Raw genomic sequence first — 57,671 nt, 5'->3', positions numbered from 1 at the left:
ACCGGACAGACGTCATTGCAGGCGCCACACAGTGTGGAGGCGAAGGGCAGCGAGCGGTCCACTGGGTTCTTCATCTGCCGCAGCTGCGGCGTGAGCACCGCGCCGATCGGGCCCGGGTAGACCGAACCGTAGGCGTGGCCACCGACCTTCTCGTAGACCGGGCAGACATTGATGCAGGCCGAACAGCGGATGCAGCGCAGTGCGTCTCGACCCACGGTGTCGGCCAGCACATTGGTGCGGCCATTGTCGACGAGCACAACGTGCATCTCCTGCGGCCCGTCACCGGGGGTCGGTCCGGTCCACAGGCTGGTGTACGGGTTCATCCGCTCGGCGGTGGAGCTGCGAGGCAGCAGCTGCAGGAAGACCTCCAGGTCGGCGACCGTCGGCACGATCTTCTCGATGCCCACGACGCTGATCAGGGTGTCGGCCAGCGTCAGGCACATCCGGCCATTGCCCTCCGACTCCACCACCGCCAGCGTGCCGGTCTCGGCGACGGCGAAGTTGGCGCCGCTGATGGCCACCTTGGCGCGCATGAACTTCTCTCGCAGGTGGGCACGGCTGGCGGCGGCGAGGTTCTTCGGCTCGGAGTCGAGCCCTTCAGGTGCTGCCTTGCCATAGTTGCCCATCTCTTCGGTGAAGATCTCGCGCACCTCGGCCCGATTGCGGTGGATGGCGGGCACCAGGATGTGCGACGGGCGGTCGTGGCCCATCTGCACGATCAGCTCGGCCAGGTCGGTCTCCCAGGCGGCGACACCATGGGCCTCGAGGGCCTCGTTCATGTCGATCTCCTGGGTGGCCATGCTCTTGACCTTCACGACCTCCTGGTACGGCTCGTCGGCGAGCTTCTCCTTCACCAGCCCGACGATGATCCGGTTGGCCTCCTCGGCATCCCGGGCCCAGTGGACGGTGGTCCCGGCGGCGGTGAGGCTGGCCTCCAGCTGCTCCAGATAGGTGTCGAGGTGGCGCAGGGTGCGGTTCTTGATGGCCTCGCCGGCCGCCCGCATCTCCTCCCAGTTGTCGAGCTCGGCGACGACGCGATCCCGCTTGGTGCGGATGGTGGTCATGGCGTGGTGCAGGTTCTTGCGCTGCACGGGCTTCTCGAGCTCGCGACGAGCGGCGTCGGGAAAGAGGGGCGAGTCGACGAGTTCACCCTGGGGCGGGGCCGGGGTGAGCCGGGCGACGCCGTGGTTGTTGGCGGTGACCAGCTTCAGCGCTCCCCCGGCCCCGCTGCCGGGCGTGGGCGCGACATCGCTGAGCGGCGCCGCGGCTGGCTGGGTGAACTCCATGGCGTCGTTGTCGGCATTGCGGATCTGGTCGTTCTCGGTGGTCATCGGGCTCCGCCCGTCCTCCATGTTCATCGGGCTCCGCCCGTCCTCGGTGCTCATCGGGCTCCGCCCGTCCTCGGTGCTCATCGCGCGACTCCCGTCAGGCTCTCGTCGGTACTGGCCAGGATCTCGGCCAGGTGGATCGGCTTGATCCCCGACTGCTGGCGGTTCAGCACGCCGGAGATGTTCAGCAGGCAGGCGTTGTCGCCCGCCACCAGGTACTCGGCTCCCGTCGAGGCGACATGTCGTGCCTTGTCGGAGGCCATCGCGACGCTGACGTCGGGATTCTTCAGGCTGAAGGTGCCGCCGAAGCCGCAGCAGCGGTTCGCGTCGGGCAGCTCCACCAGCTCGATCCCCCGCACCGCCTGCAGCAGCTGGTAGGGGCGGTCCCCCACCTTGGCGACGCGCATCGAGTGGCAGGTGGGGTGGTAGGTGACGCGGTGCGGGAAGTAGGCGCCGACGTCGGTGACCCCGAGCACGTCCACCAGCAGTTCGGTGAAGTCGTAGGTGTTGCCCGCCACTCGCTTCACCTCGGCCACCAGCCCGGCGTCGCCGGTGCGTTCGGCCAGCATCTCGTGCTGCTCCCGCACGGCGCCGACGCAGGAGCCCGACGGGCCCAGGATGTAGTCGTAGTCGGCGAAGACCTTGGCGTAGTTGCGGACCAGCGGGATGGTCTCGTCGAAGTAGCCGGAGTTGGTGAAGGCCTGGCCGCAGCAGGTCTGCCCCTCGGGGAACTCGACGGTGCAGCCGAGGCGCTCCAGCACGTCGACCACGGCCTTGGGCGTGTTGGGGAACATCGCGTCATTGATGCAGGTGGCGAACAGGGCGACGGTCTTCCCCTGCCCCGGAAGGGTGGTGCTCATCGAGACCTCCTCGGTCGGTTGGATCGATCGGTTGGATCGGTGGGACGGTGCGGCGGGATAATGGGTGGACGGCCCGGTCCGGGGATTCATGGAAGCATCCAGGACAGGATGGGCGTGGACTGCAGGCCGACCATGATGCTGATCAGCGCCAGCAGGACCAAGGACCACCCGATGGTCTTGCGCAGGATGAGGGATTCCTTGCCCACCAGGCCGACGGCGGTGGCGACGATGGCGATGTTCTGCGGGCTGACCAGCTTGCCCGCCACACCGCCAGCGGTGTTGGCGGAGGCGAGCAGCGCCGGATCCAGCCCGGTCTCCCGCCCGACGGTGGCCTGCAGGCCGCAGAAGAGCGCATTGGCCGAGGTGTCGGAACCCGTCACCGCCACGCCGATCCAGCCCAGCACCGGGCTGAGGAAGGCGAAGGCCGCCCCGGCGCCGGCGATCCAGGTGCCGATGGTGGTGGTCTGCCCGGACAGGTTCATCACATAGGCCAGGGCCACCACCGAGCCGATGGTCAGCACGGTGTGGCGCAGCTTGTGCGCCGTCTGGGCCAGCTCGCCCCAGGCGTCGGCGAAGGAGACCTTGTAGATGATGGCGGTGAGGATGGTGACGAAGGCCAGGATGGTGCCCGCGCCGGAGAGCCACTGGAAGGTGTAGTGCGTGGTGGAAACCACATGGCCGGCATTGTCCAGGACCCGTCCGTGCAGTCCGGGCCAGTCGATCCCGATGTCGGTGCTCCTCAGCGCCCTTTGCAGGGGCTTGACCAGGTTCACCAGCGAGAAGGTGATGACCACCAGGATGTAGGGCAGCAAGGCCATCGCGATCCGACCGGGGGTCAGGGGTCCCGTGGGCCGGGCAGCACCCTGGTGGGTGGCCGCGACGTCTGCGGCGTCGAGCTCTCCCTCGTCGGAGCGCTCGCCGGCCAATCGCGCGCGAGCCTCGTCGGTGCCCTTCGGCTGCCAGAAGCGCATCAGCAGCACGCCGGCCCCGATCCCCACCAGGGAGGCGATCACGTCAGTCAGCTCCACGGAGATGTGGTTGGAGGTGATCCACTTGGCGGCGGCAAAGGAGAAGCCGATCACCAGCGCGGCGGGCCAGGCCTCCTTGAGCCCCTTCACCCCATCGACGATCAGCAGCAGCAGGAAGGGCACCACGACGGCGAGGACGGCGGTCTGGCGGCCGACGATGGCCCCGATCTGCTCATAGGGGATACCCGAGACCTTGCCCGCGGTGATGATCGGGATGGCGACGGCGCCGAAGGCGACGGGCGCGGTGTTGGCCACCATCACCGCGACGGCGGCCTTGAGCTTTGGGAATCCCACGGCCAGCAGCATCACGCCGGTGATCGCGACGGGGGCTCCGAATCCGGCCAGTGCCTCCAGCAGGCCGCCGAAGCAGAAGGCAACCAGCAGGGCCGTGATGCGGGGATCGTCGCTGATCAGGTCGAAGGTGGCGCGCAGGTCCTCGAAGCGTCCGCTCACGACGGTCACCTGGTAGAACCAGATGGCCATCAGCACGATCCACACGATGGGGAAGAGGCCGAAGACGAATCCCTCGCTCGCGCTCAACAGGGCCAGGTCAACGGGCATGCGGAAGGCGAGCACCGCGGTGGCCAGTCCGGCGGCCACGGCCACCAGGCCGGCGACGTGCGCCTTCCACTTGAGGATGCCGAGCCCGACAAAGATCACGACGAGGGGCAGCAGCGCCACGAGGACCGACAGCAGGACCGATCCGAGGGGATAGAGCTCTGGGGTGAAGGTGTTCATGAGGGACTCCGTCGTCCGATTGCTTGGTATGACCAAAGTGTGGTCCAACCATAGAACACGTCGGCAGGACTTGAAAAGAGCCCACCAGCAAAGATTCCGGATGTCGCGAGAGCTCTCCGGCGAGAACCCCTCATGAAGTGGAAGACTGGAACCCATGAGCACGACCCCCATACCCGCAGGCAACCCGCCCGCCCCGAAGCGCGCCTTCGAGACGGTCCTCCAGCACATCGAGTCCCTGATCCTCGATGGCAGCCTGCGCGTCGGCGACCGCCTGCCGGCAGAACGAGACCTGGCCCTCCAGCTGCATGTGAGCCGTCCCGCCATCCGCGAGGCGATCCGAACCCTCGAGGCCCAGGGAGTGCTCGCCAGCCGCGTCGGCAGCGGCGCCAACTCCGGCACCCACGTGATCAGCGAGCGCAGTCAGGCGCTGGGACGCCTGCTGCGCCTACAGGTGGCGCTCTCCCAGTTCCCCCTCGACGAGGTGGTGATCGCCCGGATCGCCCTGGAGCGCAGCAGCGTCCAGCTCGCCGCCGCACAGCACACCCCGCAGGCAGCGCAGGAGACCCTGGAACTCCTGGAGCAGATGGAAGGAACCGAGGCCATCGAGGAGTTCAACGGCCTGGACACCCGCTTCCACATCCAGCTGGCCCTGATGGGCCACAACACCCTGGTGGCGGACCTGACCCAGGGCATCCGCGAGAGCCTGCGTGGCCCCATCCTGCGCGCCGAACGCACCATGGATGACTGGCCCGCGATGCGCAGCCAGCTGGCGGCCGAGCACCGCGGCATCGTCGATGCGGTCATTGCCCGCGACGGCGGACTGGCCGCGGATCGCGTGGAGCAGCACATCCGACGGAGCTACGAGGTGCTGCAGCCACGCCTGGGACAATGAGACCGGGACAATGAGACGGGGGCTATGAGACGTCGCCCATCGAGGGCGGGGGCCCGGCGACGTCCACCGTGGGGAATAATCCAACTTTCAATTGTATTGAGGATGTCATGACCACCACCGAACGCCAGCCCGTCCTCTTCCTCAGCCATGGAGCGCCGCCGCTGGCCGACGACGCCACCTGGACCAGCCAGCTGCACCGCTGGGCCCAGGACCTCCCCAAGCCCCAGAACATCCTGATGGTCTCGGCCCACTGGGAGCAGGCCCCCACCACCGTCAGCGCCTTCGAGCGCAAGAACCCCCTCACCCACGACTTCTGGGGCTTCCCGCAGAAGTACTACGAGGTGACCTACGACTCGCCCCTGGCGCCCGATCTGGCAATGGACGTCGCCCGACTGATCGCCACACCCGAGAACCCCATCCAGCACGACGAGAACCGCGGCCTCGACCACGGTGCCTACGTGCCGCTGGTGGAACTCTTCCCCGAGGCCGACGCCCCCGTCCTGCAGATGAGCCTGCCAACCCTGGACCCGCGCCAGTTGTTCGAGATGGGCCGCAAGCTCGGGGAGCTGCGCGAGCAGGGCACCATGATCATCGGCTCGGGCTTCACCACGCACAACCTGCGCTGGTTCAACCCGTCGGCCCCCGCCGACGCGGCCCCGCCCACCGTGAGCGCCGAGTTCGACCAGTGGGCCGCCGAGGCGATGGCCCGCGGCGACGTCGACGTGATCCTGGACTTCGAGCGCAAGGCACCCGCCGCCAAGCAGGCCCATCCCCGCACCGAACACTGGGCGCCGCTGTACGTGGCCCTGGGTGCGGCCGATGCCACGGGCGGAGTGCAGAACAAGACCGCCATCGACGGATTCTGGTTCGGCCTCAGCAAGCGCTCCTGGCAGTTCGCCTGAGCATCGCGGCGGGGTGGGAGCTGGCACCCTCGCCCCGCCTCGCGTCGCGTGGGTTCCAGCACCCCGCGTGGGATCTGACGCCCCCACCCAGCGTCGCGTGGGTTCCAACATCCCGCGTGCGCTACAACACACGCCAACCACCCAAACCCACGCGCGCCTGCAGCAGCCAGCCCAAACCCACGCGAGCCTGCCGGAACCAGCCCAAACCCACGCGACGCAGGGCGCCGCCCCCGACATGGGCTGGGAGCGGCGCCCTGACACAGAACGAGGTCAGCGCATCACGTGCCGGGGGCAGTGACGTCGCGCTCCCAGAAGCGCAGCTTGCCGAAGGCCTGCACCGCCTTCGTCGCATCAGCCAGAGCGACCCAGCCCTCGTCGGGGACGACGCCCGCGGCCGTGACCAGCGCTTCCGCCTCGGGCACCCATCCCACGATCTTGAAGTTCACGTGGGCCTCGGTGATGAAGTCACGCGCCTCGGGCACGTCGGCCAGTTGCGCCGCCGCCTGGGCAGTGACCAGCAGTGCGACGGCGTCGTAGAGCGCCGCCTTGGTGCCCTTGATGAACTGCAGCCCGGGCTGCTGCGAGCCGTCGGACAGCGTGACGCCACCCACCGTCGGCGTGATCACCTCCACCATGCCGCCGACGCCGGTCACCTCATCCACCAGGACCTTCAGGGCCTTGGCGTCGGTCTTCTCCCCCACCAGCAGACCCAGCTTTCGGCCCTTGAAGTCCTTCGGCCCGTTCTTCAGGATGCTCAGGGCGTCCGACGCGGGCAGGTCCTTGCGCGGCTCCACCGCCGGCTTCGAGGCCTCCGGCAGCTCCATGCCCAGGCCGTCGGCCACCCGCTGCGCCAACGACTCGTCCACATTGCGCAGGTTGCCCAGCATCCGGGTGCGGATCTGCGGCACCTCACACTTGCTCAGCTCGAAGGTGAACGCGTCGACGACGTGCTGCTGCTCCACCTCGGTCTGCGAGATCCAGAACTGGCGCGCCTGGGAGTAGTGGTCGGCAAAGCTCTCGGGACGCGCCTGGTGCTTGGCTCCGCTCACCTGTTCGGCCTCGAAGCGCAGCCCCAGCTCCTCGCTCTCCCGGGGGCCCCGCTCGTCGCCGCTCCACGAGTTCGGCTCGTAGCTGGCACGGCCGGTGTGCACCTGGCCCTGCATGTGGCCGTCGCGGTGGAAGTTGGCCATTGGGCAGCGCGGGGCGTTGACCGGCAGCTGGGTGAAGTTCGTCGAGCCCAGACGCTTCAGCTGGGTGTCGAGGTAGCTGAAGTTGCGGCCCTGCAGCAGCGGGTCGTCGCTGAAGTCGATGCCGCGCACGATGTTCTGCGTCATGAACGCCACCTGCTCGGTCTCGTCGAAGTGGTTGGCGACGGTCCGGTTGAGCGTCATCTTGCCGACGGGGCGCACCGGCACCAGTTCCTCGGGGATCAGCTTGGTGGAGTCCAGCACGTCGAAGTCGAAGGAGTCGGCGAACTCGTCGTCGAAGACCTGCACGCCCAGCTCCCACTCCGGGAAGTCACCGGCCTGGATGGCATCCCACAGGTCGCGACGGTGGAAGTCCGGGTCCGCGCCGTTGATGCTGAGCGCCTCGGGCCAGGTGACCGACTGCAGACCCTGCAGGGGCTTCCAGTGGAACTTCACGAAGCGCGCCTCACCCTTGGCGTTGACGAGCTTGTAGGAGTGCACGCCGAAGCCCTCCATGAAGCGGAAGGAGCGCGGGATGGCGCGGTCACTCATGGCCCACATCAGCTGGTGGGTGCTCTCGGGCAGCAGCGAGATGAAGTCCCAGAAGTGGTCATGGGCGCTCTGGGCCTGCGGGAAGCCACGGTCGGGAGCCTCCTTCACGGCGTGGATCAGGTCCGGGAACTTGAAGGCGTCCTGCACGAAGAAGACGGGCATGTTGTTGCCCACCAGGTCCCAGTTGCCCTCCTGGGTGTAGAACTTCACCGCGAAGCCGCGCACGTCGCGGGCCAGGTCGAAGGAGCCCTTGTTGCCGGCGACGGTGGAGAAGCGGACGAAGACCTCGGTCTTCTCCCCCGCGCGGGCGAAGATGTCGGCGCAGGTGATGTCCTCGAGACTCTCGTAGGTCTCGAAGACGCCGTGGGCACCGGTGCCGCGGGCGTGCACGACGCGCTCGGGGATGCGCTCGTGGTCGAAGTGGAAGATCTTGTCGCGGAAGACGTGGTCCTGCAGGAGTGCGGGGCCGCGCGTTCCGGCGGTGGCGAGGTTCTGGTTGGTGGCGACGGGGCCACCCTGGCTGGTGGTCAGCGCGTCGTCGCGGCCCTGCGCCTGCTGGTGGCGCTCACCGCCGGGCGCGATCGGGTCGTCGGGCTGGACCTCATTGGCGGGGGCGGGCTGGGCGGGGTACTTGGGATCCCTCTGGGTGGCCACGTGCTTCCTCCTCTGGTGGTCGACGCCTGCGCGTCGAGACGTACAACCCCACTGTGACAAGCAGGAACCTTGCGTCCCACACCCTCACGGGGGCAATGACCCCCTGTTCGTCGAGGGCGAAGCGGCACCCACCCCTGTGGGTCTGCCCGGCGTCGTCGGGCCGCCGTAGACTCGCCAACCGGCAACCATTCACGAGGAGGCGACGATGAAGGCACTGACCTGGCAGTGCACCGAGCAGGTGGAGGTTCGTGAGGTTCCGGACCCCCGGATCGAGCAGCCGACCGACGCGATCGTGCGCGTGACATCGACGGCCATCTGTGGCTCCGACCTGCACCTCTATTCCGTCCTCGGCCCCTTCCTGGATGCGGGCGATGTGCTGGGCCACGAGTTCATGGGCATCGTCGAGGAGGTGGGCCCCGAGGCCGGGGACCTGAAGGTGGGCGACCGCGTCGTCGTCCCCTTCAACATCTCCTGCGGACACTGCTTCATGTGCACCCACGGGAAGCAGTCGCAGTGCGAGACCACCCAGGTGACCGACCAGGGCAAGGGCGCGGCGCTGTTCGGCTACACCCGGCTCTACGGCCAGGTGCCGGGTGGGCAGGCCGAGTACGTGCGGGTGCCCCAGGCGCAGTACGGTCCGGTGAAGCTGCCGCACCACGGCGTCGACGAGCGCTACCTGTACCTCTCGGACATCCTGCCCACCGCCTGGCAGGCCGCGAAGTATGCCGACGTCGCGCCGGGGCAGACCGTCGCCGTGATGGGGCTGGGTCCGGTGGGCCAGTTCGCCGCCAGGTCTGCCCGCCAGCAGGGCGCCGAGCGCGTGATCACGGTGGACCTGGTCGACGAGCGGCTGCAACTGGCCCGTGACTTCGGTTTCGAGACCGTTGACCTGCGCGAGGTGGACCACGTCGGCGACGCGATCCGCGACCTCACCGCCGGCCGGGGCGCCGACGCGGTGATCGAGGCCGTCGGCATGGAGGCGCATGGCTCCCCCGTCGCGGAGACGGTGATCACCGGCGTCGGGAAGCTGCCCAAGCCCGTCGCGCGCAAGGTGACCGAGACCGTCGGCATTGACCGACTTGCGGCGCTGCAGGCCAGTTTCGACGCGGTGCGCCGCGGCGGCACCGTCTCGGTCGCGGGCGTCTATGGCGGCGCTGCGGACCCGATGGACCTGATGACGCTGTTCGACAAGAACCTCACGATCCGGATGGGTCAGTGCAATGTGCGCCAGTGGACCGACGAGCTGCTGGAGCTCGTGCAGCGCGACGGCGACGTGATGGGCACCGAGACGCTGGCCACCCACCGTCTGGGCCTGTCGGAGGCGGCCGAGGCCTACGCCACCTTCCAGCAGAAGAAGGACGGCTGCATCAAGGTGGTGCTCGACCCCACCCGCTGAACCGAATCCCGGGACGCCGCTCGGGTTCTTGACGTCCGGTCGTGTTGCACCTTGCACCGCGAACGGGTCTGGAACCTGCCGTGTCCTTCGGGCACGAAGGAGGGGGCGGATCCGGTGGATCCGCCCCCTCCTGGGATGACCGGGCGAGTCAGCCGGTCACCATGTCAATCATTCGTCATCCTTGCGACGACGTCCCGCAACCAGGAAACCCGCTCCCGACAGCGCGGCCAGAACACCGAGCCCCAGCAGCGCGGGACTCACCACGGCACCCGTGTTCGGGATCCGGACGCCTGGACGCGGCGCCGGCTGCGTGGGCGGCGGACCCGCCGGACCCTCCGGCTGGGGGGTCACACTCGGCTCCGGACCAGGCGTCGGCTCGGGCGACGGCGTCACACTCGGCTCCGGACCATCGCCCGGCACGTGCGCATTGGCCGGGTCCTCATCCTTCACCGGGGTCGGGGTGGGATTGTCGGGCGTGGTCGGCGGGGTACCGACCACGGTGCCGACATTGGTGTGCTGCTGGCCCGCCATGGGAGCAACCAGGGACGCGGTACAGGTCATGCTCTCACCGGGTGCCAAGGTCGTCTTCAGGCAGCTGATCCTGTCTGCGGCCACCTTGTCGTCGCTCACCGTGACGTCGGTCAGCTGGGCCACACCGATGTTGGTCACCTCATAGGTGATCTTCATCGTCGAACCCGCGCGCACCTCCACACCGGGGGCCTCGTTCGCGTCATCGCCATTGATCTTCTTGATGATCTGGATGGCGGGGACATGCGCGTTGCCCTTGTCCTCGTCGGTCACGGGCGGTGGGGTCTTGCCACCGGGCGGCGTCGGCGGGGTACCGATGACGGTGCCGACATTGGTGTGCTGCTCGCCCACCTTCGGTGCGACGAGCTTCGCGGTGCAGGTCATCTTCTCGCCCACCTTCAGCGTGGTGCTCGGGCAGGTGATGTCCGTGACCTTGTCGTCGGTGACCTTCACGTCCGTCAGGTCGGTCTGGCCCGTGTTGGTCACCAGGTAGGTGATCTCCATCTGGGAACCGGCCTCGACGGCGACACCGGGAGCGGTCTGGGCATCGTCACCGTTGATGTACTTGACGATGTCGATGGCAGCGGGCTTTGCGTGCCCCTCGCTCGGCGGGGTCTTCACCTCGGGGACCTCCGGCGGGTTCTCCACCGGCGGCACGCCCGGAGGCGTGGTGGGCGGCGGGTTGTCACCCGTCGGGGGCGTCGTCGGCGGAGTGGTCGGCGGCACGGTGGCCGTCGCCTCGTCGACGTGCTTGCCCTCGCCCATCACGAAGGAGGCACGGCAGGTGCGCACCTCGCCCGCGGCGAGGCTGGTGATGACATCACCGTTCTCGTTGTCGCAGACGATCGACGTGAGGCTGGCGCCGCCGGTGGTCACCTTGTCGGCCACCGTGACATCGGTGAGGGTGCCCTTCGAGGTGTTGGTCACCACGAAGGTCGCCTCGACGGTGTCACCGGGCTTCACGCCGATGGCCGTGTCGTCGGTGTGGGCAGCCACACCATTGAGGAACTTCTCGATGGTCAGGCTCGGAGTCCAGGCATTGCCCGGATCCTTCGGCGAGTCGACCGGCGGCGGGGTCTGCGGGTTCGGGTTCTCCGGAGTCGCCGGCGGCGTCTTCGGAGTGCCGTGGGCCACAGCCTCGTTCGTGTGCTGCTCGCCAGCCTTCGGGGCCGGGGCGGTGCCGCGGAAGATCACGGCCTCGCCGACCTCGAGCGTTCCGGTGAAGGAGGCGGTGGCCTTGGTGGCCACATTCCACTTCACCGCGTCAGCCTTGATGCCCTCCACTGTGACACCCGAGGGCGAGAGAACCTGGTCGGTCACGTTGACATCGTTCAGCTGGGTGGTGCCGGTGTTGGTCACCAGGTAGCTGATGTCCATCGTCGAACCGGGAGCAACCTCGACGCCGGGTGCCGTGTTGGCGTCCGCGCCGTTGATGTACTTCACGACGGTGATGCCGGGCTGTCCGGTCACCGGGGTGCAGACGTGGTTGTTCTCGTAGCCGTCGTTGTCGCCGGCCATGGTCACCTCGTTGAACAGCCCCTGGGTCTTGTTCGGGGCGAGGGCATCGGACGAGCACTCACCCAGCGCCGCCCAGTCGGTGATCTTCGCCTGGTCGACGGCATAGGTGACGACGACCGTGTGCTCCTTCATGGCACCGGCGGCGAGCTTGTCGCCCGCGGTGACTTGGAAGGGAACCGTCGTGGCTGCCAGGTCCTGGCCGTCCACCGTGATCTTGCTGATCGAGAAACCGGCCGGGATGGTCGGCAGGTCGGTCACGGCGGCCGAGGTGCCCTCGCTGGTGCCGGTGTTGGTCACCGTCACCGTGTAGTTGCGGGTGATCGAGGTGTCCCCGGCGGCGAGGCTGACCGGGCCGTCGGTGGTCTTCTTCTCCACCTTGAAGTCGGAGGCACCGGTCACCGGCACACAGGCGTCGTTGTTGCCTGTGCCCTCGGTGTCGGCATCGCCCGCCATCGTGACGGCGTTGTACAGGCCCTTGGCCTTGTCACCGACGGCGGTGGTGCCGCCGTCGTCGCAGGTGCCCAGCGCGGTCCAGGTGGCCGGCGTCATCGCGCTCTGGTCGACCGTGTAGTCGACGACCACGACGTGGGCCTTCGAGCCTCCGACGGTCAGGGCGTCACCGGGGGTGACCGCCCAGGTGCCGTCGGTGCTCCCGGCGACCGCCGGGTTGCCGTCGACGGTCACGGCCGTGACCGTGAAGCCCGCGGGCGCGGCCGGGGTGTCGATGACCGCGGCGGACGTGCCGTCAACCGTGCCCGTGTTGCGGACGGTCACCGTGTAGGTGGCCTGCGCCGTGGTGGCGTCCTTGGGCAGCGTCACCATGCTGGTGCCCGTGGTCTTGGCGACCGCGAACTCCGGGGTGGTGGCATTGGCCGGGTCGTCATCCTCGACGGGCGGCAGCGGCGTGGTGCCGGGGGTGCCGTCCGGGTTCTCGGGGATGTACGGCGTGCCGTCCGGGTTGGACGGGATGCCGGTGACGGTGGCGACGTCGGTGTGCAGGACACCATTGCCGGCCGGGGCCGTCATGGTGGCGGTGCAGGTCATCGACTCACCAGCAGCCAGCTGAGTCTTCGGGCAGGCCAGGTCGGTCGGGGCGGCGGTGCCACCCGCGGTGACCTTGTCGGCCACGGAGACATTGGTCAGCAGGCCATTGCCGGTGTTGGTCACCAGGTAGGTGATGGTCATCGGCTGGCCGGCGGTGACGCTCACACCCGGCGCGGTGTTGGCGTCGTCGCCGTTGATGGACTTCACGACGGTGATGCCCGGGGTCCAGGCATTGGCGGGGTTGTCGTCGGTGACATCCGGCGGCGTGGTGCCACCGGGGTTCTCCGGCGGGGTGCCCGTGACCGTGCCCACATTGGTGTGCTGCGTACCGGCGGCCGGGGCCGTCATGGTGGCGGTGCAGGTCACCGTCTGGCCGGCGGCCAGGGTCGCGATGACATTGCCGGTGGCCGGCGCCGGGCAGCTGATCGCCGAGGCGGCGACCTTGTCGTCGGTCACGCGGACATTCGTCAGCGCAGCGACGCCCGGGTTCGTGACGACGAAGCTGATGTTCATCGTCGAGCCGGGAGCGACGGCCGCGCCGGGAGCGGTCTCGGCGTCGTCACCATTGATGAGCTTCTTGACGGTGACGGCCGGGACGTGGGCATTGGCCGGGTTGTCGTCGGTCACGTCCGGCACCGGGGTGGTGCTGGTGGTGCCGTCGGGGTTCTTCGGGTAATAGACCGAGCCGTCCGGGTTGGCCGGGGTGCCGGTCACCGTGGCGGTGTCCGTGTGCTGCGTGCCGACGGCCGGGGCCGGCAGCGTCGCGGTGCACTGGACGGTGGCGCCGGGCGCCAGGGTCGCGGGCAGGACGTTCTGCGCGCCCGCGGTGGCGGGGTCACAATCGATCGCGTCGCTGGCGATCCTGTCGTCGGTCACGCGGACATTGGTCAGCGAGGTCAGGCCGGTGTTCGTGACGTCGAAGGTGACGTCCATCGTCGAGCCGGCGGCGACGGACACACCGGGAGCGGTGTCGGCGTCGTCGGCATTGATCTTCTTGACGACCTGGACCGCCGGGACGACCGCATTGCCCTGGTCGGTGTCGGTGACAGGCGGCGGGGTGCTGCCGTCAGGATTGTCCGGCGGGGTGCCGACGACGGTCGCGGTGTTCGTGTGCTGCACATTCGCGGCCGGGGCCTTGATGGTGGCAGTGCACTCCACGGTCGCACCCTTGGCCAGGGTGCCGATCACATTGCCGGTGGCCGGGGCCGGGCAGCTGATGGCCGTGGCGGCGACCGTGTCGTCGGTGACGGTGACATTGGTCAGGTCCGTGGTGCCGTCATTGGTGACGACGAAACGGATTGCCATGTCGCTGCCGGGGGCGACGACGACACCGGGCGAGGTGTTGGCGTCGTCATTGTTGACGTACTTCACGATGCTCACGTGCGGCACCGGGGTGTCCACGGTGGTGGCATTGGCCGGGTTGTCATCGGTCACGTTCGGCGGCTGGGTGCCGTCCGGGTTGACCGGCGGGGTGCCGGTGACGGTGGCGACGTCGGTGTGCAGGGTGCCCGCAGTGGACGGGGCCTTGATGATCGCGGTGCACTGCATCGTCTCGCCCGCGGCCAGGGTCGTCTTCGGGCAGGTGATCGCACCGACGGTGCCGCCGCCGGCGGTGATGGCGTCGGTGACGGTGACATTGGTCAGCGCGGTCAGGCCGGTGTTGGTGACGTCATAGGTGATCGCCATGTCCGAACCGGTGGTCACGTTGACGCCGGGGGCGCTGTCCGCGTCGTCGCCATTGATCTTCTTGACCACCTGGATAGCGGGGACGTAGGCGTTGGCCGGGTCCTCGTCCTCCACCGGAGTTCCCGGGGTGCCGTCCGGGTTGGTCGGCGTGCCGGTCACCGTGGCGGTGTTGGTGTGCTGCGTGCCGGCGGCCGGGGCGGTCAGCGTTGCAGCACAGGTCATCGATTCACGCACCGCGAGGGTGGTCTTCGGGCAGGTGAAGGAGCCGGCCACGACCTTGTCGTCGGTGACGGCCACATTGGTCAGCGGCTGTTGGCCGGTGTTGGTCACCAGGTAGGTGATGTTCATCGTCGAGCCCGCGGCGACGGCCACACCGGGAGCGGCGTTCGCATCCTCACCGTTGATGGACTTCACGATGGTCACACCGGGAGTGGTCACAACAGGCACACAGGCGTCGTTGTTGGTGGTGGTGACGTCACCGGCCATGGACACGGTGTTGAAGATGCCCTTGGAGGTGTCGCCGCCCCCGGCGAGGTCGCAGGTGCCGGCGGCGGTCCAGTCGGCAGTTGCCGGGTCGACCGTTCCGTTCAGGACCACGACGAAGGTCTGCGAGGCACCGCCGGCGAGGTCGACGCCCGCGCTGACCTGGAAGGGGCCGGCCGCCGGGGTGACGGTGGTGCCGTCGACGGTGGCACCGGTGACGGTGAAGCCGACCGGCACGCTGGGTGCGTCCGTGATGACTCCGGTGTTGCCGGTGGTGGTGCTGGTGTTGGTGACCTTCACCTCATACGTGGCGGTCCAGGTGTTGTCGGCCGCGATGGTGACGGGGTCACCGGCCGTGCCGTTGGCCTTGCCCTGGACGGTCTTCTCGACCTCGAAGCCGGGCAGGCCCGGAACATTCGCATTGGCCGGGTTCTCGTCGGTGACCGTCGGCGGGTTGGGAACCGTGGTGGTGGCCGGTGGGGTGCCGACGACCGTGCCCGTGTTGGTGTGCTGCGCACCCGCCGCGGGGGCCGGGAAGGTGGCCTCACAGATCACCATCTGACCGGGAGCCAGGCTTGCGATGACATTGTTGGTTCCGCCGGCCGGACAGGTGATGTCCGTCGCGGGGATCTTGTCATCCGTCACGGTCACATTGGTGAGCGGCTGCGCACCGATGTTGGTCACCTCGAAGGTGATGGGCATCTGCGAGCCGGCCTCGACGGTGACACCGGGAGTCTCGTCCGCATCATTGCCGTCGATCTTCTTGACGATCTGGACCGCGGGGGTGCCAGTCACGTTGGTGCAGACACTGTTGTTCGCGGCGCCGTCCGAGTCGGTGGTGCCCGCCGGGAAGGCGACGGTGTTGAACAGCCCCTTGGTGGCGTCGCTGGTGGCATTGCCACCGGAGGTGGTACACGCGTCAAGCGCCGCCCAGTCGGTGTCGGTGATGGCCGCCGGGGTCACCGTGTAGGTGATGACCACCTTGTGCACCAGCGGGGTGGCCGGATCCACCGTCTGGCCACCGGCGATGGTGAACGAGCCGTCGGCGTTCACGGTGACGGGGTTGCCGTCGACGGTGACTCCCTTGATGGTGAAGCCATTGGGCACGTTCGGGGTGTCGATGACGTCGGGAGCCGCGCCGGCGGTGGTGCCGGTGTTGCTGATGGTGACGTCATGGGTGCGGGTCACGTCCTGCGGAGCCGAACCCGCGATCACCAGCGCGGTGTCAGTGGTCGACTTCTGCACCGACCAGCCGGCGGCCGGCGCCGGGGTGGCATTGGCCGGGTTGCTGGCCACGACGGGAGCCGGCTGGCTCGGGGTCGGGTTGCTGCTCGAGCTCGGGATCGGGCTCGGGCTGGCCGAGGCGATGCCCACATCGCTGTGCAGCTGGTCGATGGCCGGACCAGCGGCGGTCGCGGTGCAGGTGACGCTGGCGCCGGCAGCCAGGCTGGCGATGACGTTGTTGGTCGACGGGGCGCACACAATGTTGGTGGCGGCGACGCTCGGTGCGGTGGCCGTGTCGGTCACGGTCACATTGGTCAGGGCCACGACGCTCGGGTTCGACACGATGAACTGGATGTCCATCGGCGCGCCGGCGGCGACCAAGGCGGCCGCCTCGGGGGTGTCGGCGTCCTGCCAGGTGCCAGCCTGGTCCTTGATCTGCTTCTTGATCTCGAGACCGTTGGTGTGGGCATTGGCCGGGTCGTCGTCGGTGACCGCAGGGACATTCGGAATCGGCGTCACCGTGCCCGCGTCGTCGACGGTGACCGGGGTGCCCTCGACAGTGGAGGTATTGGTGTGCTGGGTGCCCACCGCGGGCGCCGGATAGGTCGCGGTGCAGGTGACCGAGCGACCCGCGGGGATCAACGGCACCACGTTCTTGCTCGTCTCAGCCGCGCCGGCGAGGGTGCAGTCGATGCTCGTTGCGACAATCTTGTCGTCGGTGACGGTGACGTCCTGCAGGGCAGTGTTGCCCGTGTTGGTCACCTCAAAGGTCACACTCATGGGCGAACCTGCGTTCACAGGCACGCCTGGTGCGGTGTTGGCGTCATCGCCATTGATCTTCTTGACGATCTGCACCTTCGGGTCAGCCAGCGTGGTGCACGACGGGTCATCGCTGCCGGGAGCATTCGGGTCATCCGTCAAAACGCCCTTGGGCAGGGACACATCGGCGACCGTACCTTGGTTGCAGACCTTGGTCTGGCCCGGCTGCATGGTGACCTGGAAGGTGACAGTGGCGGTGTCACCAACAGGGATCACCCCCGGGAAGTTGGTCTGTGTACCGTGGACCTCACGCTCGGTGGCGTAGGGCGTGGTGCCGTTGGCATCGGCGATCGAAGAGCCATTCAGCTTGGTGGATCCGGCCACATAGGTAGAACCGGCAGGCACTTGGTCAACGAAGGTGACACCTGTGGCCGAGAGCTGGCCCGTGTTCTTGATCGTGATGGTGTAGGTGACGGTGCCCCCCTCGCCGATCGTGTCGGGTGTGGCGGTCTTGGCGATCTGGAGATGGGGGGACGGGACGGCGCAGGAGGCAAGGTCGCCAATGCCACCCATCGTGTCCGCCTGCCGCACCAGCGTCGGCTCGCCGTTGTCCTTGTTGATCGTGTAGAAGCCCGAGGTGGTCGACCCATTGTCGACGGACGAGGCATAGAGAGTGCCGTCGGATCCGAAGGCGATGCCGTTGTAGTAGGTGCCGACGCCGCTGACGTCGTCCGGGGTGCCCATCGGGCCCACCAGGGTGGCGGTCGGGTCGGTGCCCTGGAGAGCAGCCGGGCCGATGGTCATCAGGTAGGTGTTGTCGGCCGCGGAACCAACCGATGCCAGGACCCACATGGTCCCGGTGCCGTCGAAGGCGATGTCTCCGGAGGTCAGTTGCGTGAAGTCGATGGTGGAGCCATCGGGCAGGGTGACCGAAGGGGCGCCGTGGTTCACCACCTGGGTGAGTTCGTTGGCCGTGGTACGCCCGGTGGGATAGGTCGGCAACGTCGACACCTGGGGCAATTCGAACAGGTTGCCGGTGTCCTCGTTGATGCTCCACAAGGTCCCATTGGCATCCACGGCGTAGCGGTTGGAGTTCATGCCCTCGGCGTAACCGAGCGAAGTGATCTCACCTGTGGTGAGGTCAATCCGGAACAGCTCGTCGGTGAAGGTGTTGCCCACACGTCCCGAGAAGTAGCCCAGGTTCGGGGTGGTGGGGTCGATGGCCAAGGCGGACGAGCCCGTCACCCAGCCAGAGACATAGCTGGCCGAGGGCTCATCCCAGTAGTAGTACGAGGCGATGTCATTGGGGAGGACGAAGGGAGTCCCCACAGGCGTTCCCGCCGAAGTGAGGGCGCCGATCTGGTTGGTGTCCGGGTAGGCCCTCATGAAGCTGGAGTACCAGATGTTCTCGCAGGTACCGGACGCTCCACCGCCCGTGCCCTCTGTGACGGTGACCGTGTCGGAGAGGCTCGCCGTCTGATTGATGTAGCGCCCGTAGTAGTCGGCCACCTGGAAGTCGAAGTTGGCCGTGATGTCCTGGGTGGTGGTCACTCGCCCCGAACACGTGAACGTCGCGGACTGCCCAGGGCTGACAAAGTACTGGTCCGGGGAGTAGGTCGATTCGGTGAGCCCTGAGACGGAGGCGGAGCAAAGGCTGTTGGAATTGGACGCATACCAGAGATACTTGTCATTCGTCACGTTCTCGACGGTGTACGTCACGCTGACCGTGCCGCCACCGGCCGGAAGCGTCGTCGGCGTCACCGTCGACGTGACGGTGTAGCTGCCGCCGTCGGAGGTGGCCGTGTCGGCGGCCGCCTGCCGGAGGGTCTGCGGGGCGACCAGGCCTTGACCGACCATGCCCATCATGGCCACCAGAGCCATGGTGATCATCAGCCGCAGGCTCTTGTCGGCGGCGTGGTACGGCCGCGACATGGGGGTGCGACCGGAGGTTCGCAACGTCATCTTGCTTCCTTGGGGGAGGAATGAGGGCACACCAGACGGGCGTCCCACTGCCTATAGGTATGTCGGCATACTTGCGGATCATTTGCTGAAAAGCCAGTGCGATTGAGACTTTGTGCGATGAGTCACAACGATCTTCAGGAATGGTCGTGTGCTCAGGTGAGTCACGTCGCCGGGACTCCCCGCTGGCTCGGATCCGTGGCCAGGTCCGCTACAGTGGAGGAGTTGGTCCGCCCAGTCTTGCCGCGGACCCTCGGTGATCGGAGCCCACTCTTCCCCGGAAGCGCTCCGCTGGCCGCGCCGCACCGCCCCTCCTGGGCGGACCAAGCTGAGCGCGCCGTGCAAGACACCGATCGTGATTGGTATCTCCACTTGTCTGACTTCATGACCCTGGGCGTGCCCCAGGCCCTGTCCGCTGCCCTCGCCGAGCGCGGCATCACCAGCCCCACCCCGATCCAGCAGGCCACGCTGCCGGACAGCCTCGCCGGACGCGACGTCCTCGGCCGCGGCCGCACCGGATCGGGCAAGACCTTCGCCTTCCTGCTGCCCTGCGTCGCCCGACTGCAGGCCTCCGGCACCCGACGTGTCGCCAAGAAGCCGCGCGCGCTGATCCTCGCCCCCACCCGTGAGCTCGCCACCCAGATCGAGGAATCCCTCCTCCCGCTGGAGAAGAGCACCAGGCTGGAGAGCCTCACCATCTTCGGCGGCGTCGGCCAGAACCCGCAGGTCCGCACCCTCGCCAAGGGCGTCGACGTGCTGATCGCCTGCCCCGGCCGCCTGCTGGACCTGATGGGACAGGGCGCCGTGGACCTGTCCGCCGTCGAGATCTGCATCCTCGACGAGGCCGACCACATGGCCGACATGGGCTTCCTGCCCATGGTCAAGCGCATCCTGGACAAGGTCCCCGCCGACGCGCAGAAGATGCTCTTCTCCGCCACCCTGGACAATGGCATCGACGTGCTGGTGAAGCGTTACCTGCACTCCCCCGTCATCCACGAGGCCGACTCGGCCCAGAGCCCGGTCAGCACGATGGACCACCACGTGCTGGAGGTCCACAAGGACGACAAGGCCGGCATCCTCGCCGACCTGGCCGCCGCCCCCGGCAAGACCATCCTGTTCACCCGCACCAAGCACGGCGCGAAGAAGCTCGCCAAGCAGTTGCTGGCGCGCGGCATCCCCGCCGTCGACCTGCACGGCAACCTCGCGCAGAATGCCCGCACCCGCAACATGGAGGCCTTCCACTCCGGACGGGTCGACACGCTGGTGGCCACCGACATCGCCGCCCGCGGCATCCACGTCGACGACGTCGAACTGGTGGTGCACGCCGATCCGCCCACCGAGCACAAGGCCTACCTGCACCGCTCGGGCCGCACCGCGCGCGCCGGCAAGGCCGGAACCGTCGTCACGATGGTGACGCCGGACCAGCGCGGCGAGGTCCGCGGCCTGATGCGCGCCGCCAAGATCCGCCCCACCGTGAGCAATGGCGACCGTGCCACGCTCGACGAGTTGGCCCCCGGTGAGCGCACCTTCCTCTCCCCCGCCGATGCGGAGAAGACCGCCTACCCGCAGAAGGTGGAGCAGCAGGCCGCCAATGCCCAGAGCCGAGCGGCTGGCGGCCAAGGAACCGGTGGCCAGGGAACGAGTGGCCGAACAACCGGTGGCGGTGGCAACGCTGGCGGTGGCCGCGGACGTGGTCGCGCAGGACAGCGGCCGGGTGGTCGTGGCCGTCGCGGCTCCGGCCAGGGCGTCCAGGCGGCAGCGCAGGCGCAGACCAGCCCCTCCGGGCAGGGTGAGTCCCGTCGTCGCAGCCGCCCGTCCAGCCGCACCGGCGCCGCCACCGGCGGCAGCTCGACGCACAGCGCCGCGAGCTTCTCCGCCTCCCGCGGCCGTCGCTGACACTGCACCGCTGACCACCCCGTCGCCGACGGGACCACCCAAACCAGCACCACCACGGGCCCGCCCCGGGAAGCACGAACTTCCCGCGGCGGGCCCGTCGTCATGTCTGCGGCAGGTGTCGCCCACCCCGCTCCGAGCATGAGGAGGGGGGCGAATCCTTGCGGATCCGCCCCCCTCCGGGGATGTCAGCCGTTCAGCTGATCACCTTGTGATCACCGTGTGTCACTCGTCGTCCTTGCGACGCTTGCCCAGCACCAGGGCACCCGCACCAGCCACGACGCCCAGGGCGCCAGCAGCCAGCAGGAACGGGCTGACCTCGGAACCAGTCCGCGCGATCACACGACCAATCGGACCCGGAGCAGGAGCAGGCTGGGCCGGCTCCTCGGGCTCCTCATCCGTCGGCATCAGCGGCAGGACCGGGATCTCCACCTGGTCCTCACCCTCATCACCCTCACCCGAATTGGTGGTGGCCACATTGACGATCGGCGTCTGCGCATCCACATCCGCCTGCGTCACGGTGTACTCACCACTGGTGGCACACGTCTCCGCAGCACCAGGAGCCAGCACCGTCACACACGGCTCGTTCTCCAGACCCAACATCGGATCACTGATGGTGATGTCATGCAGATCAACCTCACCATTGTTGGTCACCACGAACGAGTACGCGATCACCTCACCAGCATCGGCATAGCCATTGCCATTGGTGTCACGCAGCTGGGCCTTCTTGGTGAGCTGCAGGCGCGGCTCGGGCTCACCCGAGGGCTCCTCCGACGGGGCCGGGGTCTCCGACGGCGTCGGGGTCGGGGTCTCCGACGGCGTCGGGGCGAGCTGGTCGGTGACGACGAGGGTCTTGCCGTCCTCGCCCACCTCAACCGAGTTGCCAGCAGCATCCTTGACCGTGACCGTTCCATCCAGCTCCACGGTGAAGGTGATGTCCGTGACGGCCAGGTAGCCGTTCGGCGCAGCCTCCTCGTGGAAGATGTAGTCGCCCGGAACCAAGGTCATCTGGTGCGGGGTGTCGGTCGAGATCCAGCTGTCCTGCTGCGTGCCGTCAACCTTCGAGACGGTGATCGAAGCTCCGGGGAGCTCGTCGCCGGCAATGTCCACCTTGGAGATGGCAACCGGGTACACCTGGCTCTGGTCAGTGACGGTCAGCTTGCCATCGGTGCCGACAACGGTGTTGCCAGCGGTGTCGGTGACCGTCACCTTGCCCTCGTTCACCTCGAAGGTGATGTCGGTGACAGCGGTGTAGCCAATCGGCGCGGTGTCCTCATGGAAGACGTACGTGCCGTTCGGCAGGTTCTCGATCACGTGCGGCGTCGTGGTCGACGTCCAGCTCTCCACCACGGTGCCGTCGGTGTTACGGATCTCGATCTCCGCACCCGGCAGCTCGGAACCACCCAGGTCGACCTTCGAGAAGGTCACCTCGTTGGTCACGGTGACGGTCTGCTCACCATCGTTGATGTCCTTGTGCTCGGCCACCACGGCGCCACTGGCGTCGTAGGCGGTCTCGAAGGCCACCAGCGACTTGCCGTCGTAGCCCGCGGGAACCGTGAAGGTCACCGTGATGCTGCCGTCAGCAGTGGTGGGGGTGAAGGTGGTCTCGGCGGTGATGCCGGTGCCGGCACCCGTCGCCTTGTCCATCAGCTCGCCCTTGACCGTGTAGCTTTCGCCCACGGTCAGGCCCGTGTAGGTCACGGTGTCGACGACGGTGCCGCCGGCAGAGTCGAGCACCTTGTCACCATCAGCCTGGTCCGCAGCCGAGGTACCGATCGACGGGACACCCGGGGTGGGGGTCGGCGTCGGGGTCACCTCGGGAGTCGGGGTCGGCGTCGGGGTCACCTCGGGAGTCGGGGTCGGCGTCGGGGCATTCTCGACGGTCACCGTCTGGGCGGTGTCGTTGATGTCCTTGTGCTCGGCCACCGGAGTCGTGGTGCCGTCGGCATTCACAACCTCGAGGGTCTCGAAGGCGACCAGCGTCGTGCCGGCGAAGCCCGCACCGAAGGTGAGCTCCACGTCGACGGTGCCATTGGCAGCAGTCGGGGTGAAGGTCTTCCATGCGGTGGCACCGATCTCCGCACCCGTAGCCTTGTCGACCAGGGTTCCCGAGACCTTGTACTGCGTGCCCGGAACCAGGTTCTGGTACGCAACGGTGTCAACGACAGTGCCGCCGGTGTGGGCGATCACCTTGTCGCCGTCGGCCTTGTCCTTGGCAGTGGTGCCGATGGACGGGTTGGGCGTGACGGTGACGGTCTGGTTGGTGTCGTTGATGTCCTCGTGCTTGGCATCCTCGACAACCGCACCGGTGGAGGCGTCGATGTGCGAGACGGCCTCGAAGACCACGAGGGTCTTTCCGGCGTAGCCCGCAGGCACCGTGAACTCCAGGTTGACCGTGCCATTGGCGGTGGTCGGAACCAGCGTGGCCGTGGCCTTGATGTCGGTGGCGATCGCATCGCCAGCGGCAGTGCGCTCCATGACCGTGCCGGTCACGGTGTAGGTCTTGCCGACCTCGAGGTTGATGTAGGTGACGGTGTCGACGATCGTGCCACCCTCAGCAAGGAGGACCCGATCACTGTCGGCCTTGTCGACGGCGCTGGTGGAGACCAGCGGCTCATTGCCCACGACGACGGTCTGCTTGACGTCGTTGATGTTCTCGTGCTTGGCAACATCGGTGATGGTGCCGTCAGCAGCGACCTCGGTCACCTTCTCGAAGACCACCAGGGTCTTGCCCTCGTAGCCCTCGGGAACCAGGAACTCCAGCTCGACCGTGCCATTGGCGGCGGTCGGGGTGAAGGTGGTGGTGGCGGTGATGCCGGTGGACATGTTCAGAGCCTTGTCCATCAGCGTGCCGTTCAGCGTGTACTCCTTGCCGACGGTCAGACCGGTGTAGGTCACGGTGTCGACGATGGTGCCGCCGGTGGCAGCCAGGGCCTTGTCACCGTCAGCCTTGTCGACCGCGCTGGTGGCGACGGTCGGGGCCTTCTCGACGGTGACGGTCTGGTCCGCGTCAGTGATGTCCTCGTGCGTGGCCACCGGGGTGGTGGGGTTGGCCGAGGTGGCCAACGACTCGAAGACCACGAGGGTCTTGCCCGCGAAGCTGGCCGGGACGGTGAACTCGACCACGACGGTGCCATTGGCGGTCGTGGGCGTGAAGGTGACCGAACCAGTGATGCCGGTCTCGGCGCCCGTGGCCTTGTCCATGACCTTGCCGGACATCACGTACTCGGTGCCGGGCACCAGGTTCGTGTAGGCAACGGTGTCAGCAATGACACCACCCTTGTAGCTGATGATCTTGTCCTGGTCGGACTTGTCGGCAGCGGTGGTGCCGATGGTCGGCTGCGGCTCGGGAGTGGGCGTCGGAGTCGGCGTCGGAGTCGGCGTCACCTCAGGAGTCGGCGTCGGAGTCGGCGTCACCTCAGGAGTCGGCGTCGGAGTCGGCGTCACCTCAGGAGTCGGCGTCGGAGTCGGCGTCACCTCAGGAGTCGGCGTCGGAGTCGGGGTGGGAGTCGGGGTCGGCGTCGGGGTCGGCTCGGCCTGGTTGGTCACCGTCAGCGTCGAACCCGAAGCAGTCGCATCCAGGCTCGTCTCAGACACCACACCACCGGACACGGTGAACTCGACATCAGTCACCACCACGTAACCCGTCGGAGCAGCAACCTCGTGGAAGGTGTACGTACCATCCGGCAGATCAGCAATCACGTGAGGAGTCGTGGTCGACGTCCACGAATCCACCAACTCACCAGCAGCATCACGAATCTCGATCTGCGCACCAGCCAGCTCAGCACCAGCAATGTCCACCTTCGAGATCGTCACCGGCTGAGCAGTCGGCGTCGGAGTGGGAGTCGGGGTAGGCGTGGGAGTCGGCGTAGAACCATCGGCCGGCACGAAGGAGACCGTCAGGAGGCTCTGGTAGCCCGCCACGTCGGGCGTGTAGATGTTGAGGGTCATGCCAGCCGGAGGCTCTGCCAAGGTGACGGGGGAGGTCACCTGACCTGTCAGAATCTGGAATGCCTGACGGATCCCGTCATAGTTGGAGGTTGCGTCGGTGAGGTGCGAGCCGTTGTCGCCATCGGTGTAGTAGTACACAGCGGCCTGCGTCGCGAAACGGAACTCCTCGTCGGTCAACCCGAGGCTTGCCTGCAGCCCAGCGGCATCATTCGGGTAGCCGTTCTGGATGACCTTCAGCACACCCGCATCAGCATCTGCCGCAGGCGCGTCGGCGTAGGTGGCGAGAGATGCATCCGTGTGCTGCGTGAACTGCACCGGAGTTTTTGGTTCGCCCAGAGCATTGACACCCAAGGTATCACCGGGCGTGGCCGGGGGCTTGTCCAGGTTGAAGCAGTAGGCAATCTCGCCGGCGCTTGCCGTCCCGTCGTAACTGGCCTGGGCATCGGCGGCATTTGCCGAAACCCGCAGAGGGCTCACGTAGGCAGTCTGATTGGTCCCGTCACCCCACGGAGCCTGATGGCTCGCAACATTGTCGACGTAACCATAGAAGCCCGCGGCGAACGCGCGGGGAGCAGCTGTCATCAGGCCACCCACCGAAAGGCATGCGGCTATCAGGAGCAGCAGTACCTTCCTCAGTGGCGAAACTTGTTTCGCATGTGTCATCGGGGGATTCCTCTTCCTGCAGGCCCGGGGACGGGCGGGTGTCGAGCGCGCCGTAGGGGAGGGCACGCCGAGCCTTACTATGCCGGTCGGCAGACCGAAACACACCCTGGGGGGGTGAACCCTGACGAAAACTTCAGGAACTAACCACTTCATCCACACAAGGGAAACCGTGGGTTCACCACGGCTTCACCGCGGCCGAGCCCTCCGAACCACAGCGGCCCACCTGCACCCGTAGTTGAGACTTCTCCGCACCCTCCACCCCCCGGACACAGAAGACCCCCGACGCCATCGGCATCGGGGGTCCAGAGGAGAGGTGCGTGAGGATCAGTCCCGCAGTCCCACCCGTCGGGTGAACAGGTCATCCGACAGGCCGTAGGCGTAGTGCAGGATCTCGACGGGATGCACCGTGTTCACCCCGGAGCCCTTGCGGATCTGCCAGCGGCAGGTCTCCGTGTCACAGGCACCCACGCCGTGGTCGTGCTTCTTCATGTGCTCGAAGACGGGCTTGCCGACGGCCTGGGCCACCTCGTACTTCTCCTTCTTCAACCCGTAGGTGCCGGCGATGCCGCAGCAGGGCTGCCCGCTCTCGGCCACCGTCACGCCGGGAATCAGCTCCAGCAGGTGCATCGCGGGGGCGCCCATGCCCTGGCTCTTCGACTGGCAGGGCTGGTGGTAGGGAATCGTGATGTCCATCTCACGGAAGTCGAGCGGCAACTCCCCCTCGTCGGCCAGCTCCAGCAGGAACTCGCTGATGTCCCGCGAGCGGGTGCCGACGTCGTGCAGCTCCTCGGCGTCGACGCCCATGATCTCGTGCGCCTCGTGCTTCAGCATGCCGACGCAGGAACCCGACGCGCTGATGATGGTGAGGTCCTTGCCGGCGCTCTGCAGCTGGCGGCACAGCTTCAGCACGTGCTTGGTGGCCTGCTCGAACAGGCCATTGCTCTGCTCGGCCAGCCCACAGCAACCCTGCTTGGGCACCAGCACCTCGTAGCCCAGGTGTTCCAGCACCTCGATCGACTTCTTGCTGGTCTCCACCTCGAAGAAGCCCCCGGCGCAGCCCGTGAAGAAGACGACGGGTCCCTTGGTGGCGGGCTTCGTCGGGGCAGGACGCTTCTTCATCCACGCCTGCAGCGTCTCGCGGTTGGCCTCGGGCATCGGGGCGTCGCGGTGCACGCCGACGACCTTCTCGATGATGGTGCGCACCGGCTTGTTGTTCAGCGCCGCGTTGGCGATGGGCGCCACCGGGCTCATCACCATGCCCTCGAGCATGGTCTGGGTCATCAGACGGTCACGCACCGGCATGTGGTCGGCCTTCATCACCGCACGCGCCTGGCTGTTCAGCTCGGCGATCTTCACGCCCTGCGGGCAGCTCAGGGTGCAGATGCCGCACGAGCTGCAGTAGTCGAGCGAGTGGTCGACGCTCTCGCCATTGCGGAAGCGCTCGGCCTGCGGCCCGACGAACTTGGGGCCGCTGAACAGCGGCGTGACGCGGGCCACCGGGCAGGCGGTCTCGCAGATGGTGCACTTCACGCAGTGGTCCAGCGTGGCGCGGGTCAGCTGGTCGAGCGGGTGCTCCATCGCCTGCTTCGCGGCCTCGCGCTGGTCCACCGGGGCAACCTTGATGGTCTCGAAGATCCCGTCGACGGGCTCGGAGACCTGGGTGGGGCCCTGCGGCTCGGGAACCGCGTTCTCGGTGGTCATCAGTTCTTCTCCTTCAGCTCGGCCAGGATCGCGTCGCTCGCGCGCACCGCGCTGGCCAGGGCGATTCCCTCGCCCGACTTCTCGGTCCACCGCTGCGCGCCGGCCAGGATGCCGCCACACGCATGCAGGTTGGGATGCACCACGGCACCATCCGCGTCCAGGACGCGCATCTGGTCGTCGACGGCGAGGCCTGCCTTGAACAGCGGCTGGTCACCGCCCCAGTAGTCGCCGTGCACCATGTCGTCAATCCGGCCGCCGCGCACCGGCAGGCCCAGCACCGTCTCGTGCAGCTCGTTGTGACTGTCCAGGGTGAGGGCGCCGGACTCGAAACCACCCGTGGCCAGCACGAAGTGGTCCGCGGTGTACTCCACCTCGCGGCCCGTGCCCTTGATGGTGACGCCCTTCAGCACACCGTCCTCGACGCGGCCGCGCAGCACCTTGGTGCCGTTCACGAAGCGCACGCGCGCATCCTTGACCTGCTGCACCAGCGCGTCATTCTGGCGCCAGCCGGGCACCGACGGCGGGGGCAGCGGGATCTCGAAGACCGGTGCACCCACCAGCTCCTGGATCTCACGCCACGCCGTGGGGTTGGTGGCGCCCAGCGCGGCGGGCAGACCGACCGTCTCGCCCTCGCGCACCAGCGGCTTCACCAACGCGGCGAAACGACGCCTGGCCTCGGAATCATCCAGCGTGCGGGCGATGTTCAGGGCGTTCGAGTCGGCCTCGCCCGCGCGGGCCGGGAAGCTGATGTGCTCGAAGCGGGCCTCCACCCGGCCACCGCCCGGCAGCTCGGTGCGGGCCAGGTTCTCGGCCACCAGCTGCGGGTAGAAGTCCTTCAGCTCCTTGATGCCGACGAAGACGAACTTCTTGCCGGCCTCGCAAACACCGGCAGCCATCGACGGCGGCACCACGGCCGTGGGGCGCATGGCGCCGATGGCCGTCGGGTAGAGCTGGTTGCGGGTGGGGTCGCCCACCAGCTGGTCCGTGCCCAGGGTGTCCATCAGCCAGCTGATGCCCTGCTCCAGCGGCTCACGGCCCAGCACGGCATAGGGATGCTCGGGATGCTCGGCGACGAAGGCGCCCAGCTGGTCCAGCGGACGCTCGACGCGCTCCGGGGCGTAGCCCAGCACGTCCAGGCTGCCCTGGCCCAGCTGCAGTCCGCCGATTCCCTTGGTGAGCAGGGTGACCGTCAGGCCCGCCTGCCGCAGACGCAGCGCCGAGGTGAGCCCGGCGAGGCCTGCTCCGATGACGACGACGTCACTCATCGCGCGTCCTCACTCTCAGTGGTGGTGTTCTGGTGGGTGGGCACGGCGAACTGGTCGTCGCCCTCACCGGGGATCAGCGGGGCGCTGCCCGACGGTGGCAGGTGCTCGATGTCCAGGGTGCCCTTGAAGATCCAGTTGTCCAGGGCGGTCTGGCGCACCTGGTCCCCGTAGAGGATCGGCCACAGGCCAACCCAGCGGTTCTTGAGGAACAGGCGCAGCTGCTCGGTGGCCTCGTCGACATCGCTGTGGCCGTGCTCCAGCGCGATGCCGGCGGCGCGGGTGCTGCAGAAGCCGCCCTGGCAGGGGCCCATGCCCAGCCGGAGCTGACGGCGCAGATCGTCGAAGGTGGCCTCCGGGTGCGTGTCCATCAGGTCGGTGAGCTGCTTCTTGCTCATCAGCTCGCACTCGCAGATGATCTGGTCTTCCAGACGGTCCTTCTCGCGCTCCTCGAGGCGGTGCGTGACCAGGTAGGTGTGACCCTTCTCGCTGCCGGGCACGGCCTCGTCGGCGGTGGTGCAGGGGCGCTCGTCGCCGAGCTGCTCGCACATCACGTCGACGATGCGCTCGGCCATCAGGCGGTAGGTGGTGAGCTTGCCGCCGCTGATGGTGAGCAGACCGTCCAGCCCGTCGCGCTCCTGGTGGTCGATGATGTTCATGCCACGGCTCATGTGGCGGGTGTCGGTGAGCGAGACCCGGCTGTCCTTGACCAGCGGGCGGGCGCCGCTCCAGGCGTGCACGGCGCGGGCCTGGCGGAAGCCGGGGATCAGCGCCTCACCGGAGTCCAGCATCTGCTGCACCTCGTCGCGCGGGATCGCCAGTTTGTCGGGATCGTCGGCCTTCACGTCGGTGGTGCCGATGATGCTGACCGTGTGCACCGGCACAAGGATGTCGCCGTCGGCCGGGTAGATGCAGCGGTTGACCACCTGGTTCACCAGGCGGTGGTTCATGGCGATCATGATGCCGCGCCCGGGCACCACCTCGACGCCGGGGCAGTCGGCCATGGCCGCCACCTGGCCGGCCCACGGACCGGCGGCGTTGATGACGAAGCGGGTCTCGATCTGCACCTCGTCGAGCGTCTTCATGTTGGTGCAGATGACGCCGGTCACCTGGCCACCGTCGCGGGTGATGCGGGTCACCGAGTGGTACGGCAGCACGGTGGCGCCGTGGTCGATGGCGCTGTGGGCAGCACCCCAGACCATCTGCCAGCCGTCGACGGTGCCATCCTGCACGGCGAAGGCACGCTTGATGCCGGGGTTGAGACGCGGTTCACGACGCAGCGCCTCGGCGATGCTGATCTCCTCGCACGGCACACCGGTGGCCAGCGCCGCGGGGGCGAACTTGTCCGCGTGCTCCTCGCTGTCCTCCAGGGTGGTGACGAACAGACCGCCGGTGGCCTCGACGGCGTCGGCATGGATCCGGGTGACGATGTCGTTCTCGCGCGCGCATTCAGTGGCCGAATGGGGATCGGAGACCACATAGCGGCCGCCGGAGTGCAACAGGCCGTGGTACCGGCCCGTCGTCCCCTGGCCCAGGTCGGCCCGGTCCACCAGCACGGCGCTGTAGCCGCGCATCGCCACGTCACGCACGACGCCGGCGCCGGTGGCACCGCCACCGACCACCACCACGTCGGCCTGCAACTTCCTCATCGAGCACTCCCGTCGCCGTTGGGTGCGGCGTGCCTCCGTGCACCGTCGCTTCCCGTGCCCTCCAGCCTAGGCAGCGCCCCTTTCGATGGCGATGCCCCGGTCGATTTCACGCCCGACGTGCATTCCCCCAGTGACTGGCTGAACATTCGTGCACAAGAGACTGTCATTTGTGCAGGGTCGGCGGAAGCTCCGACGAAGGGTCCGCCCCGACGGCTCGCCACCTAGTGTGTCCCCACACGAACATCCACACCAATGAGCACCCACACCAGCCAGCACTCACACCGACAAGGAGCCATCATGCGGATCTCCATCCCCACCGAGGTCAAGGACAACGAGTTCCGGGTGGCGATCACGCCCGTCGGTGTGGCCGAGCTGGTGGCCGCCGGCCACGAGGTGGCCATCCAGGCCGGCGCCGGCACCGGTTCCTCCATCAGCGACGAGGACTACGCAGCCCAGGGCGCGACCATCGTGGGCTCCGCCGACGAGGTCTGGGAGCGCGCCGATCTGCTGCTCAAGGTGAAGGAGCCCGTCGCCGACGAGTACCGCCACCTGCGCGAGGACCTCACCCTGTTCACCTACCTGCACCTGGCAGCCGACCGGCCGCTCACCGATGCGCTGGTGGAGTCGAGGGCCACGGCCATCGCCTATGAGACGGTGCAGCTGCCCGATCGCAGCCTGCCGCTGCTGATCCCGATGAGCGAGGTGGCCGGCTGCCTGGCCCCTCAGATGGGAGCCCACTACCTGACCCGCGCCGCCGGCGGCCGGGGCGTCCTGATGGGGCACGTCACCGGCGTCGAGCCGGCCAAGGTGGTCGTCCTGGGATGTGGCGCGGCTGGCGCCAAGGCGGCACTGGCCGCGGCCGGACTGGGGGCCGACGTCACCGTGCTGGACACCGACATGGCCAAGCTGCGCCACGTCAGCAACTACATGAATGTGCAGACGCTCGCGTCGTCCCGGCTGACCGTGCGCGAACAGGTGCTCCAAGCTGACCTGGTGATCGGCACGGTGCTGCTGCCCGGATCGCGCACCCCACGCCTGGTGACGCACGAGATGGTCACGCAGATGAAGCCCGGCAGCGTGCTGGTGGACGTCGCCATTGACCAGGGTGGCTGCTTCGAGGACTCCCACCCCACCACGCACGAGGACCCGGTCTTCCAGGTGGAGCAGTCCACCTTCTACTGCGTGGGCAACATGCCCGGCGCGGTGCCCAACACCTCCACCTGGGCCCTCACCAACTCGACGCTGCCCTACATCGTGCGGATCGCCAACCTGGGCTGGCAGGCGGCCATGCAGGCGGACCCGGCGCTGGCCAAGGGCCTCAACGTGCAGGGTGGCCGGATCGTCTACCCGGGCGTCGCGCAGGCCTTCGACCTGCCGCACACCCCGGTGGACGAGGCGCTGGCGGGCTGACGGCCAGCCCGCCGCCCACTCGTCGTGAGGGCGTGCCACTGGGGGCCACGCCCAATCTCGTCGTGACCCGAGGATTCACCTCCCGTTGACCCCCCGCCCGCTGCCCCTGCACCCCGACGGGCTTGAATGGGGGCATGGTCAACCTTGATTCGTCCTCAACCATCGATGCGATCAACCTGCGCCTGTCGCTGCTCGGCCTGCCCATTGCGGAAGACAACGATCCCAGCAATGACGGCGACCTCGTCGCCCCGATCATCGCCCGCCACCGCGAGGTCTCCCGCCGCCTGGGAGACCGGCTGTGCGCCGCGGACCTGCGCGTGCAGGGCTTCCTCGACGACTACCTGCAGAACACCGACGTCCACCCCCACCTGCCGCAGCGGACCCTGGTGCTGGACCACCCCGGCCTGGCCCGGGCGCTGAGCCTGCCCCATGACGGCGACGAATTCCACTCGGCGCTGCTGAGCTCCTACCGGCTGGCCAATGGCGTGCTGCACAATCCCGCCAATGACCGCCGCACCACCGCCGGCGTCTTCCACATCGCCGAGGGCGGCCTGCCGATCCAGGACGACAAGCTGGCCGTGCCCGTCGACGTCTTCGCCCGCCTGCTGGACCAGGCCTTCCAGCCGCCCGTCGAGGACCTGCAGCTGCCGTTCACCGCCAACCAGGAGCAGAAGGCCGCCTGCTTCGTCTCGCTGCTGCTGCGCCCGCTGGTGGTGCCCGCGGTGCCCGGCTTCACCCGGGAACGCACCATGGAGGTCCGCTTCATCGTCCCCGGCGGACTGGTCTCCAACCTGGACTTCGTCGAGGGCATCTTCGGCAATGCCGGCGATCCGCACCTGCCGGAGAACGACGCGTCGCTGGATCCCGAGGGCTGGACCGGAACCACCGGGGCCGTCATCCTGGCCCCGCACCTGACCCGGGTCACCAAGAAGTCGCTCGGTCTGCCCCACGTCAACGACGCCACCGAACGCCAGAAGCGCGACGGGATGTGCTGGGAGAACGACGACGAGCTCTACAACAACGGCCAGGCCTTCAAGCTGTGCGCCCGCGACGAGCGTGGCGTGATCGTCACCGTGATCGCCGACAACTACTTCGGCTACTGCAAGAAGGAGGTCAAGACGCAGATCTCCTACTCCGCCAACCTGTTCGGCCTGGCCGAGGAGGAGCACTCCGGTGGCGCCCTGGCCTTCCCCGCCTACAACCTGGGCCAGGAGTGGACCGACACCTACACCCCCGACGACTTCACCGTCGCCGACGTGGTGGCCCGCAATCCGGAACGCTTCGAACAGCAGCCGCAGGGCCATGCCACCGACCGGGAGCAGGCCCACCTGGTGGTGGTGCCGGGCAAGGCGAGCTACTCGATGCGCACCCAGCAGGTCACCTGGACCAATCCGGACGGCTCGCAGGGCAGCACGCCGCTGCTGGCGGGCAAGACCTACCTGGCGCCCAATGGCTACCGGGTGCACGCCAAGCCGCGTGACGCGGACCCCACCCAGTGGCACCTGATCGGCACCTCGCCGTCGTCCACCCAGCTGCACAAGCCGGCCACCGTCTCCGGCGGCGGCAAGAGCGAGATCTCCAAGAGCCTGCTCGACGCCTTCGTCTTCGGCAGCGCCTTCACGGCCGACGTCGATGCCGACCTCGACATGGTGCAGGAACTCCTGGACCGCGACTACTCGGACCGCTTCCGCGACCCGGCCGCCGATGACCAGCGCAGCATCCTGTCCAGCGACCGTTCGCTGGGCTCGGTGATCAAGCTGCTGACCCCGCGCGCCGAGTTCACCGACGAGTACAACCAGTGGCTGGAGACCATCCCGCCGCACGTCAGCGAGCTGGTCTTCACCGTGAAGCGCTATTACAAGCCCGAATGGGGCACCGACTGGCGCAGTCACTTCACCGTCGGCGTCATCAACGGCCGCAAGGGCAATTCGCTGCGGCTGGACGGCGAGAAGATCATGGTGAACATGCTGCGCGTGGGCTTCGAGGCCGACGGCAGCTGGCGCCTGTTCAGCCTGCGCCCCGACTTCTCGCCCGCCATGAAGGTGCAGACCGAGGACGACATCACGGCCTCCGTCGTCGCCCCGCCCCTGGGTGAGACCACCGATCCGGTGAGCGCCAAGTACGTGCAGAACTGCGAACAGCTGCTCTTCCAGCGCCCCGACGACGCGATCCACCGCGGCTACGACAAGCAGACCGAGCTGGACATGTCCGGCGACGACTCCTTCATCTCCAACTTCCACCCGCTCACCCGGGAGGAGGCCCGCGAGATCGTCGCCGACGCCCCCGGCCTCAGCGCCTTCACCGAGCCGATGCGCCAGCGGATCATCCGCTTCGCGCAGGGCGCGGATGACGAGCGCCCGCTCTTCCTGGCGGTCAGCTCCGAGCCGCGCATCGTCGCCGACGGAAAGCGCTCCAAGAACCCGCGCTACCTGCAGAAGCGCCCAGACCTGACCAACCCGGAGGGCACCGCGGCCGCCTCCCTGGCGGTTCACCTGCAGCGCAAGACCGCCGCCGACGAGCCGCTGCGGATGCCGGTGGACGTCGTGGCCGCCGGCCGACGCAACAATGCGGCGGAGGAGGGCGTGCCCCCGCTGTGCGCCTACAACCCGCTGCACTACATGGAGCTGCCCGAGCTGTTCATGGAGTTCATCAGTTCCATGACGGGCAAGTCCCCGTCGACCACCGGCGCCGGCAGCGAGGGCGCCATGACCAAGGCGCCGTTCAATGCCCTGCCGTCGATCATCGACCTCAACGCGGCCCTGCTCAGCTTCGCGCTGACCGAGACCGACGGCTGGCTCTCGTCGGCCGGGGTGATCGGCCCCAAGGTGCGCGTGGACCACGACATCTCGCTGCTGGTGCCGGAGATCTTCAGCCGGATGTGGCCCGAGGAACGCAAGGCGCAGAACCTGATCGACGGCGGTTACCTGGAGAAGATGACCGACTTCGAGCACCAGGGCCGCACCATCCAGGCCAGCCGGCTGGGATACCGGATGAACCATCTCTTCGCGACGAACTTCTTCGGGCGCATCTTCCTGCACCCGGACATGGTCTTCACCGACGAGATGTTGCGGCCGGAGCTGCAGGACCCGGACGTCTTCGCCGAGAGCGTCGACGTGATCGTCACCACCCACCAGCGGGTGGCGCAGACCTACTTCACCGACGGCACCATCAGCCTGGCCGTGCCGCCGCTGAAGGCGCTGCTGGAGATCATGGCCCACGGCCATTCGGAGAAGGGCTGGACGTTGGACAGCCCCGAGTTCCGGGAGAGCTTCTCGCGACGCGCCATCCTGGACTCCGGTTGGTATGCCCAGCGCCTGGCCGCCAAGCAGAATGCGGAGGCCGTGCAGCTGAAGCAGGGCGTCACGGACCTGGCGCCCTTCGTGAAGAATGAGGGCAATGCGGAGCCTGTGGGTCGCCTGGCCCTGGACGATCGGCTGGCCACCCTGCAGGAGCGCCTGCAGATGGTCCAGTCCCCCGCCTACCTGGAGTCGCTGAACGGCACCCTGGGCCGGCAGGTCAGCTTCGGCTGACCGACGCCACGCTGGCGGATCCCAATCAGGTCCCATCCGGCACCCTCCGAGGGCCTCGACGCTGCGCGCGTCGGGGCCCTCGTCGCATCCTGACCCGTCGACGCCCTCGTCACAGACCCCACCCCGCCCGATCGTCGCACCAGACCACCTCATAGATTGGTCTGGGACCCAACGAGGAGATGCAATGACGCAACCACTCGAGGCCCTCCGCCAGATGCGCGAGGAAGCGCTGAAGGGCGGCGGACCCGAAAGAATCGATGCCCAGCACGCCAAGGGAAAGATGACGGCGCGCGAGCGCCTGTCCTTCCTGCTGGACGAGGCCTCCTTCCAGGAGCTCGGCGCGCTGGCCACCCACAACCACACCGATTTCGGCATGACCAAGAAGCGCTTCCCGGGCGACGGCGTGATCACCGGCTTCGGCAAGATCAACGGCCGTCGCGTGGCGGTCTTCGCGCAGGACTTCACCGTGCTCGGTGGCTCCTTCAGCGAGGTGCAGGCGCAGAAGATCAGCCGCATCCAGGACCTGGCGCTGGAATCGGGCATCCCGTTGATCGGGCTGAATGACTCGGGCGGTGCCCGCGTGCAGGAGGGCGTGCGCTCCCTGGCCGCCTACGGCGAGGTCTTCTACCGCAATGTGGCCGCCTCCGGCGTGATTCCGCAGATCAGCCTGATCATGGGCCCGTGCGCAGGCGGCGCGGTCTACTCCCCCGCCCTGACCGACTTCACCGTCATGGTGGAGACCACCTCCAACATGTTCCTGACCGGCCCGGAGATCATCAAGGCCGTGACGGGCGAGGACGTCAGCTCCGAGGACCTGGGCGGTGCCTACGTGCACAACTCCCGCTCCGGCGTCGCACAGTTCAATGCGACCGACGAGCAGAACGCCATCGAGATGGTGAAGCGACTGCTCAGCTACCTGCCCCAGAACAACACCGAGGACCCGCCGGAGATCGTCGCCTATGACTCGCCCGACCGGATGGACGAGTCACTGAACACGATCATCCCCGCCGACGACGCGATGGCCTATGACATGCGCGACGTGCTGGACCTCATCTTCGACGCCGGCTCGGTGATGCAGGTGCACGAGGGCTGGGCCGCCAACGCCATCTGCGCCTTCGCCCGCCTCGACGGGCACTCGGTGGGCATCATCGCCAACCAGCCCACCGTGATGAGCGGCTGCCTGGACATCGACTCGTCGGACAAGATCAGCCGCCACATCCGCATCTGCGACATGTTCAACATCCCGATCATCACCTTCGTCGACTGCCCCGGCTACCTGCCGGGCGTGCAGCAGGAGTATGCGGGCGTGATCCGGCACGGCGCCAAGGTGATCTACTCCTACTGCCAGGCCACCGTTCCCAAGATGAGCGTGGTGACCCGCAAGGCCATCGGCGGTTCCTATGTGGCGCTGAGTTCCAAGCAGATGGGCAATGACGTGGCCTTCGCCTGGCCCAGCGCCCAGATCGCCGTGATGGGGCCCGAGGGCGCCGCGCGGCTGCTCAACCGCCGCCAGATCCAGCAGGCCGAGGATCCCGCCGCGGAGGAGAAGCGCTTCGTCGAGGAGTACCGCGAGAAGTTCTTCAACCCCTACCGCGCGGCCGACGTCGGCCAGATCGACGAGGTGATCGAGCCGATGGAGACCCGTCCGCGCCTGATTCGTGCCCTGGAGGTGTTGCGCACCAAGGTGCAGACCAACATCCCCAAGAAGCACGGGCTCTTCCCGGTCTAGGGGCGACGCGATGAACAACCTGATGTGGGGCCTCGAGATGACCGTGGTGGGCATGGGCGTCGTCTTCGCCCTGCTTGCACTGCTGATGGGCGTGCTCACCCTGCTGGGAAAGCTCGATCGACCGGCCAAGCCCGAACTGGCCCCCGCCGCCGAAACCGCGCCCGCCCCGCTCGCCGCGGTTGCCGACGATGCCTCGCCCGCCGGGGATGCCCCGGAATCCGTCGCAAGCCAGCCCGCCGTGCAGATCCTCTCCGGCGGCCTGACCGTCGACCAGGCGACGGCCGTCGCGCTGGCCGTGATCACCCACGCGGAGGTGCGCCGCCAGCAGGCCGCGCCCGCCATGCGAACCCATGCGCCCGGCAGCCAGATCCACACCAGCCGGTGGGTCGGGGTTGGCCGCGCCGCGCAGAACCAGTCCTGGAAGAGGAGATAGTCCGATGCGCCGCTACACGATCTCGATCAACGGCTCCGACCACGAGGTTGACGTTGAGGAGGTGACCGCGAACACCTTCCGGGTGGCCATCGCCGGCCAGAACGTCGACGTGCGTCTGCGGGACCACCAGGACCTGGCGCAGGCCATGATCACGCCCGAGATGGAGGTGGCCGACAACATCCCGTTGCCCACCCCACCCCGCCCGGAGACGGTGCCCGTCCCGACGGCGCCCACCGCGGCCCCGACGGCACGCCCGCGGGCCGCCGCCCCAGCCGGCGGCGGCGCGGCCAGCGGGGTGAACACGCTGACCGCTCCGATGCCCGGCGTCGTGCTCACCGTCAGCGCCCAGCCCGGCCAGAGCGTCAAGCGAGGTGATCCGCTGCTGGTGCTGGAGGCCATGAAGATGAAGAACGAGCTGAAGGCCACCCGCGACGGTGTCATCGCGCAGGTGCCTGCCGAGGTGGGCGCCCAGGTGGGCTTCGGTGATCCGCTGGTGGTGTTCGAATGACCACGGTCCTGATGGAGTCCACCATCGACCTGCTCCTGCGTGGCGTGCTGAACGTCACATGGCAGTCGGTGGTGATGATCGCGGTGGGCTGCGTGCTGATCGGCCTGGCCATCGTCAAGGAGTACGAACCGCTGCTGCTCCTGCCGATCGGCGCGGGTTGCCTGCTCACCAACCTGCCGCTCTCGCCCCTGGTGGGCGAGGAGGGCATGCTGACGATCCTGCGCAATGCGGGCGTCGACAACGAGCTCTTCCCTCTGCTGATCTTCATCGGCATCGGCGCGATGACCGACTTCGGCCCCTTGCTGGAGAATCCGAAGATGGTGCTGCTGGGTGCCGCCGGCCAGTTCGGCATTTTCGCGACGTTGATCCTGGCAGCGCTGGTGGGTTTCAGCCGCCCGGAAGCGGCATCCATCGGCATCATCGGGGCCATCGACGGCCCGACCTCGATCTACGTCAGCCGCCAGTTGGCGCCCCAGCTGTTGGCGCCCATCACGGTGGCGGCCTATTCGTACATGTCACTGGTGCCGATCATCATGCCGCCGATCATGCGGGCGCTGACCACGGAGAAGGAACGCCAGATCCGGATGCCGTACTCCCAGCGGGAGATCAGCAAGCGCACCCGCATCCTCTTCCCGATCGTCGTGACGCTGGTGGTGGGCATCCTGGTGCCCTTCGCGACGCCGCTGATCGGCATGCTGATGCTGGGCAACCTGATGCGCGAGTCCGGCGTGGTGGAGCGTCTGGTGGGAACCTCGTCCAATGAGATCGCCAACATCGTCACGCTCTTCCTGGGCCTGGCGATCGGCTCGACGATGGTGGGCTCGTCCTTCCTGAAGTGGTCGACGCTGATGATCCTGGTGCTGGGCCTGCTGGCCTTCTGCCTGGACACCGCCGCCGGCGTCATCTTCGGCAAGATCCTGAACTTCTTCTCCGGGGGCAAGTTCAACCCGCTGATCGGCGCAGCCGGCATCTCGGCCTTCCCGATGGCGGCCCGAGTGGTGCAGAAGGAGGCCTCGAAGGCTGACTTCGAGAACTTCGTCCTGATGCACGCGATGGGGGCCAATGCGGCGGGCCAGGTGGCCTCCTGCGTCGCCGGTGGCGTGCTGTTGGCACTGATGGGCAGCGCCTGAGCATGGGGCAAGAACTGGATGAGAAGTCCCGACCTGCCGGAAACTGGGACTTGTCTTGTGTTGGGAGGACTCCTACTGTCGGAGTCATGAAGATTGGCTCTGACCAATACAGGGAGCAAAAGCTCCGCAAGCGCGTCGCGGCACTGGCGCTCGTCGCAGTAGCGGTTCTGTTCGCCGAACCCCTCCTGATCACCGAGTCCACACCCGTGGCCCCGATCACGGAACAGCGGTAAGCCTCCCCACCCGGTTCTCCAGCAGTGCCCCCGGATCCCACCCAGGATCCGGGGGCACTGTTGCGTTCGCGTGGGATCCAGCACCCCGCGTGGGTTCCAACACCCAGCCCCACGTTCGCGTGGGTTCCAACACCCCGCGTGCGCTACACCCGTCGCGAGGCCACCAAACCCACGCGGCGCCCCAGGACCAGGCCCAAACCCACGCGAGCCAAGAAGAAAGGGACCAGGGGCCCCACCAAACCCACGCGAGCCAAGAAGAAGGGACCCTGGGGCCCCACCAAACCCACGCGACGCGCCTCTACTTGCCCGTGTGCCACTTTCGGATCAGCCGGATGCGGGCATCCACCTGGTCGGTCGAGGCCCGAGCCAATGGGGGGCCACCCGCCTGGCGTCGCAGCTCCGCGTGGATGTGGGAGTGGGGCACGCCCCGAGACCGGGAGTACTGGCTGACCAGGGAATTGAGCTCCTTGCGCTTGGTCTCCAGCGCCCGGTGCAGGCTGACCTCGGGGGCCACCTTCTCCTTCTTGTCGCGGCGCTGCTGCCGCTGCATCTGGCGACGCTGCCGCTCTTTGAGCAGATCGGAGACCTGGTCCGCGTCGAGCAGGCCCGGCAGTCCCAGGTAGTCGGCCTCCTCATCGCTGTTCGGCTCGGCATTGAGACCGAACTGCTGCGAGTCGAACATGACGTGGTCGAACTGGGCGACGCTCTCCAGCGCCTCCCACTCGCCCAGCAGGTCGTCGGAGGCCTTGGCGTCCTGATTGGCCTGCTCCACCAGCAGGTCCTCCTGGGCGAACAGGTCGTCGTCGGCCTTCTTGCGCCCGCCCAGCACGTGGTCGCGCTGCTGCTCCAGCAGGGCCGCGTGGGAGAGGATCACGGGGACGGTGGGCAGGAAGACGGTGGCCACCTCGCCACGCTTGCGGGTTCGCACGAAACGCCCGACGGCCTGGGCGAAGAACAGGGGCGTGGACGTCGCCGTCGCGTAGACACCGACGGCCAGTCGCGGCACGTCGACGCCCTCGGAGACCATTCGCACCGCCACCAGCCATCGGGCATCGGAGGCGCTGAAGTCCTCGATCCGCTTGCTGGCGCCCACCTCGTCGCTGAGCACGACGGTGGGCTTCTCACCAGTGATCTGCTGCAGGATGCGGGCATAGGCGCGGGCCTGGGTCTGGTTGGTGGCGATCACCAGGCCACCGGCATCGGGGACGTGGCGACGCACCTCGCTCAGGCGAATGTCGGCCGCCTTCAGCACCGACTGCATCCATTCTCCCTTGGGATCCAGCGCGGTGCGCCAGGCGTGGGCAGTGAGGTCCTTGGTGAGGGCCTCGCCCAGATTGGCGGCCAAGACCTCGCCCGCCTTGGTGCGCCAGCGCATCGGCCCGCCGTAGGCCATGAAGATGACGGGGCGCACGACATTGTCGCGCAGGGCCTCGGCGTAGCCGTAGGTGTAGTCGGCCTTCGACTGCTTGGCGCCGCTGGGCAGTTCCTCGTAGGTGACGAAGGGGATCGGGCTCTCGTCGGAACGGAAGGGGGTTCCGGTGAGGGCCAGTCGACGGGTGGCGGGCTCGAAGGCCTCCTGGATGGCGTCGCCCCAGCTGAGGCTGTCGCCGGCGTGGTGCACCTCGTCGAGGATGACCAGGGTCTTGAAGCTCTCGGTGCGGGTGCGGTAGTGGTTCACGCGCGCAGCGACGCCGGCATAGGTGACCGCGATGCCGTCGAACTCCTTGCTGCGGCCGCGCGTGGATCCACCCAGACCCGGGTCGATGTTGATGCCGACGCGGTGCGCGGCTTCGGCCCACTGCACCTTCAGGTGCTCGGTGGGGGCGACGACGATGATGCGGGTGATGATCCGACGGTGCAGCAGCTCGGCCGCGACGCGCAGCGCGAAGGTGGTCTTGCCGGCGCCGGGGGTGGCGACGGCCAGGAAGTCACGCGGGGCCTCGTCGAGGTAGCGGGTGAGGGCTTCCTGCTGCCACGCGCGCAGGCTGTTGGCGGTTCCCCAGGGTGCTCGTCCGGGCCAGGCTGGTGAAATGTGTTCGAAGGCCGACGTGCTCATCGCGAGCCACCTCGGGCCAGGAGTCCGGGTGTGGGGAAGGTGGTGCACATGGGAACCCGAGGATACCGCGCGGCCCTGACGGGACCGGAATCCAACACTTCTCGCGGGAGGGCATCCAGGGGCGGGCACCGGAAGCAACACGCGGGGACGTCGTGCGAAAGCTGAAGATTCAGGGCAACTTTAGCGTTTTATTTGCCTCGGTCAGTACAGATTTGCCACTCTGGATGAGCCGAGGCATGAGGGGCGTCATAATATCGAGATGGCGCCGGAACCGCCTGACACACAAAGACTTTCGCAGCGGGGGCTGAGAAGACCACGATTCCTCCCATCACGGAAAGAACCACCATGCTCGCCCTCTTCATCGCCATCATCCTGCTCATGTCGGCAGCCGCCCTGGCCTGGTTCAGCGACAGCGCGCAGCAGACCTCGGCCGCCATCGAGACCGTGCTGCAGGCCCGCGACGACGACCCCGTGATCGCGGATGAGCAGCACAAGGCCGCCTGACGCGACCGCCACGAACGACCCCTCCAAGCGCCCCAGGATCCACCCACCCGACCCAGTCGTTACCGAATGGTGAACATTTCCTTGCACCCAGCACTTCCCTGAAGCTTTGCTGAGGCGCTAGAGTTGACGCACCTCAATGTAGAGGTGCGGTGTTCGGGGGGATCACCGCTCTGACCCCACAGGAGATAGACATGACCCCGCTTGCCTTCCTCGCGATCATCCTCGCACTCTGGACCGTCGCCGCCGTCCTCTGGCTGCTCGACGCTCCCAGCCCGCGCCAGACGGCCGACGTCGTCCTCTCGGCCCGTGACATGCGCGAACAGGAGCCCGTGACCACGGCTCCCGCCCTGTACGCCGCCTGACACGAGCCCCGAGCCCACGGCAGCAGACCTCTCCCCGATCGGCCTGCACCACCGGTGGCCCATCCCCGCACGGACAGCCGCTCGTGCAAGACCCGCTGGCCCCTGCCAGCCCGGCACGACAACAGCTGTCACCAGTACGGCAGCAATCAGGAGTGCCCGCGACCAGCGTCGGTCGCGGGCACTCGTCGTTTTCGCGGGGATCCCACGGCTCTGCAGCGTGGACAACGTGAACCGACCGCGTGACAAAGTGGGGTTGGTCTGTGCCCGGCCGCGGGTCAGCTCTCAACCACGCCAGCCATCACCTACCTCGGCGCTCAGTCCCGCCAGGTCAAGACCGACTCGACGGCCTCGGGGAAGGAATCGACCATCACCGTCGGCTCCGGCTGGCTCTGGGGCCACGGCCTCCCCCGACGCATCCAGATGCTGCGCAGTCCCGCAGCCTGGGCGCCCTCGATGTCGGTGTCGTGTGCGTCGCCCACCATCCACGCGCCGTCCAGCGACTGCCCTGCCTGCTCCGCGGCAATGTGGAAGATCCGCGGATCGGGTTTGCGGACGCCCACGACGTCGCTGACCACCCAGCCCGCGACGTGCCGGTCCAGACCCAGATTGGTGATCTTGAGGTCCTGCTGCGGCACGACGCCATTGGTCACGATGAAGGGCGTCCAGCCTGCCTGCGAGGCCCGGTCCAAGGCCGCCAGCACGTCGGGCTCGACGCTGAGATGGTCCAGGACCCCCTTGCGGAGCACCTGGGTGATGGTGGCGGTCTCCTCATCGTCCAGACCCAGCACCTGCTGCAGATCCAGCGCAGCCTCCGGCTTGGGGCGCAGCCCGTCGCCGTCGGCCCGGACCATCTCGTCCACCAGCAGCGGATCGGCCCCTCGTTGGGCCAGGAAGTCCACCGCCCAGGCGCGGTAGGCGACGGCGCGATCCACCAAGGTGTTGTCCAGATCCAGCAGCAGAAGAGGCATGCCCCAAGGCTAGGCCCAGCGCAGTTCCGCAACCGGGCGCGCTGGCCCGCCCCGAGGCGCTAGTTTTGTCACACCTTCAACAATCAGGAGCACGTCATAAGCGCAGAACTCGCGCCGTACATCAGCTATCAGGGCACCTGCCGAGAGGCCATGGAGTTCTACCAGTCAGTGCTGGGCGGTGAGCTGCGGGTGATGACCTTCGGCGAATCGGGCCAGGAGGGTCTGCCCGCAGACGGCGTCATGCACAGCGAGCTGCGCACGCCGGAGGGCTTCTTCCTGATGGCCTCCGACAGCCCCGACGGCATGCCCTACCAGGCAGGCACCAATGTCACCGTCGCCCTGGTGGGCGATGATCCGAAGCTGCGCGAGCACTTCGACGGACTCTCCCAGGGTGGCCAGGTCACCGTCCCGTTGGAGAAGCAGATGTGGGGTGCCGAGTTCGGCATGCTCGTCGACCGCTTCGGCATCGTCTGGATGATCAACATCGGCGGCCAGTGACCCCTCCTGCTGGCCGCCCGCATCCCTGCGGGCGGCCAGCAGCAGTCACCTCCGCCAGCGACGCCCGGGACGACGCGAGTCAGTCAGGCGAGTCGGTCAGGCAAGCAGACCGGTGATGCTCTGGCCACCAATCCACAGCGCCAACACCACCAGCAGACAGGCAAAGGCGAACTGCAGGCTGCGGGGGCGCGCAGTGCGCGTGAACCAACCACCGGTGACGCTGCCCACGCAGGCGGCCAGTGCGAAGGGCAGCACGATGCCCCAGTCGACGTGCAGGCCAATCGTGAAGCGTGACGCCAGGGCCGTGGCGCAGTTGATGGCGATCACCAGCAGGGAGGTGGCGATCGCCTGGCTGATGGGGAAACCGAGCACCAGCGTGAGCGCCGGCACCACGGCGAAACCACCGCCAACCCCGAAGAAGCCCGTGAGCATCCCCACGCCGGTTGCCGTGAGCAGCAGGTGCCCGAAGGGCTTGGCCGGGCGCGCCGTGTCGTTGCCACCGCGCCCGCGGAACCAGGTGCGGAACATCAGGGAGGCCACCACCAGCAGCAGCACGCTGAACAGCGCCAGGAGGAGCTGCCCATCCATTCGTGCTGACGCGGCACTGCCCACGATCGACCCCACGATGCCCAGGGCCCCGAAGACCGCTCCGTCACGCCACCGCACCCGGCCGCCCCGGACATGGGGGTAGAGGCCGATCAGCGACGAGAGGCCGACGATCACCAGGGATCCCTCCGAGGCGGCATGGGGATCCTGGTGCAGCAGGTAGACCAGCAGGGGGATCGTGATGATCGCCCCACCGCCTCCGAGGCTGCCCATCACAGCGCCCACCAGCAAGCCCAGCGGCGCCGTCCACCAGACCATCTCAAGCTCCCCTTCCGAAGGCGGTACGGACAACACGACCCACGGCGCCCATGGGGCCAGTCTGCCGCCGACGGCCGCCGGGTGCACGTCCCGCCCCTCGACAGACCCCGTGAACCAACAGCCACCGTGAACCAACAGGCCCGGGCAGCGATCGCGATCAGGCCAGGTCGAGGGCGACCACGCGGCCAGGAAGGCTGACCACCTGGGTCATGTCGAAGCGGGCACCCGTACCCGGGGGCAGTGGGGCGTAGAAACGTTCTGGAGCGTTGACCGGTGCGTTCTGGTTGACCACGGCGCGACGGGTGGTGACCTTGGTGCTGCCGCGGAAACTCACCTGGTCACTGGGCACCTGCACGGCCACCCGTCGCCAGGTGACGTCGGCGGGCTGGGCGGGACGCATGTGGCCGGTCACGGCGTCGATCCAGAGGCGGCCGCCGGACTCAGTGGCCACCACCCCCTCCCCGCTGGTGCCGAGCTGACCGGCGTCGGGAGCCCGCACGAAGATCGGGCGGGTGCTCCAGATCTTCTCCCCCGTGCGCGCGTTGAGCCGGTGGACCACCATCCGGCCCTGCTCCACAGAACCGTCGCGACGCACCAGACCGGCCTGCCATTCACACAGCAGGTCCACATCACGCCGGGAGCTGCAGGCCAGATCGGCACCCGGCATCTTCCACAGGGTGCTGCCATTGCGCCGGTCCAGCGCCAGGGTCAGGTAGCGCTGCGGCAACGGATCGGCGATCGTGGCGCGCGGCAGCATCACCGTGCCGTAGATGACGGTCCCCTGTGCCCGGAAGGTCCATCCCGCCTCCGGAGAAAGCCGCCCGAAAACGTCGCGCTCGGGCCGACTCCACAGCAGCTTGCCGCCCTTCTCCACACCGATGGAGGCCTTGCGGGTCTTGGGGTCCAGGAATCGCACGAGTCCGTGGGCACCCAGATCCTGGTAGCTGTCGCCCTCGTCGGGCATGGCTCGTTCCGTTGCCGCCCCCCGGGGCCCGACGCGGACCTCGACGGAGCGGGATCCCTTGACGGCCTTGGCGCACACCATGGACGAGTCGTCCAGGCATCGCTCGGGGAAGGACGTGAAGATGTAGACACCGCTTCCCGCGACGGCCTTGCCCTGCTGCTCGATGTCGAGCAGGCGCAGACGCGCGCGCCCGTCCGTCCCGCGCAGCGGCTCGAGGATGGCGATGTAGCGGTTGCGCAGCGTGGTGACCGGCATGGCGGTCTGCGGGGCCACCAGCGACGAGGTGACACGGTGCGCCCACTGCACTGCGCCGGTGGACAAGTCCAGGGCCTGGACCTCCAGGCCATCCTTGACGCTGACCATCAACACGGCTCGTCCGGCAACATTCGCCACGTCACTGACCGGGGTGGTCTGCAGCTGCCACAACAGCGGAACCTCCCGCGCCATGGTGTTGTCCACCCTGGCGGTGGGGCGGGGCGTGGGGGTCGGGCTGACCGTCGTGGTTGTCGGCTCGGGCTCCGGGCTGGGCATGGAGACCGGATCAGGGGCGCTGCAGGCCTGCACGAGCAGGAGCGACGAGGCCAGCAACCCGGCCTTGCGCAGTCCCCTCCCCATGCTCGTCATGGCACGAGCCTACGTGCCCCCAGCGGCCAGCGCTCCCGCCGTTGTTTGATTCGATCCCTTGACGACCATGTCTGGCGGCGCGGATGACCAGCCCCGCACGGACGGCCCGGCTGGATTCATCAGGTCCCGGTCAGGAGCCAGACCAGCCGGGCTGGGCGGGGAGTGTGGTCAGCGCAGGAGCTGTCTGTGGACCGTGAGGCATGAGGGGCGAGTGGTTGAAGCGACTGGGGCCACCGGGGATCGAATGATAGGGATGGTGCGTCGACGAGGAGGACCATGCCCCAGGATCTTGACCCCACACACGAGACCCGTGAGCCGGAAGAGAAGTCTTCGGCTCCCGGCACCCAGCCGCTGATCATCGTCAGCGCCGTCGTCCTGCGCGACGAGGACGGGCGCATCCTGACGGTTCGCAAGCGTGGGACCAGTCGCTTCATGCTCGTCGGCGGCAAGCACGAACCGGGCGAGAGCCCCGCCGATGCGGCGATCCGGGAGTGCGGCGAGGAGGTGAGCCTGGAACTGCACGCGGACACGATCCGGTCGCTCGGAGTCTTCGAGGCCGCCGCCGCGAATGAGCCGGACCACCTGTTGCGCAGTCACGTCTTCACCCATCCCCTGACCGGGACTCCGCAGCCGGCGGCGGAGATCGAGGAGATCCGTTGGTTGGACCCGGGTCAGCCGTTACCGGGCGACCTGGCACCGATGCTGCAATTCCGCGTATTGCCCGCCCTGGGGTTGTGATCCGGAGGCGAATCCCTTGGGTCCGCGCCCTCACGGCAACACACCGACGGCGAGGTATTTGAACCACTCAATTGACCCACACGGAAGCCGATTCCCTGTGCTCTGTACTGCTTCCTGCCTGAGCACTTCCGATTGGCGGTGGATTCCCCCGCACGCATTCCGGAAACCGACCGCAGGGTCAATCATTGGGTCCACAATTCACCCCCAACGACGGAGGGCCCATGACCGCGAACATGATCCTCGTGGTGGAGCGGCAGTTCCCCTACGACCGGAAGGTCATCTTCGACGCCTTCACCATCCCGGAGCAGATGAGCCAGTGGAGAGGATCCCCTGGCTGGCACGTCGATCCGGCCACCCTGGCCAGTGACCTGCGCCCCGGTGGCCGCCACCACCACGACAAGGTCCGCGAGTCCGATGGCCTGGTGGTGGGGACCGATGCCGTCTTCACCGAATTCTTCCGCCCCGACGTCTTCGTCGCCAAGCAGCGGATCACCGGTGACGAGGGCATCAACCCGGACCAGCCGCTGGAACTGCGCGTCGAGTTCACCAAGATGGGCAAGAAGGGAACCCTCGTCCGCATCATCCAGGGGCCTTATGACCCGACGCAGTCCCAGCTGCACTCCGACGGTTGGGAGTTGGAACTGGAGCGCCTCAACCAGTGGCTGCAGGCCAATGCCACGCCCATCGACGGAGGACTGCGATGACGGCCCAGGCCAGCACCACGACGGTGCGCCGCAAGCCGCTGATGAGCATGAAGCAGATCCTGCTCATGAACCTGGGCTTCTTCGGCATCCAGTACTCCTTCGGCATGCAGCAGACGGCGATCAACCCGATCTACTCCATGCTGGGCGCGAATCCCGAGGATCTGCCCCTGCTGAACCTGGCCGGCCCGGTCACCGGCCTGTTGATCCAGCCGATCATCGGCGCCCTCAGTGACCGCACCTGGGTGGAGAGCGGCTTCTTCCGTGGCCGCCGTCGTCCCTTCTTCCTGATCGGCGCGATCGGCTGCGCGGTCTGCCTCTTCCTCTTCCCCTTCGTCTGGGCCGTCTGGATGGCCGCACTGCTGCTGTGGCTGCTGGATGCCAGCAACAACACCGCGATGGAGCCCTACCGTGCCTTCATCGCCGACAAGCTGCCCCCGTCGCAGCTGGGCAAGGGCTTCCTGGCCCAGAGCTTCTTCACCGGTTTGGGCATCACCCTGGCCAACCTGTCGATCTCGATCTTCCAGTGGATGTTCGGCCTGGGCACCGGAGTTGGTATCCCCAAGTGGGCCTTCGGCGCCTTCATGCTGGGCTCGGTGTGCTCCCTGGTCACCGTGCTGATCAGCGTCACCAGCACCCCCGAGAATGAGCCGAGCGCCGCGGAGCTCGCCGAGCTCAAGGCCAAGAAGGCCGAGAGCGGCGGCGTCGGCGGCTTCCTGCGAGAGATCTGGGAAGCCCTGGTGGACATGCCCACCGCCATGAAGGTGCTGGCCGCCGTCTACTTCTTCCAGTGGTACGCGATGAACTGCTACTGGCAGTACATCTCCCTGGCCATCGCGAAGATCCTCTACAACACGACGGACACCACCTCTCAGGCGTACCAGATGGCCGTGGCACAGACCGGCCGGGTGAACGCCACCTACAACATCGTCACCTTCTGCGTGGCCTTTGGTCTGGTGGCGCTGGCCAAGAAGCTCGGCGCCAAGTGGGTGCACACCCTGTGCCTGTGGTGTGCGACGGCCGGGCTGCTGGTCTTCCCGTACATGAACAGCCAGGTCACCCAGCTGCTGGCCATCGTCGGTCTCGGTGTGGCCTGGGCCTCGATCATGGGCGTGCCGTACATCATGATCGTGCGCATGATCCCGTCCACCCGCTACGGCGTCTACATGGGCATCGTCAACATGATGATCGTGATCCCGATGCTGATCCAGACGCTCAGCTTCGGCTGGGTCTACAAGCACCTGCTGGGCAATGACCCCGTGAACGCCCTCACCTTTGCCGCGGTCTTCCTGGCCGTCGCTGGTCTGGTGATGCTGTTCATCAAGGAACCGCCCATCGTCAAGGACGTCGACGACGTCCTCGATTCGCCCGTCGCCACGGCACACTGAGGAGCACCATGTCTGACGTCACCGGGGACGAGATGCCCCGCATGAACGAGTACCGCACCATCGTGGTGGGCACCGACGGTTCTGCCCTCGCGGAACCCACCGTGGCCCGCGCCGCGTGGCTGGCCCACCACAACGATGCCGACCTGGTGATCGTGTGCGCCTGGTCCTCCCTGTCCCGACGGGCCGAGGCCCGCAACACCCGGGGTCTGGCGGACAACCGGATCGGGCTGGTCTCCGGCCGGCAGGCTGCCACGGACGCCGTTACGGAGGCCGTCGAGATTGCCCGTCGTCACGACGCCCGGGTGGCGGGCGCCCTGCTGGTGGACGGCGAGCCGGGGCCGGCACTCATCCAGGTGGCCGGGGAGCGGCGAGCGGACCTGCTGGTGGTGGGGGCCATCCAGGACGTGTCGATCGCCGATCGCCTGCTGGGCAATGTGGCCACCGACGTGGTCAAGCGCGCCACCTGTGAGGTGCTCATCGTGCGCCCACCGATGCCGGTGACGGAGCTGGAGGTTGCCGAGGATCTGGTGGAGACACCCCGTCCGCCCGAGGAGCTTCCGCTGGACTGAGACACCCAGGGATCACACGCCCTGGGGCACGCACTCCGGGGTCACACACTCTGGACTCACGCCAACCCGCTGGCACGGGACGGGCCCGCCCCCCATGTGGAGGGGCGGGCCCGTCAGTTTTCCCGAGGTGGCGCCGAACTCACCAGAGCTCGTCGCCAATCCGTTCGGGCTCGTCGTCCAGGTAGCCGTCGTTCTCACTGGGCCGGACGGCCAGGGAGGTGGGCATCGGACGACCGGAATCGTCATTGCCGGGATGGAAGGCCAGTCGGGCCACGACGACGTCGATGGTCATTCCCGGCTCCACCGGCCCGTCGGCGACGATCTTGCGCTCCTCCTCCCCGCCCGCGGGGCGGATGAGCACATTGCGGGCCTCGTCGAGGATGACGTCGACGGCGCCCTTGACCACGGTCTCGTCCTCCAGGAGGACGCCACCGGGAGGTGTCGTGAACTGCATGGTTTTCCTTTTCGTGGGGGCACGCCACGGGAGCTCGTGCCCCCGCACCGAGGCCTGAGCCTAGCCCTTCCCTGCGAACGCCCCACATCGGGGAGATGTCTCCTCAGCGTCGCCCCAGCAGCGCAATGCGCACCGGCCCGACACGGACTGGGTCCGTGCCGGGCCGGTGCGGCCACGAGCTCGCATCATGGGTGGACGCGGGCAGCTTGCGGGAAGGTGACGCTCAGGCTCCGGTGAGCACCGTGCGGGCCGCTTCCACGGCCCCCTCGGCATCCTCGGCGGCGAGGGCGGCCTGGGCGGCCTCCTGGCACTGCTCCAGGCTGACCTGGGCCAGCTGGGCACCAACCGCTGGGATGGCGGCGACGGCCATCGACAGCGACGTGACACCCATGCCCACCAGCACGCAGGCCAGGTAGGGAGCCGCAGCGGCCTCGCCGCAGACACCCACCGGCTTGCCCACCTTCTGACCGGCCCCTGCCGTCATGGCGATCAGCTGCAGCACGGCGGGCTGCCACGGGTTGGTGAGGTTGGCCAGCTTGGGGCTCATCCGGTCTGCGGCCATCGTGTACTGGGTGAGGTCATTGGTGCCGATGCTCATGAACTCGACGTACTGCAGGAACTTCTCGGCCTGCACCGCGACGGCGGGAACCTCCACCATGATGCCGGGCTTGAGACCGCGGGCGCGGCACTTCTCGGCGAAGTCCTTGGCCTCCTCGACGGTGGCGATCATCGGCGCCATCACCCAGGTGGCCTTGCCGTCACTGGCTGCCTTGATGGCGTCCAGCTGGTTGGTCAGGATGGCGGGCTGGCCAGCGGCGATGCGGATGCCACGGACGCCCATGGCCGGGTTCTCCTCGTCGTCGAAGTTGGCGAACTTCAGCGGCTTGTCGGAACCGGCGTCGAGGGTGCGCACCACGACCTTCTTGCCGGGGAAGGCGCCGATCACGTCGCGGTAGATGCGGGCCTGTTCCTCGACGCTGGGCTCATTCTCCGCGCTCAGGAAGCACAGCTCCGTACGGAAGAGGCCGACGCCCTGCGCCTCGCTGCCGGCGGCGCGGGCGGCTCCGGCGCCGTCCTGAACATTGGCCAGCACGTCGACGGGGGTGCCGTCGGCCAGCTTGGCCGGGCCACGCCAGCTGCGAATCGCCTCACGACGCTGCTCGTCGGCGGTCACCAGGGCATCGGCCTCGGCCGCGTCGACGCCGGTCTTGATGGTGCCTGCCTCGCCGTCCACCAGCAGCATGGTGCCGGTCTCCAGGCTGTGCAGCCCGTCGACCGCGACGATGCACGGGATGCCCAGCTGGCGGCTGATGATCGCGGTGTGGCTGGTGGGGCCGCCGAGCTCGGTGACCAGACCGATCACCAGGCTCGGGTCCAGACCGGCGGTGTCGGCCGGGGCCAGGTCGTCGGCCAGCAGGATGCTGGGCACCTCGGGGGTGGGCACGCCGGGCTCCGGCTTGCCGAGCAGCTCGGCGATGACGCGATCGCGGATGTCCTTGAGGTCGGTGGTGCGCTCGGCCATCAGGCCGCCGACCTTCTCGAACATGACGACGAACTCGTCGGTGGCGCGGGCGACGGCCAGATGGGCGGGCATGCCCGCCTTGATCTTCTTGCCGACGGCCTTGTGCCAGCCCTTGTCCTTGGCCATTCCGGCATTGGCCTCGAGCACATTGGCGGCCACGCCAGTGGCGTGCGAGGCGCGGTGGGACAGACGACTGGCCACGGCCGCGGCTGCCGCCTGGAAGCGTGCAACCTCCTCGTCGCGCCCCTCCTCGGCAATGTTCGGGCTGTGTTCGGGAAGCTGGGGGCGGGGAGCCGTCCAGATCGCGGGGGCATGGGCGACGCCGGGAACGACGCCCGTGCCGCGGAGTTCAAGTGCAGTGCTCATGTGGAAACCCTTCCAGGTGTGTCCGCCCGTGATGTCGATCGCCTTGCCGCACCGCGGGCGTCAGTCTGCGTCGGCGCAGGCTTTCGCTCCACCTTAGAACACGCTTCCGACAGATCGGTAGGTGAGTGTGAGAAAGATGACCCTTGCCGAATCCAACACACCCACATATGATTCCCACATAGTCAAACGATCTTGACTGTTGCTTTGCATCCGTTCTGGCCAACGTCGGTCCCATCCCTCACTGGCCCACCCAAAGGAGGGTGTCGCGTGTACGCCGAGGAGAGACGCCGCCTGCTGGTGGAGATCGCCCGCAGCGAGGGCCGCGTGCAGGTGAGCACGGCCGCCCAGCGTTTCGAGGTCACCCCGGAAACCATCCGCCGCGACCTGGAGGTCCTGGACCGCAACGGCATCCTGCGCCGCGTACACGGCGGGGCCGTCCCGTCGGACTTCCTGCCCCTGGGAGATCTCGCGCTCGTCGACCGGGAGCAGAGCGCGGCCGAGGAGAAGGACCGCATTGCCCAGGCCGCCATCGGACTGTTGCCCCAGCAGCCCTACGGTTCCGTGCTGATCGACGCCGGCACCACCACCGGCCGGCTGGCCTCCCTGGTGCCCGCCAACTCGACGTTGACCATCTTCACCAACTCGCTGCCCATCGCGGCCACCCTCAGCACCCGCACCACCGCGGACGTCCAACTGCTCGGGGGCCACGTCAAGGGCATCACCCAGGCCTGCGTCGGCGGCAACACCGTCGCCTGGCTGTCCCGGCTGCGCGTCGACGTCGCCTTCATCGGCACCAACGGACTCAACCGCGAGCACGGCCTGTCCACCCCGGACAGCGCCGAGGCCGTCGTCAAGGAACAGATGGTCCGCAGCGCCCGACGCGTCGTGGTGCTCGCCGACAGTCGCAAGTTCGGCGCCGAGACCGCCACCAGTTTTGCCCCGATCGACGCCGCGGACGTCATCGTCACCGACGCCATCACCCAGGACCAGAAGAACCACTTCACCCAGCTAGGAATCGAGGTTGTCGTCGCATGATCGTCACCTTCACTGCCAATCCGAGCATCGACCGCACCGCCAGCATCGCCACCCCGGTGGCTCGTGGCGGCGTCAACCGGCTCGGCACCGTCACCAGCGAACCCGGAGGCAAGGGGGTCAATGTCTCGCGGGCCATTCACCTGGCCGGCCAGGAGACCGTCGCGGTGCTGCCTGCCGATGACCACGACCCCCTGATCGCCGGCCTGCGCGAGATCGGGGTGCCCCACCGCAATGTGCCCGTGGGGCAGCCGATCCGTTCCAACCTGACCATCGTCGAGTCCGACGGAACCACCACCAAGCTCAACGAGCCCGGCCCCCGCATTGACGACGAGGAACTGGTGGCCCTGCGCAATTCGGTCGTCGCCGCGGCCCGCAGCACCCGGGGACATCGCGCCGACTGGGTCGCCCTGTGCGGGTCCCTGCCGCCCGGTGCCGCCCCCAATTCCTACGGCCATCTGGTGGAACTGCTCCACCAGCTGAACGTGCGGGTGGCCGTCGACACCTCCGATGCCCCGCTCAAGGCGCTCGCCGAAGGCCTGCCCCGTTGGGCTCCGGACCTGGTCAAGCCCAATTCCGAGGAACTCGGCCAGCTGGCCGGCGTCGACGGCTCATCCTTCGAGGAGCAGGCTGCCCAGGGCAACTGGGAACCCGTCCTGGCCGCGGCCCGCAGCCTGAACGACCGCGGAATCCGCGAGGTGCTGGTCACCCTGGGCGGCTCCGGCGCACTGCTGGTCACCGAGGAGGGCGCCTGGCACGCCACCCCGCCGGCCATCACCGTGGCCTCCACCGTGGGCGCCGGTGACTCCTCCCTGGCGGGCTACCTGCTGGCCAGCCTGGAGAGGCTGGCCCCCGACGAGCGTCTGCAGCGCGCCGTCGCCTACGGCACGGCCGCCGCCTCCCTCCCCGGATCCCAGATCCCCACCCCTGACCAGGCGCAGCCGGGTCAGGTCACCGTCACAAGGCTCGCCTGAGCCAGCTCCTCACCCGGAAGGCAGGAACATGTCCACATCACTCATCGAGCCCGGTCTGGTGGCACTCGACACCGACCTCGGCGCCACCAAGGAGGAGGTGATCCGCGGTCTGGCCGGCATCGTCGCCGCCACCGGACGCGCGGATGCCGACGGCCTGGCCGCCGACGCACTGGCGCGCGAGGGGAAGTCGCCCACCGGCATGCCCGGCGGCTTCGCCATCCCGCACTGCCGCTCGGCGGCGGTGAACACCCCCTCGCTCGGCTTCGCACGCCTCACCACCCCCGTCGACTTCGGGGCCAAGGACGGCCACGCAGACCTGGTCTTCATGATCGCGGCCAGCGAGAGCGGCGGCGCGGACCACATGAAGCTGCTCACCAAGCTCGCCCGCGCCCTGGTGAAGAAGGACTTCCTCACCGCCCTGCGGGAGGCCCGCAGCGCCGACGAGGTGGTGGAGCTGGTCCGCGGCGTCGTGGAGCCCAATGGCCCCGAGGGTGCCGCCGCCCCGGCCGCAGCGGCTGGCGCTGCCGCCAGCAATGTGGTGCCGATGCGCGCCGAGCAGGGTGCCGCCACCGGCGAGCAGCCGTCGATCATCGCCATCACCGCCTGCCCCACCGGCATCGCCCACACCTACATGGCCGCCGACTACCTCACCGGCGCCGCACAGGAGATGGGCGTCGAGCTGGTCACCGAGCCGCAGGGCTCCACGGCCACGGACCCCGTCACCCCGGAGCAGATCAAGCGGGCCACCGCCGTCATCTTCGCCACCGACGTGGGCGTCAAGGGCCGTGAGCGCTTCGCCGGGCTCCCGGTGATCGAGTCCGGCGTCAAGCGCGCCATCAACGAGCCGAAGAAGATGATCGAGGAGGCCCTCGCGGCCGCCAAGAACCCGTCGGCCCCCCGCGTGCAGGGCGACGCCAGCGCGGCGGCCGCCTCCGGAGCCGGTGCCGCGAAGAGCCAGCTGTCCTTCGGCAAGCGGATCCAGCAGGCGCTGATGACCGGCGTCTCCTACATGGTCCCCTTCGTCGCGGCCGGCGGTCTGCTGATCGCCCTGGGCTTCCTCTTCGGCGGCTACGACGTGGATGCCAAGCTGGCCCTGGACCACTCGCTGACCAACCTGCCCGAGGCCGGCGCCCATGCCCTGGGTGGCAGTGCCCTGGCCACCTACATCGGCGCAGTCCTCAAGGCGCTCGGCGATGCCGCCTTCATGTTCCTGCTGCCCGCCCTGGCCGGCTACATCGCCTTCGCGATGGCCGACCGGCCCGGCATCGTGCCCGGTTTCGTCGCGGGTGCGATCGCAGGCTCGACCGGAGCCGGCTTCATCGGCGCCCTGGTCGGTGGCCTGATCGCCGGTGCCGTCGCCGCCTGGATCGGCGGTTGGAAGGTGCCGCGCTGGCTGCGCGGCCTGATGCCGGTCGTGATCATCCCGCTGTTCGGTTCGCTGGTGGCTGGCGGGGCGTTGCTGTTCTTCCTGGCCAAGCCCATCAGCGTGCTGATGCGCATGATGACCAATGGCCTCAACGGCATGACCGGTGCCTCGATCATCCTGCTCGGCGTCATCCTCGGCCTCATGATGTGCTTCGACCTGGGCGGCCCGGTCAACAAGGCGGCCTACCTGTTCGCCACCGCTGGCCTGAGCGTCAGCAACCCGGCGTCGCTGAAGATCATGGCCGCCGTGATGGCCGCCGGCATGGTGCCCCCGATCGCGCTGGCCATCGCCACCACCCTGCGGCCCAAGCTGTTCACCAAGGCGGAGAAGGAGAACGGCACGGCCTGCTGGCTCCTGGGCGCCTCCTTCATCAGTGAGGGCGCCATCCCGTTCGCCGCGGCCGACCCGCTGCGCATCATCCCGGCCACCATGGCGGGTGGCGCCATCACCGGTGCCATGACCATGGCCCTGGGCGCCGCCTCCAAGGCTCCCCACGGTGGCATCTTCGTCTTCTTCGCCATCGACAAGTTCTGGGCCTTCGCCCTGGCGATCCTCGTGGGATCGTTGGTTTCCGCCGCCCTCGTGGTGGCCCTGAAGTCAATGGGCAAGACCGCCAACCAGACCCCGACTCCCGTCGCGGCCTGACATCAGTCACAATTGACACATTCACCGTTGAAAGGAAGCACCATGGCAAGCAAGACCGTTACCGTCGGTTCCAGCGTCGGCCTGCACGCCCGCCCGGCCGCGATCATCGCAGAGGCCGCTGGCGAGTACGACGAGGACATCACCCTCTCGGTCGACGGCGAGGAGGGCGTTGACGCCAGCTCCCCGCTGCTCATCATGACCCTTGGTGCCGAGAAGGGCACCCAGGTCACCGTCGAGAGCGACGACGAGGCCGCCGTCGAGGCCATCGCCGCCCTCATCGAGAAGGATCTCGACGCCGAGTGATCGACGACTGAAGCTCAGCTCTGGATCACGAGATCTGGACTGCACGAGGGGCCGGATGCCATGGCATCCGGCCCCTCGTCATGTCAGGCGAGAGATCCGCTTCGGCGGCGAGTTCTGCGGGCATTTCCAGCTCGTGCTGGATACCGGCTCGCCACCCACTGGACACCCGAACGACGCCTCGTCGTAGACCTGAGAGGCGCTCAGGGAACACTTCACGAAAGCACATCTGACCAGGCGCGGAAAGGCTCCTCACAGGGGCTTTGATGGGACACGAAACGCCTACCAGAGGAAGCCATGTCCAGCACCGTCCGCACCGCGCCCCTTCGCCGACACACCGCCCGCGCGCTGACGATCTCCCTGCTGGCGCTCGTGGCCCTGGTGCTGCCGGTCAACCTGCCTGAATCGACCCTCCTCGAACCGCCCCTGCTGGGGCCCGTCCCCGCCGACGCCGCGGGCATCACCCGCTCCTACCTGGTCAACGCCCGCACGCCCGGGCAAACCACCGCCGCGCAGAAGGCCGCGGTCAAGGCCGGCGGCCAGGTGGTGCAGGCCTGGCCCCAGATCGGGGTCCTGGTGGTGCGTTCCAGTCGCGGCGACTTCGCCCGTCAGCTCCAGCGGATCGGCAAGGCGTCGGTCCACTCCGTCGGCGATGCCCGCAAGGAAGCAGCCCGGGAGCGCGTGACGCTGAACAGGTCGGTGGACGTCAAGCCCGTCGGGCGACGGGTCACCGCCGCCGCCGGTCGCGTCGGCAAGGCCGATCCGATGATCACCCAGCAGAAGCACCTGGGGCTGGATCGCGCGCTGCAGGCCCAGAAGCTCACCCCCGGTTCCAGCAGCGTGCTGGTGGGCATCCTGGACACGGGCGTCGACGACCGACACCGGGACCTGACCAAGAACTTCAGCACCGGCGACTCGGTGGACTGCACCGTCGGCGGCCGCCCCAACACCGCCAGCGGCGCCTGGCGCGGCAACGATCCCCACGGCACGCACGTGGCCGGAACGGTGGCCGCCAGTCGCAATGGCTACGGCGTCAGCGGAATCGCTCCCGGTGCCCGCGTCGCCTCCATCAAAGTGGTCAACGCCAATGGCGAGGCCTACCCGGAATACCTGGTCTGCGGCTTCATGTGGGCCGGGTTGCGCCAGATGGCCGTGACCAACACGTCGCTGAACATGTTCGACCTGTGGTGCGGCGAGCTCGACATCCGCGGTGCTGCCCTGACCGCCCTGCACCGGGCGATCAACTGGTCGGCCGGCCGGGGCGTCACGCACGTCTCGTCGGCGGGCAATGCGGGCATGGACGTCAGCTGGCAGCGCGCCGAGGCGTGCCACGATCCGGTGGCCGAAAGCTCCAGGGTGGTGCACGTCGCCTCGGTGGACAACACGGGCCGCCTGTCCGAGTTCTCCAGCTACGGCCGCACCATGGTGGACATTGCCGCCCCGGGCGAGAAGATCCTGTCCACCACCCCCGGCAATCGCTTCACCGCACGGACCGGCACCTCCCAGGCCGCGCCGCAGGTGGCCGGGACCCTGGCCCTGATGAAGTCCCGCAAGCCCAGCGCGACCCCTGGGCAGCTCGTCGCCACCCTGAAGAAGACGACGCGCACCAAGGCCGTGCGCAGCATCGGACCCGAGTGCCGGGGCACCGTGCGCAACAACACCTGCACCGGCGCGGGCCAGCTGGACGCCCTGGCGGCAGTCCAGGCGATGCGCTGATCGCTACCCTCCGCCCGCGCCGACTGGAAGCGGGCACCGGTCCGCGCTAGAGTGGGACGCCTTGCGGGTGTAGTTCAGTAGCAGAACACCCACCTTCCTGGTGGGAGAGCTTGGTGCAATTCCCGGCGCCCGCTCCAAGCAGAAGGGGGGGGGGCGCCGGGCGGGGCGGG

The 57,671-nt window shown here is 68.0% G+C and carries 37 protein-coding genes and 1 tRNA gene (1 of these 38 running past the window's edge); 23 read left to right on the top strand and 15 right to left on the bottom strand.

The window, feature by feature from the left end; all coding sequences use genetic code 11:
• From ACTQ49_RS05050 to ACTQ49_RS05040, 3 genes are all read right to left on the bottom strand, one after another.
• Positions 1 to 1,412 carry the 5' portion of a LutB/LldF family L-lactate oxidation iron-sulfur protein gene (locus tag ACTQ49_RS05050; protein WP_441826760.1) on the bottom strand. It extends 370 nt beyond the left edge of the window, so 1,412 of the gene's 1,782 nt are visible here — the first part of the coding sequence; the start codon lies at positions 1,410 to 1,412; the stop codon falls past the left edge of the window.
• Positions 1,409 to 2,188, bottom strand: coding sequence for a (Fe-S)-binding protein (locus tag ACTQ49_RS05045; RefSeq protein WP_441826759.1), 780 nt, complete (start codon positions 2,186 to 2,188; stop codon positions 1,409 to 1,411). Before ACTQ49_RS05045 ends, ACTQ49_RS05050 begins: the two co-directional genes overlap by 4 nt.
• Before the next feature lie 86 nt (positions 2,189 to 2,274).
• Positions 2,275 to 3,954 carry an L-lactate permease gene (locus tag ACTQ49_RS05040; protein ID WP_441826758.1) on the bottom strand — a complete coding sequence of 560 codons (1,680 nt, stop codon included), beginning with the start codon at positions 3,952 to 3,954 and terminating at the stop codon, positions 2,275 to 2,277.
• A gap of 154 nt (positions 3,955 to 4,108) precedes the next feature.
• Here ACTQ49_RS05040 and ACTQ49_RS05035 point away from each other — a divergent pair, with 154 nt between their 5' ends.
• On the top strand, positions 4,109 to 4,846 hold the full coding sequence (locus ACTQ49_RS05035) for a FadR/GntR family transcriptional regulator (RefSeq protein WP_441826757.1): 738 nt from the start codon (positions 4,109 to 4,111) through the stop codon (positions 4,844 to 4,846).
• A 107-nt stretch (positions 4,847 to 4,953) separates the two neighbouring features.
• Complete coding sequence (locus ACTQ49_RS05030) at positions 4,954 to 5,748, top strand: dioxygenase family protein (RefSeq protein WP_441826756.1); 795 nt, start codon at positions 4,954 to 4,956, stop codon at positions 5,746 to 5,748.
• A 278-nt stretch (positions 5,749 to 6,026) separates the two neighbouring features.
• Here ACTQ49_RS05030 and ACTQ49_RS05025 read toward each other — a convergent pair whose 3' ends face one another.
• Complete coding sequence (locus ACTQ49_RS05025; protein WP_441826755.1) at positions 6,027 to 8,141, bottom strand: catalase; 2,115 nt, start codon at positions 8,139 to 8,141, stop codon at positions 6,027 to 6,029.
• Positions 8,142 to 8,346: 205 nt separating this feature from the next.
• Here ACTQ49_RS05025 and ACTQ49_RS05020 point away from each other — a divergent pair, with 205 nt between their 5' ends.
• Entirely contained in the window at positions 8,347 to 9,537 is a 1,191-nt protein-coding gene (locus ACTQ49_RS05020; RefSeq protein WP_441826754.1) for a zinc-dependent alcohol dehydrogenase, read from the top strand.
• Between the two features lie 168 nt (positions 9,538 to 9,705).
• Here ACTQ49_RS05020 and ACTQ49_RS05015 read toward each other — a convergent pair whose 3' ends face one another.
• Positions 9,706 to 18,741 (bottom strand): DUF7507 domain-containing protein, encoded by a 9,036-nt coding sequence (locus ACTQ49_RS05015; protein ID WP_441826753.1) that lies wholly within the window; start codon positions 18,739 to 18,741, stop codon positions 9,706 to 9,708.
• Between the two features lie 381 nt (positions 18,742 to 19,122).
• On the opposite strand from ACTQ49_RS05015, the gene ACTQ49_RS05010 reads away from it, so the two are divergent.
• Positions 19,123 to 20,634: a DEAD/DEAH box helicase gene (locus ACTQ49_RS05010; protein WP_441826752.1), complete on the top strand. Its 1,512-nt coding sequence runs from the start codon at positions 19,123 to 19,125 to the stop codon at positions 20,632 to 20,634.
• A gap of 222 nt (positions 20,635 to 20,856) precedes the next feature.
• Here ACTQ49_RS05010 and ACTQ49_RS05005 read toward each other — a convergent pair whose 3' ends face one another.
• From ACTQ49_RS05005 to glpA, 4 genes are all read right to left on the bottom strand, one after another.
• Positions 20,857 to 25,164, bottom strand: coding sequence for a VaFE repeat-containing surface-anchored protein (locus ACTQ49_RS05005; protein WP_441826751.1), 4,308 nt, complete (start codon positions 25,162 to 25,164; stop codon positions 20,857 to 20,859).
• 405 nt (positions 25,165 to 25,569) lie between these two features.
• A complete protein-coding gene (locus tag ACTQ49_RS05000) occupies positions 25,570 to 26,823 on the bottom strand; it encodes an anaerobic glycerol-3-phosphate dehydrogenase subunit C (protein WP_441826841.1) in 1,254 nt (417 codons plus the stop codon).
• Between the two features lie 122 nt (positions 26,824 to 26,945).
• Positions 26,946 to 28,211 (bottom strand): glycerol-3-phosphate dehydrogenase subunit GlpB, encoded by a 1,266-nt coding sequence (gene glpB / locus ACTQ49_RS04995; protein WP_441826750.1) that lies wholly within the window; start codon positions 28,209 to 28,211, stop codon positions 26,946 to 26,948.
• Positions 28,208 to 29,857: an anaerobic glycerol-3-phosphate dehydrogenase subunit GlpA gene (gene glpA / locus ACTQ49_RS04990; protein ID WP_441826749.1), complete on the bottom strand. Its 1,650-nt coding sequence runs from the start codon at positions 29,855 to 29,857 to the stop codon at positions 28,208 to 28,210. Before glpA ends, glpB begins: the two co-directional genes overlap by 4 nt.
• A gap of 297 nt (positions 29,858 to 30,154) precedes the next feature.
• Here glpA and ald point away from each other — a divergent pair, with 297 nt between their 5' ends.
• The 6 genes from ald (at position 30,155) to ACTQ49_RS04960 (ending at position 38,597) form a co-directional block, all read left to right on the top strand.
• Positions 30,155 to 31,267: an alanine dehydrogenase gene (ald, locus tag ACTQ49_RS04985; protein WP_441826748.1), complete on the top strand. Its 1,113-nt coding sequence runs from the start codon at positions 30,155 to 30,157 to the stop codon at positions 31,265 to 31,267.
• Between the two features lie 134 nt (positions 31,268 to 31,401).
• A complete protein-coding gene (locus tag ACTQ49_RS04980; protein ID WP_441826747.1) occupies positions 31,402 to 34,797 on the top strand; it encodes a hypothetical protein in 3,396 nt (1,131 codons plus the stop codon).
• Positions 34,798 to 34,981: 184 nt separating this feature from the next.
• Positions 34,982 to 36,526: an acyl-CoA carboxylase subunit beta gene (locus ACTQ49_RS04975; RefSeq protein WP_441826746.1), complete on the top strand. Its 1,545-nt coding sequence runs from the start codon at positions 34,982 to 34,984 to the stop codon at positions 36,524 to 36,526.
• A gap of 10 nt (positions 36,527 to 36,536) precedes the next feature.
• Positions 36,537 to 36,959 (top strand): OadG family transporter subunit, encoded by a 423-nt coding sequence (locus ACTQ49_RS04970; RefSeq protein WP_441826745.1) that lies wholly within the window; start codon positions 36,537 to 36,539, stop codon positions 36,957 to 36,959.
• 4 nt (positions 36,960 to 36,963) lie between these two features.
• A complete protein-coding gene (locus ACTQ49_RS04965) occupies positions 36,964 to 37,467 on the top strand; it encodes a biotin/lipoyl-containing protein (protein WP_441826744.1) in 504 nt (167 codons plus the stop codon).
• Positions 37,464 to 38,597, top strand: a complete 1,134-nt coding sequence (locus tag ACTQ49_RS04960; RefSeq protein ID WP_441826743.1) for a sodium ion-translocating decarboxylase subunit beta — start codon at positions 37,464 to 37,466, stop codon at positions 38,595 to 38,597. Before ACTQ49_RS04965 ends, ACTQ49_RS04960 begins: the two co-directional genes overlap by 4 nt.
• A 531-nt stretch (positions 38,598 to 39,128) precedes the next feature.
• Here ACTQ49_RS04960 and ACTQ49_RS04955 read toward each other — a convergent pair.
• Positions 39,129 to 40,886: a DEAD/DEAH box helicase gene (locus ACTQ49_RS04955; protein WP_441826742.1), complete on the bottom strand. Its 1,758-nt coding sequence runs from the start codon at positions 40,884 to 40,886 to the stop codon at positions 39,129 to 39,131.
• A gap of 345 nt (positions 40,887 to 41,231) precedes the next feature.
• On the opposite strand from ACTQ49_RS04955, the gene ACTQ49_RS04950 reads away from it, so the two are divergent.
• Complete coding sequence (locus tag ACTQ49_RS04950; protein ID WP_441826741.1) at positions 41,232 to 41,390, top strand: hypothetical protein; 159 nt, start codon at positions 41,232 to 41,234, stop codon at positions 41,388 to 41,390.
• Between the two features lie 191 nt (positions 41,391 to 41,581).
• Complete coding sequence (locus ACTQ49_RS04945; RefSeq protein WP_441826740.1) at positions 41,582 to 41,752, top strand: hypothetical protein; 171 nt, start codon at positions 41,582 to 41,584, stop codon at positions 41,750 to 41,752.
• A gap of 314 nt (positions 41,753 to 42,066) precedes the next feature.
• On the opposite strand, the gene ACTQ49_RS04940 is transcribed toward ACTQ49_RS04945, so the two are convergent.
• The gene (locus ACTQ49_RS04940; protein WP_441826739.1) at positions 42,067 to 42,720 is read right to left on the bottom strand and encodes an HAD family hydrolase; all 654 of its coding nucleotides are present in this window, start codon (positions 42,718 to 42,720) and stop codon (positions 42,067 to 42,069) included.
• A gap of 96 nt (positions 42,721 to 42,816) precedes the next feature.
• On the opposite strand from ACTQ49_RS04940, the gene ACTQ49_RS04935 reads away from it, so the two are divergent.
• Complete coding sequence (locus ACTQ49_RS04935) at positions 42,817 to 43,218, top strand: VOC family protein (RefSeq protein WP_441826840.1); 402 nt, start codon at positions 42,817 to 42,819, stop codon at positions 43,216 to 43,218.
• Positions 43,219 to 43,314: 96 nt separating this feature from the next.
• Here the strand turns inward: ACTQ49_RS04935 and ACTQ49_RS04930 are convergent, their stop codons facing one another.
• Together ACTQ49_RS04930 and ACTQ49_RS04925 are read right to left on the bottom strand one after the other, a co-directional pair.
• Positions 43,315 to 44,082 (bottom strand): sulfite exporter TauE/SafE family protein, encoded by a 768-nt coding sequence (locus ACTQ49_RS04930; RefSeq protein ID WP_441826738.1) that lies wholly within the window; start codon positions 44,080 to 44,082, stop codon positions 43,315 to 43,317.
• A 157-nt stretch (positions 44,083 to 44,239) separates the two neighbouring features.
• Positions 44,240 to 45,670, bottom strand: a complete 1,431-nt coding sequence (locus ACTQ49_RS04925; protein WP_441826737.1) for a hypothetical protein — start codon at positions 45,668 to 45,670, stop codon at positions 44,240 to 44,242.
• Positions 45,671 to 45,946: 276 nt separating this feature from the next.
• Here ACTQ49_RS04925 and ACTQ49_RS04920 point away from each other — a divergent pair, with 276 nt between their 5' ends.
• The 4 genes from ACTQ49_RS04920 to ACTQ49_RS04905 all read left to right on the top strand — a co-directional run bounded on the left by ACTQ49_RS04920 (position 45,947) and on the right by ACTQ49_RS04905 (position 49,066).
• Entirely contained in the window at positions 45,947 to 46,408 is a 462-nt protein-coding gene (locus ACTQ49_RS04920) for an NUDIX hydrolase (RefSeq protein ID WP_441826736.1), read from the top strand.
• A gap of 221 nt (positions 46,409 to 46,629) precedes the next feature.
• Complete coding sequence (locus tag ACTQ49_RS04915) at positions 46,630 to 47,112, top strand: SRPBCC family protein (RefSeq protein WP_441826735.1); 483 nt, start codon at positions 46,630 to 46,632, stop codon at positions 47,110 to 47,112.
• Positions 47,109 to 48,497, top strand: a complete 1,389-nt coding sequence (locus tag ACTQ49_RS04910) for an MFS transporter (protein WP_441826734.1) — start codon at positions 47,109 to 47,111, stop codon at positions 48,495 to 48,497. The genes ACTQ49_RS04915 and ACTQ49_RS04910 overlap by 4 nt, the downstream gene beginning before the upstream one ends.
• 8 nt (positions 48,498 to 48,505) lie before the next feature.
• Complete coding sequence (locus ACTQ49_RS04905; protein ID WP_441826733.1) at positions 48,506 to 49,066, top strand: universal stress protein; 561 nt, start codon at positions 48,506 to 48,508, stop codon at positions 49,064 to 49,066.
• 139 nt (positions 49,067 to 49,205) lie between these two features.
• Here ACTQ49_RS04905 and ACTQ49_RS04900 read toward each other — a convergent pair whose 3' ends face one another.
• Positions 49,206 to 49,520 (bottom strand): hypothetical protein, encoded by a 315-nt coding sequence (locus ACTQ49_RS04900; RefSeq protein WP_441826732.1) that lies wholly within the window; start codon positions 49,518 to 49,520, stop codon positions 49,206 to 49,208.
• Between the two features lie 223 nt (positions 49,521 to 49,743).
• Positions 49,744 to 51,408 (bottom strand): phosphoenolpyruvate--protein phosphotransferase, encoded by a 1,665-nt coding sequence (ptsP, locus tag ACTQ49_RS04895; RefSeq protein WP_441826731.1) that lies wholly within the window; start codon positions 51,406 to 51,408, stop codon positions 49,744 to 49,746.
• Between the two features lie 267 nt (positions 51,409 to 51,675).
• On the opposite strand from ptsP, the gene ACTQ49_RS04890 reads away from it, so the two are divergent.
• The 6 genes from ACTQ49_RS04890 to ACTQ49_RS04865 all read left to right on the top strand — a co-directional run bounded on the left by ACTQ49_RS04890 (position 51,676) and on the right by ACTQ49_RS04865 (position 57,638).
• Positions 51,676 to 52,443: a DeoR/GlpR family DNA-binding transcription regulator gene (locus ACTQ49_RS04890; RefSeq protein ID WP_441826730.1), complete on the top strand. Its 768-nt coding sequence runs from the start codon at positions 51,676 to 51,678 to the stop codon at positions 52,441 to 52,443.
• Positions 52,440 to 53,414: a 1-phosphofructokinase family hexose kinase gene (locus ACTQ49_RS04885; RefSeq protein ID WP_441826729.1), complete on the top strand. Its 975-nt coding sequence runs from the start codon at positions 52,440 to 52,442 to the stop codon at positions 53,412 to 53,414. The genes ACTQ49_RS04890 and ACTQ49_RS04885 overlap by 4 nt, the downstream gene beginning before the upstream one ends.
• A gap of 28 nt (positions 53,415 to 53,442) precedes the next feature.
• A complete protein-coding gene (locus ACTQ49_RS04880; protein WP_441826728.1) occupies positions 53,443 to 55,485 on the top strand; it encodes a PTS fructose transporter subunit IIABC in 2,043 nt (680 codons plus the stop codon).
• Positions 55,486 to 55,527: 42 nt separating this feature from the next.
• Entirely contained in the window at positions 55,528 to 55,788 is a 261-nt protein-coding gene (locus ACTQ49_RS04875; RefSeq protein ID WP_441826727.1) for an HPr family phosphocarrier protein, read from the top strand.
• Between the two features lie 294 nt (positions 55,789 to 56,082).
• Entirely contained in the window at positions 56,083 to 57,501 is a 1,419-nt protein-coding gene (locus tag ACTQ49_RS04870; protein WP_441826726.1) for a S8 family serine peptidase, read from the top strand.
• 63 nt (positions 57,502 to 57,564) lie between these two features.
• Positions 57,565 to 57,638, top strand: a tRNA-Gly gene (locus ACTQ49_RS04865).
• Positions 57,639 to 57,671 lie beyond the last annotated feature (33 nt).

The organism is Luteococcus sp. Sow4_B9 (genome assembly GCF_052116585.1).
Classification (GTDB): domain Bacteria; phylum Actinomycetota; class Actinomycetes; order Propionibacteriales; family Propionibacteriaceae; genus Luteococcus.
The sequence above is the reverse complement of the archived record's forward strand: the minus strand, read 5'-3'. Positions and strand labels throughout refer to the sequence as shown.

Excerpts from the sequence above, each read along its gene's own strand:
- ACTQ49_RS04970 (WP_441826745.1), top strand. The coding sequence starts at position 36,537 with ATGAACAACCTGATGTGGGGCCTCGAGATGACCGTGGTGGGCATGGGC.
- ACTQ49_RS04950 (WP_441826741.1), top strand. The coding sequence starts at position 41,232 with ATGCTCGCCCTCTTCATCGCCATCATCCTGCTCATGTCGGCAGCCGCC.
- glpA (WP_441826749.1), bottom strand. The coding sequence starts at position 29,857 with ATGAGGAAGTTGCAGGCCGACGTGGTGGTGGTCGGTGGCGGTGCCACC.
- ald (WP_441826748.1), top strand. The coding sequence starts at position 30,155 with ATGCGGATCTCCATCCCCACCGAGGTCAAGGACAACGAGTTCCGGGTG.
- ACTQ49_RS05020 (WP_441826754.1), top strand. The coding sequence starts at position 8,347 with ATGAAGGCACTGACCTGGCAGTGCACCGAGCAGGTGGAGGTTCGTGAG.
- ACTQ49_RS04960 (WP_441826743.1), top strand. The coding sequence starts at position 37,464 with ATGACCACGGTCCTGATGGAGTCCACCATCGACCTGCTCCTGCGTGGC.
- ACTQ49_RS05045 (WP_441826759.1), bottom strand. The coding sequence starts at position 2,188 with ATGAGCACCACCCTTCCGGGGCAGGGGAAGACCGTCGCCCTGTTCGCC.
- ptsP (WP_441826731.1), bottom strand. The coding sequence starts at position 51,408 with ATGAGCACTGCACTTGAACTCCGCGGCACGGGCGTCGTTCCCGGCGTC.
- ACTQ49_RS05030 (WP_441826756.1), top strand. The coding sequence starts at position 4,954 with ATGACCACCACCGAACGCCAGCCCGTCCTCTTCCTCAGCCATGGAGCG.
- glpB (WP_441826750.1), bottom strand. The coding sequence starts at position 28,211 with ATGAGTGACGTCGTCGTCATCGGAGCAGGCCTCGCCGGGCTCACCTCG.
- ACTQ49_RS04940 (WP_441826739.1), bottom strand. The coding sequence starts at position 42,720 with ATGCCTCTTCTGCTGCTGGATCTGGACAACACCTTGGTGGATCGCGCC.
- ACTQ49_RS05035 (WP_441826757.1), top strand. The coding sequence starts at position 4,109 with ATGAGCACGACCCCCATACCCGCAGGCAACCCGCCCGCCCCGAAGCGC.
- ACTQ49_RS04925 (WP_441826737.1), bottom strand. The coding sequence starts at position 45,670 with ATGACGAGCATGGGGAGGGGACTGCGCAAGGCCGGGTTGCTGGCCTCG.
- ACTQ49_RS05005 (WP_441826751.1), bottom strand. The coding sequence starts at position 25,164 with ATGACAGCTGCTCCCCGCGCGTTCGCCGCGGGCTTCTATGGTTACGTC.
- ACTQ49_RS04955 (WP_441826742.1), bottom strand. The coding sequence starts at position 40,886 with ATGAGCACGTCGGCCTTCGAACACATTTCACCAGCCTGGCCCGGACGA.
- ACTQ49_RS04900 (WP_441826732.1), bottom strand. The coding sequence starts at position 49,520 with ATGCAGTTCACGACACCTCCCGGTGGCGTCCTCCTGGAGGACGAGACC.
- ACTQ49_RS04880 (WP_441826728.1), top strand. The coding sequence starts at position 53,443 with ATGTCCACATCACTCATCGAGCCCGGTCTGGTGGCACTCGACACCGAC.
- ACTQ49_RS04975 (WP_441826746.1), top strand. The coding sequence starts at position 34,982 with ATGACGCAACCACTCGAGGCCCTCCGCCAGATGCGCGAGGAAGCGCTG.
- ACTQ49_RS04885 (WP_441826729.1), top strand. The coding sequence starts at position 52,440 with ATGATCGTCACCTTCACTGCCAATCCGAGCATCGACCGCACCGCCAGC.
- ACTQ49_RS04945 (WP_441826740.1), top strand. The coding sequence starts at position 41,582 with ATGACCCCGCTTGCCTTCCTCGCGATCATCCTCGCACTCTGGACCGTC.
- ACTQ49_RS05000 (WP_441826841.1), bottom strand. The coding sequence starts at position 26,823 with ATGGAGCACCCGCTCGACCAGCTGACCCGCGCCACGCTGGACCACTGC.
- ACTQ49_RS04875 (WP_441826727.1), top strand. The coding sequence starts at position 55,528 with ATGGCAAGCAAGACCGTTACCGTCGGTTCCAGCGTCGGCCTGCACGCC.
- ACTQ49_RS04910 (WP_441826734.1), top strand. The coding sequence starts at position 47,109 with ATGACGGCCCAGGCCAGCACCACGACGGTGCGCCGCAAGCCGCTGATG.
- ACTQ49_RS04965 (WP_441826744.1), top strand. The coding sequence starts at position 36,964 with ATGCGCCGCTACACGATCTCGATCAACGGCTCCGACCACGAGGTTGAC.
- ACTQ49_RS05015 (WP_441826753.1), bottom strand. The coding sequence starts at position 18,741 with ATGACGTTGCGAACCTCCGGTCGCACCCCCATGTCGCGGCCGTACCAC.
- ACTQ49_RS05010 (WP_441826752.1), top strand. The coding sequence starts at position 19,123 with ATGACCCTGGGCGTGCCCCAGGCCCTGTCCGCTGCCCTCGCCGAGCGC.
- ACTQ49_RS04915 (WP_441826735.1), top strand. The coding sequence starts at position 46,630 with ATGACCGCGAACATGATCCTCGTGGTGGAGCGGCAGTTCCCCTACGAC.
- ACTQ49_RS04905 (WP_441826733.1), top strand. The coding sequence starts at position 48,506 with ATGTCTGACGTCACCGGGGACGAGATGCCCCGCATGAACGAGTACCGC.
- ACTQ49_RS04980 (WP_441826747.1), top strand. The coding sequence starts at position 31,402 with ATGGTCAACCTTGATTCGTCCTCAACCATCGATGCGATCAACCTGCGC.
- ACTQ49_RS04870 (WP_441826726.1), top strand. The coding sequence starts at position 56,083 with ATGTCCAGCACCGTCCGCACCGCGCCCCTTCGCCGACACACCGCCCGC.
- ACTQ49_RS04930 (WP_441826738.1), bottom strand. The coding sequence starts at position 44,082 with ATGGTCTGGTGGACGGCGCCGCTGGGCTTGCTGGTGGGCGCTGTGATG.
- ACTQ49_RS05040 (WP_441826758.1), bottom strand. The coding sequence starts at position 3,954 with ATGAACACCTTCACCCCAGAGCTCTATCCCCTCGGATCGGTCCTGCTG.
- ACTQ49_RS04920 (WP_441826736.1), top strand. The coding sequence starts at position 45,947 with ATGCCCCAGGATCTTGACCCCACACACGAGACCCGTGAGCCGGAAGAG.